At 36.9% G+C, this 57,671-nt stretch carries 45 protein-coding genes and 1 riboswitch (2 of these 46 only partly in view); of the genes, 34 read left to right on the top strand and 11 right to left on the bottom strand.

The features are described 5' to 3' along the window. Both IEV85_RS00970 and IEV85_RS00965 read left to right on the top strand, forming a co-directional pair. A protein-coding gene (locus IEV85_RS00970) for a hypothetical protein (protein WP_188459929.1) crosses the window boundary here: on the top strand, positions 1 to 449 show its 3' portion. The gene continues 49 nt to the left of window position 1, outside the view; the window shows 449 of its 498 coding nt (coding positions 50-498); its start codon lies beyond the left edge, outside the window; the stop codon is at positions 447 to 449. Positions 450 to 808: 359 nt separating this feature from the next. Then, on the top strand, positions 809 to 1,111 hold the full coding sequence (locus IEV85_RS00965) for an RNA methyltransferase (RefSeq protein ID WP_188459928.1): 303 nt from the start codon (positions 809 to 811) through the stop codon (positions 1,109 to 1,111). Between the two features lie 584 nt (positions 1,112 to 1,695). Here the strand turns inward: IEV85_RS00965 and IEV85_RS00960 are convergent. After that, complete coding sequence (locus IEV85_RS00960; RefSeq protein ID WP_229712461.1) at positions 1,696 to 2,379, bottom strand: cysteine hydrolase family protein; 684 nt, start codon at positions 2,377 to 2,379, stop codon at positions 1,696 to 1,698. A gap of 74 nt (positions 2,380 to 2,453) precedes the next feature. On the opposite strand from IEV85_RS00960, the gene IEV85_RS00955 reads away from it, so the two are divergent. The 3 genes from IEV85_RS00955 to IEV85_RS00945 all read left to right on the top strand — a co-directional run bounded on the left by IEV85_RS00955 (position 2,454) and on the right by IEV85_RS00945 (position 5,486). Beyond that, positions 2,454 to 2,777, top strand: a complete 324-nt coding sequence (locus IEV85_RS00955) for a MerR family transcriptional regulator (protein ID WP_188459927.1) — start codon at positions 2,454 to 2,456, stop codon at positions 2,775 to 2,777. Between the two features lie 77 nt (positions 2,778 to 2,854). Beyond that, positions 2,855 to 3,412, top strand: coding sequence for a hypothetical protein (locus IEV85_RS00950; RefSeq protein ID WP_188459926.1), 558 nt, complete (start codon positions 2,855 to 2,857; stop codon positions 3,410 to 3,412). A gap of 343 nt (positions 3,413 to 3,755) precedes the next feature. Next, on the top strand, positions 3,756 to 5,486 hold the full coding sequence (locus tag IEV85_RS00945) for a DUF262 domain-containing protein (RefSeq protein ID WP_188459925.1): 1,731 nt from the start codon (positions 3,756 to 3,758) through the stop codon (positions 5,484 to 5,486). Positions 5,487 to 5,629: 143 nt separating this feature from the next. Here the strand turns inward: IEV85_RS00945 and IEV85_RS00940 are convergent, their stop codons facing one another. Then, a complete protein-coding gene (locus IEV85_RS00940) occupies positions 5,630 to 5,926 on the bottom strand; it encodes a hypothetical protein (protein WP_188459924.1) in 297 nt (98 codons plus the stop codon). Positions 5,927 to 6,254: 328 nt separating this feature from the next. On the opposite strand from IEV85_RS00940, the gene IEV85_RS00935 reads away from it, so the two are divergent. The 28 genes from IEV85_RS00935 to murI all read left to right on the top strand — a co-directional run bounded on the left by IEV85_RS00935 (position 6,255) and on the right by murI (position 34,406). Beyond that, entirely contained in the window at positions 6,255 to 6,704 is a 450-nt protein-coding gene (locus IEV85_RS00935; RefSeq protein ID WP_188459923.1) for a hypothetical protein, read from the top strand. An 87-nt stretch (positions 6,705 to 6,791) separates the two neighbouring features. After that, positions 6,792 to 7,556: a DUF2185 domain-containing protein gene (locus tag IEV85_RS00930; RefSeq protein ID WP_188459922.1), complete on the top strand. Its 765-nt coding sequence runs from the start codon at positions 6,792 to 6,794 to the stop codon at positions 7,554 to 7,556. 617 nt (positions 7,557 to 8,173) lie between these two features. Then, positions 8,174 to 8,599, top strand: coding sequence for a hypothetical protein (locus IEV85_RS00925; protein WP_188459921.1), 426 nt, complete (start codon positions 8,174 to 8,176; stop codon positions 8,597 to 8,599). Positions 8,600 to 8,634: 35 nt separating this feature from the next. Continuing rightward, complete coding sequence (locus IEV85_RS00920; protein WP_188459920.1) at positions 8,635 to 9,321, top strand: response regulator transcription factor; 687 nt, start codon at positions 8,635 to 8,637, stop codon at positions 9,319 to 9,321. A gap of 248 nt (positions 9,322 to 9,569) precedes the next feature. Continuing rightward, complete coding sequence (locus tag IEV85_RS00915) at positions 9,570 to 10,940, top strand: sensor histidine kinase (RefSeq protein WP_188459919.1); 1,371 nt, start codon at positions 9,570 to 9,572, stop codon at positions 10,938 to 10,940. Between the two features lie 70 nt (positions 10,941 to 11,010). Further along, positions 11,011 to 12,324 carry a TolC family protein gene (locus IEV85_RS00910; RefSeq protein WP_188459918.1) on the top strand — a complete coding sequence of 438 codons (1,314 nt, stop codon included), beginning with the start codon at positions 11,011 to 11,013 and terminating at the stop codon, positions 12,322 to 12,324. 15 nt (positions 12,325 to 12,339) lie between these two features. Continuing rightward, positions 12,340 to 13,443, top strand: coding sequence for an efflux RND transporter periplasmic adaptor subunit (locus IEV85_RS00905; protein WP_188459917.1), 1,104 nt, complete (start codon positions 12,340 to 12,342; stop codon positions 13,441 to 13,443). 6 nt (positions 13,444 to 13,449) lie between these two features. Next, on the top strand, positions 13,450 to 16,554 hold the full coding sequence (locus IEV85_RS00900) for an efflux RND transporter permease subunit (RefSeq protein ID WP_188459916.1): 3,105 nt from the start codon (positions 13,450 to 13,452) through the stop codon (positions 16,552 to 16,554). Continuing rightward, positions 16,544 to 17,515, top strand: coding sequence for a bile acid:sodium symporter (locus IEV85_RS00895; RefSeq protein WP_188459915.1), 972 nt, complete (start codon positions 16,544 to 16,546; stop codon positions 17,513 to 17,515). The genes IEV85_RS00900 and IEV85_RS00895 overlap by 11 nt, the downstream gene beginning before the upstream one ends. Before the next feature lie 291 nt (positions 17,516 to 17,806). After that, positions 17,807 to 18,304 (top strand): hypothetical protein, encoded by a 498-nt coding sequence (locus IEV85_RS00890; protein WP_188459914.1) that lies wholly within the window; start codon positions 17,807 to 17,809, stop codon positions 18,302 to 18,304. A gap of 542 nt (positions 18,305 to 18,846) precedes the next feature. Then, positions 18,847 to 19,338, top strand: a complete 492-nt coding sequence (locus IEV85_RS00885; protein WP_188459913.1) for a hypothetical protein — start codon at positions 18,847 to 18,849, stop codon at positions 19,336 to 19,338. 264 nt (positions 19,339 to 19,602) lie between these two features. After that, on the top strand, positions 19,603 to 20,115 hold the full coding sequence (locus tag IEV85_RS00880) for a hypothetical protein (RefSeq protein WP_188459912.1): 513 nt from the start codon (positions 19,603 to 19,605) through the stop codon (positions 20,113 to 20,115). 573 nt (positions 20,116 to 20,688) lie between these two features. After that, positions 20,689 to 20,976, top strand: coding sequence for a hypothetical protein (locus tag IEV85_RS00875; protein WP_188459911.1), 288 nt, complete (start codon positions 20,689 to 20,691; stop codon positions 20,974 to 20,976). Between the two features lie 2 nt (positions 20,977 to 20,978). Continuing rightward, on the top strand, positions 20,979 to 21,455 hold the full coding sequence (locus tag IEV85_RS00870) for a hypothetical protein (protein WP_188459910.1): 477 nt from the start codon (positions 20,979 to 20,981) through the stop codon (positions 21,453 to 21,455). A 114-nt stretch (positions 21,456 to 21,569) separates the two neighbouring features. Further along, positions 21,570 to 22,235, top strand: a complete 666-nt coding sequence (locus IEV85_RS00865; protein WP_188459909.1) for a TRADD-N-associated membrane domain-containing protein — start codon at positions 21,570 to 21,572, stop codon at positions 22,233 to 22,235. Positions 22,236 to 22,635: 400 nt separating this feature from the next. Then, complete coding sequence (locus IEV85_RS00860) at positions 22,636 to 24,051, top strand: hypothetical protein (RefSeq protein ID WP_188459908.1); 1,416 nt, start codon at positions 22,636 to 22,638, stop codon at positions 24,049 to 24,051. Between the two features lie 103 nt (positions 24,052 to 24,154). Further along, complete coding sequence (locus tag IEV85_RS00855; RefSeq protein ID WP_188459907.1) at positions 24,155 to 24,673, top strand: DMP19 family protein; 519 nt, start codon at positions 24,155 to 24,157, stop codon at positions 24,671 to 24,673. 153 nt (positions 24,674 to 24,826) lie between these two features. Next, positions 24,827 to 25,902, top strand: a protein-coding gene (locus tag IEV85_RS00850) for an IS3 family transposase (protein ID WP_188459906.1) whose coding sequence is annotated in 2 segments (ribosomal slippage) — positions 24,827 to 25,079 and positions 25,079 to 25,902 — 1,077 coding nt in all. Because the reading frame shifts where the segments join, the coding sequence is not laid out codon by codon here. Between the two features lie 431 nt (positions 25,903 to 26,333). Further along, positions 26,334 to 28,256: an ATP-dependent nuclease gene (locus IEV85_RS00845; protein WP_188459905.1), complete on the top strand. Its 1,923-nt coding sequence runs from the start codon at positions 26,334 to 26,336 to the stop codon at positions 28,254 to 28,256. A 4-nt stretch (positions 28,257 to 28,260) separates the two neighbouring features. After that, positions 28,261 to 30,042 carry an ATP-dependent helicase gene (locus IEV85_RS00840; RefSeq protein WP_188459904.1) on the top strand — a complete coding sequence of 594 codons (1,782 nt, stop codon included), beginning with the start codon at positions 28,261 to 28,263 and terminating at the stop codon, positions 30,040 to 30,042. 76 nt (positions 30,043 to 30,118) lie between these two features. Next, positions 30,119 to 30,652, top strand: a complete 534-nt coding sequence (locus IEV85_RS00835; RefSeq protein WP_188459903.1) for a hypothetical protein — start codon at positions 30,119 to 30,121, stop codon at positions 30,650 to 30,652. 86 nt (positions 30,653 to 30,738) lie between these two features. Next, positions 30,739 to 31,338: a hypothetical protein gene (locus IEV85_RS00830; RefSeq protein ID WP_188459902.1), complete on the top strand. Its 600-nt coding sequence runs from the start codon at positions 30,739 to 30,741 to the stop codon at positions 31,336 to 31,338. 179 nt (positions 31,339 to 31,517) lie between these two features. Next, positions 31,518 to 32,075: a hypothetical protein gene (locus tag IEV85_RS00825; protein ID WP_188459901.1), complete on the top strand. Its 558-nt coding sequence runs from the start codon at positions 31,518 to 31,520 to the stop codon at positions 32,073 to 32,075. Positions 32,076 to 32,145: 70 nt separating this feature from the next. Next, the gene (locus IEV85_RS00820; protein WP_188459900.1) at positions 32,146 to 32,499 is read left to right on the top strand and encodes a hypothetical protein; all 354 of its coding nucleotides are present in this window, start codon (positions 32,146 to 32,148) and stop codon (positions 32,497 to 32,499) included. A 28-nt stretch (positions 32,500 to 32,527) separates the two neighbouring features. Beyond that, positions 32,528 to 32,674 (top strand): hypothetical protein, encoded by a 147-nt coding sequence (locus IEV85_RS00815; RefSeq protein WP_188459899.1) that lies wholly within the window; start codon positions 32,528 to 32,530, stop codon positions 32,672 to 32,674. Positions 32,675 to 32,747: 73 nt separating this feature from the next. Further along, the gene (locus tag IEV85_RS00810; protein ID WP_188459898.1) at positions 32,748 to 32,903 is read left to right on the top strand and encodes a hypothetical protein; all 156 of its coding nucleotides are present in this window, start codon (positions 32,748 to 32,750) and stop codon (positions 32,901 to 32,903) included. A 1-nt stretch (position 32,904) separates the two neighbouring features. Then, positions 32,905 to 33,411 carry a hypothetical protein gene (locus tag IEV85_RS00805; RefSeq protein ID WP_188459897.1) on the top strand — a complete coding sequence of 169 codons (507 nt, stop codon included), beginning with the start codon at positions 32,905 to 32,907 and terminating at the stop codon, positions 33,409 to 33,411. 170 nt (positions 33,412 to 33,581) lie between these two features. Then, the gene (gene murI / locus IEV85_RS00800) at positions 33,582 to 34,406 is read left to right on the top strand and encodes a glutamate racemase (RefSeq protein WP_188459896.1); all 825 of its coding nucleotides are present in this window, start codon (positions 33,582 to 33,584) and stop codon (positions 34,404 to 34,406) included. Between the two features lie 48 nt (positions 34,407 to 34,454). On the opposite strand, the gene IEV85_RS00795 is transcribed toward murI, so the two are convergent. The 9 genes from IEV85_RS00795 to IEV85_RS00755 form a co-directional block, all read right to left on the bottom strand. Then, entirely contained in the window at positions 34,455 to 35,981 is a 1,527-nt protein-coding gene (locus IEV85_RS00795; RefSeq protein WP_188459895.1) for an alpha-L-fucosidase, read from the bottom strand. Positions 35,982 to 36,316: 335 nt separating this feature from the next. After that, positions 36,317 to 38,575 (bottom strand): beta-glucosidase family protein, encoded by a 2,259-nt coding sequence (locus tag IEV85_RS00790; RefSeq protein WP_229712460.1) that lies wholly within the window; start codon positions 38,573 to 38,575, stop codon positions 36,317 to 36,319. An 81-nt stretch (positions 38,576 to 38,656) separates the two neighbouring features. Continuing rightward, entirely contained in the window at positions 38,657 to 40,675 is a 2,019-nt protein-coding gene (locus IEV85_RS00785; protein WP_188459894.1) for a glycoside hydrolase family 97 protein, read from the bottom strand. A gap of 74 nt (positions 40,676 to 40,749) precedes the next feature. Continuing rightward, positions 40,750 to 43,176, bottom strand: coding sequence for a glycoside hydrolase family 31 protein (locus IEV85_RS00780; protein ID WP_229712459.1), 2,427 nt, complete (start codon positions 43,174 to 43,176; stop codon positions 40,750 to 40,752). Positions 43,177 to 43,182: 6 nt separating this feature from the next. Next, entirely contained in the window at positions 43,183 to 45,657 is a 2,475-nt protein-coding gene (gene galB / locus IEV85_RS00775) for a beta-galactosidase GalB (RefSeq protein ID WP_188459893.1), read from the bottom strand. A gap of 86 nt (positions 45,658 to 45,743) precedes the next feature. After that, on the bottom strand, positions 45,744 to 46,586 hold the full coding sequence (locus IEV85_RS00770; RefSeq protein ID WP_188459892.1) for a hypothetical protein: 843 nt from the start codon (positions 46,584 to 46,586) through the stop codon (positions 45,744 to 45,746). A 20-nt stretch (positions 46,587 to 46,606) separates the two neighbouring features. Then, positions 46,607 to 48,199, bottom strand: a complete 1,593-nt coding sequence (locus IEV85_RS00765) for a RagB/SusD family nutrient uptake outer membrane protein (protein ID WP_188459891.1) — start codon at positions 48,197 to 48,199, stop codon at positions 46,607 to 46,609. A 13-nt stretch (positions 48,200 to 48,212) separates the two neighbouring features. Continuing rightward, positions 48,213 to 51,329, bottom strand: coding sequence for a SusC/RagA family TonB-linked outer membrane protein (locus tag IEV85_RS00760; protein WP_188459890.1), 3,117 nt, complete (start codon positions 51,327 to 51,329; stop codon positions 48,213 to 48,215). 282 nt (positions 51,330 to 51,611) lie between these two features. After that, positions 51,612 to 55,736, bottom strand: a complete 4,125-nt coding sequence (locus tag IEV85_RS00755) for a hybrid sensor histidine kinase/response regulator transcription factor (RefSeq protein ID WP_188459889.1) — start codon at positions 55,734 to 55,736, stop codon at positions 51,612 to 51,614. A 637-nt stretch (positions 55,737 to 56,373) separates the two neighbouring features. Next, positions 56,374 to 56,554: riboswitch (cobalamin riboswitch) on the top strand. A 179-nt stretch (positions 56,555 to 56,733) separates the two neighbouring features. On the opposite strand from IEV85_RS00755, the gene metE reads away from it, so the two are divergent. Then, positions 56,734 to 57,671, top strand: the 5' end (the start) of a protein-coding gene (metE, locus tag IEV85_RS00750; protein ID WP_188459888.1) for a 5-methyltetrahydropteroyltriglutamate--homocysteine S-methyltransferase. 1,414 nt of this gene lie beyond the right edge of the window; 938 of the gene's 2,352 nt are visible here — the first part of the coding sequence; the start codon lies at positions 56,734 to 56,736; its stop codon lies off the right edge, out of view.

The following is a 57,671-nucleotide window of genomic DNA, read 5'->3' as shown; positions in this document are numbered from 1 at the left end:
CAATTGCCCTATATGCGACAACCATTGGCCAGGCAATATCAATAGAATTTGCTGAGGGGCACCATAAGCACCTTTTTTATGATATTTTTCTGCGGGGACTACCGCTTGTAATTTTACTCACCCTGTTATGGACAATCAAGAAGAAGAGAAAGAGGTTGGTAAATATTGGAATAGGCATTTTAACCACCATTGCCGCAATTGGGATGTTCTTTTGGAGCATTTTATTAATGTATTCTTTTAGCTATGGTGCATGGGTGAACAAAGCAATTATTTATCGTAATAAAAAGAACCCTGAGGTAACAGTTAATCAGCAATCATGGGATATTGGAGTATTTGGATATGCTGGTGAAAGAACTGTAAAAATCACACCTTTTTTAGAGCTCTGGAATAGGGTTGAGGATATTGATACTACAAAAATTGACAGAAGTGAGTGGGACCTATTAAAGTAAGTAGATATAAAATTCCTTCTGCATAAAGTGAAAAACGGACTGCTTTCAGAAAAAGAAGAGAGTACTCATTAGAAAATAGAGCTAAAGCTGATTAAGTTTTCTGCTGATTTACATCTGTGAGGCTGTCCCTCCCAAAGGGCTGCCTATGGCGCTAGAGGGAGACTACAGGGGTGTTTAGGAGCAATATAGAAATGGTATCAGTTGAGAAAATAAAATCTTGTTATAGGAGGCATTCTCTTTTCAATGAAGCACCTGCTGTACACTTTTAGCCTCCCCTTGCCTTTCCCTTCACTTTTTTACAAAAACTACTACCTACTTATAGGTATTTTGCTGTGCTATTCGGTGAAATACCAAATCTAATGGCTTACGATGAACATTTAGCCGACCGGATCAGACAGATTTTTAAATCAAAAAAAGTTACATTTTATGAAAAAAAAATGATGGGAGGACTCATTTTTATAGTTAACGAAAAAATTTGCTGCGGAATCCATATCGATAAAAAGTTTGATGATAGCTTATTGATGGCAAAAATTGGAACGATTCAATATGAAAAAGCAATCCTAAAGAAAGTTTGTCTACCAATGGACTTTACAGGTAGACCAATGAAAGGGTTTATTTTCGTTAAACCTAATGGGTTCGATTTAGATTCCGATTTAGAATAATGGATTGAGAAAGCTTTAGGTTTCAATGAAAATTCGGAATAAGCACTACCTACAACATTGGTAGCCGTTGCACAACCCAAAATAGGCATTAAGCAAAACAAGGTTAACTTATTTTATTAACTTTAGACTTTATAATCAATGAGTTAAAGTTTTTCGTCTTTCAAGAAATGGGGGATTTGTTGCTTTAGAGTTGATGCGCAACAGGCACATTGTATGTTAAACATAATGCAGCTGGAAGTGCTAAGTTGAAACGATTGTTTATTAATAAATATATCAGCAGACTGAAAGTGGAGTGCTTCTAATACCTCACAACGCCTATACTTGGCCGTTAGGTGCAACCCTGACAAAAAATCCCTTATAGAATCAAAATTTGAGAATAAATTTAAGACCGATTCCTTTTATCAAACCATTTAACGATTGAAACATACAGAACCGCTTGAGGAAACGTAATGGAATAGTTCAACAAAAAGCGGTTGAACCAATCCAAAAGAAAATTGACTGACCCAAAACTGAAAAACATGCTATTAACCAAACAAAGCGGTGTGGCAATTAGGACCACAAACCGCAATGTTAGTTTCAATTCTTTACTCATTGACAAATTCGCTTGTTGATAGGTGTTCACCAAAATGATGAACAATTTCGTTTAGAACATAATCTTGCTGAACACGGTTAAAAGCTGAAGTAGCATCAGAAATCAAGTAAGTATTATAACCTTTGTCGTGAGCATCACGTAGCGTACTTTCTACACAAACGTGCGTGGCGTACCCAACTAAATATAGATTTTCAATTTTATTGTTACGCAGATACACATCTAAATTGGAACCCGCAAAACCACTTGCGCCTATTCTACCTGTAACCACAAATTCACCCTCAATCGGTTTCACTGTTTCAAAGAACTGTGAACCAAATTCGTTTATCGGAAAAGTTCCTGCATTTGGAATAGCTTTACGTAAACCGCTTTTTCCGTTGGCTAATTCGGGATAACCTTTTTCAAATCGCAAACCAACGTGAATAACTTCTATATTATTTTCTCGGGCATAGTTCAATACTTTTTCAATATTAACTATTGAAATCTGCATCATTTCTTTGTCTGTTACCAGAGCTTTATTAAGCTTTCCGTCAGAGTGCATCCATTCGTTTTGTGTTTCGATAAGGATAAGTGCTGATTTACCTTGCTCTTGTGCGTTAATTTTACTTGCCATAGCCATAATTGTTAAGATTAAAAGAATAAATCGTTTCATGTAAATTTGCTGTTTTATTTCAATCATTGAAGATTATTTACAATTGCAAACTAAAGACTTTAAGTTTATATTTACAACAATCATTGTAAATAATTTACAAAATGGATAAAATGAGAGAAAATAAAGACCTATCCTTCGATTTTGACTTTTTAGATAATTTGGTCGTTGGAATTGGTGAGGTTGCTCAAATAACAAGTATTCCGACCAGACAAATAAGATATTGGGAAGACAAAGGGATTATCACGAGTTTGACGGAAGAAGAAGGCAAGAACAGACGATACGACTATAAGAACATCAAAAAAATGTTGCTTATCAAAGAACTTTTGGACGAAGGGTATACTTTAGATGCTTCGGCTGAAAAAGTAAAAAAGCGAATGGAAATAATTGAGGAAACGCTGAATAAACTAAAAAAGGGCAGCAGGTAACATCTATACGCAATGCCATTCGGGACACTGCGCATAACCTAGACCGTTGTGCGGCATTCAAAAAAGTGCTAAAAGAAATGAAAAGAAAAATTTTACTCATAGCGGAGTTCTTAGTTCTCATTCTTGGCGGACTTAGTCTATGGAAAATCAATAAGGACTATTATGTTATTTGGGACAATAATAATATAATCAACGTGACAGTGGACGATCCTTTAACTGCGGACAAAGTGAAAAGTGAATTTGGAATCAGCGTTAATAGCATTAACCGTTCAACTGATGAAGATTTATTTAATAAGAGAGAAAAATATACTGTTCTTTTTGATGGCGATCCTCAAGACAATATGATAAATGATTATGGAGAAAATGATTTCTTAATCACCTATGGCAATGAATACTATTTTTCTTTTAGACAGTTCAAGTTTAACCGAAATCATCAGCATGAGTATAATTTTCACTTCTCCAAAAGGGACGATAGGATATTTATCCGTGCTGATATAAAAGGCCAAGACGCCATGAAATTTGAAAGACCAATGATTGACATAGATTTGACGGACAAGTATCGGTGTAACGTATCAGTTGATAGTGCCGGAGTTATTTACAACATAATTGAATTAGTCGACCCTGAAAAGAAATAAAAAACGACCGCACATCGGCTATAGCAAATAGAGCGTTCAGTGCTTTAGGAAAGTTCTCTTTTCAGTCAAGCGTCTGCTGTACACTTTTAGCTTCCGCTTACCTTTCCCTTCACTTTTTTACAAAAACTACTACCTACTTATAGGTATTTTGCTGAGCTATTCGGTGAAATATTTGTATTTAAAGAAAGAAGCAGCTATGTTCATAGCTTTGAATAAGATAACCGACAGAAAGCTGTTTGTAAATGTTTGTAAGCGTTTGTTGTCGGTTAGTAAGAAAACATAGTGTAGATAAATGCACCTTGAGGTGTATTTAGCGAATTGTTACCTTTAATTATTAACCAGGATGGCAAACACCAGAATTAAGGAATTTTTTAATAGTCGATTCTTTGAAATACCAAAATATCAGAGAGGGTTTGCTTGGGAACAAAGAAACATACGTGAACTCTTTGAAGATATTCAGGAGGCCATTGACGTAAAAGCGAGTCATTATATTGGGACCATTGTCCTTTCAAAAACTCAAAGAGATGACGTGTTTTATGTTGTCGATGGTCAACAAAGAATAACAACGATTTCGATGATAATAAATGCTCTCATTGGGTTTATGAGCGATGAGGACTCAAGCTTTTATAAACGATTTTACATAAAGCATTCTGACAATTTTAGACTTGTTCCACTTGGAAGAGAGTACGAATTTTTCAAGAACTTATTGACAAATGGAATCAATGGCCAAGAACCAATTAACAGAAGTCAAAGATTATTGATGGAAGCCTATCAAGAAATAACGGATAGACTTCAGGAAATAATCAAAGATATTGATCCTGTTAAATACCTTGAACAAATCGAAAATCTACAAATCATGGAATTTGTAGAGGACAATGAGGGTGATGCAATTCGTATTTTCCAGACAGTTAACGATCGAGGAAAACCACTAACCAATATGGAGAAGGCCAAAAGCCTCTTGGTATATTTCTCGAACCGCTATCTCGACAAAAAACTTGACAAGAAAATCAATGATGAATTTGGGACGATATTTGAAATTTATGATCAAATCAAACATCGAGGTATTGAAAATGACATTGATTTAATTTCAGGAAGGTACGGGGATTTTACAGAAGACAATATCATGAGATATCATTTCGTGACTTTCAGTAATGAAGATTACGACCCAAGTGCCTCTTACGTCTTAGAGTTCTTAAAGCGGGAACTCAAAAAATATCGAAAGAGTAATGCATCAAAAGAAGATATAGAGGATTTCATAAATCAATATGTGGATAGCCTTCATGAGTTCTTCAGATCTTTGAATGAACTAATTCAGAAAACCGAAACGGAAGTCAGATTTTACAAATTGTTTTCGGTTCTTGGACTTTCAGCAACACTTTATCCAATCATAACCGTTTTGAACAGCCAGAACAGGCTTATAGAACAACTGCAAGGTGATGAACTAACTGAATTTACATTTCTTGATCTATTGGAAATCATTGATGTACGTGTATATAAAGTCAGAGGGACTGACCCAAAGGCTGACATCTCTAGACTTTCCTACGACATAACACACGAAATCCGGTCAAATGAGTTTGTTGAGAATTGGCTACTTTGGTTTAATAGTCGCTGGATGAATGAAAATGAATTCCGCAATAACCTATATGGATCAATTTATCAAAAAAGCCGAGCTGTGCTTCCCATGATACTCTTGGATTACTCTGAACATTTATCGGGTAAGTCATTTGACTTGGATTCTCTTAAATCATTTGTAAAGGGTAAATCACTAACCATTGAACACATACTTTCTCAAAAACCTAAGTTTACTCAAAAAACACATGGATTCAAGAGTAATGATGAATACTTAGAATTTGAACATACGTTTGGCAACCTAACTATTTTGGAAAAGTCATTAAACAGTAGTGTGAACAATAAAAATGTTTATGACAAAGTCAGCTACTACGATAAAAGTAAATTCAAAATCACTAGGTTACTAGCCACTCAAATAACTCACAAGGGTCAATTTAAAAAAGAAGATATCGAAGCACGAACCGAGGAGATATCCAACTATCTCGAAGAAAAATGGTGGTGCTAAATAATAAACTAAAGGTAACAAACACTAAAATGAATATGCAAACTGAGCTATATGATAGGATAATGCCGATAGGGAATTTCCAGGCTTCTGGCAACTGGGGCGCATACTCATTTTAATTAAGCGTTAATTTTAATTATGCATCATTACACAAAATATTTCATCATAACGTTAGCTGCAGTTGCTTTAGGTATATTCTTTTGGCCGGAATTCTCTTCTGCTTCATATAACCAATTAACTTCCTCTCTTGATAGACTTATTATTTCCGCAGGAAAAAATTTTCCTGAGAAAGATGGACAAATACTTTTCACTATTGCCTGCGGAATCATACCAATAATACATTTTGGATTATTAAAGTTAACAGGAAAAAGGTCGATTAAGGACAACGCATTTATTCTATTAACTTTAATAATATCAGGAATCGTACTCTGGGAATTATACATTTTTAATAAAATTTTAACTTTAAGTTCAAGAAATTATGACTTAAAAAATATGGACACTAATACCCATTTTATGATTTCTCAGGACGACCTAAATCCAGAATTATTTTTTACTCTTGGAATTATTTTTGGAGCCATATTAGTTGTTTTTAGATATAAGAGACTATTAAAAAACAAAAGGTAACATGTATATAAAAAATAGGCGAAATAGCAGTAAAATCAAGGCTTTTGGCTCGAATGAAACTTTATGCTTAACCGAAAGTAAAGTGCCTCGAAATCGTCTACTTTTCATATACTAACCGTTATCATTTATTAATAATAAACTGAACAAATGATTGTATTAAAAAGAATCGGAATCGTTTTGATAGTTCTAATCACTATTCAAACAATTACTTTTTATACGATAGGTGAAAGCTTCTTAGTAAAGGAAATTGGGAGCAACTATGAAAGTTATATTTTACAATTCGAAGAAAATGAATTTAAAGACATCGGGGTTATTTCTGAACTAGTACTAACGAAGGAAAAAGTGCTAGAATGTTTTAACGAGTTTGAACCATACAATTTAAAGATTTGCAAATCGATATCTGATTGTTCTGACTTGCGAGAAACGGACTTCTTTTATCTATATTGGTTTGACTTCGAGTATAAAAATCCGTTCACAATAAATTTAATAAATGAGGGCGAATTTGCTAAGGAATATGGTGCAGGTTGGGATTCTAAATATATCTGGATTATATATAAATGGGTTCTAATAGAAAAAACAAATACTGGAATCTCTTAACAAGAGAGAAAACTAAATGATAACGTTTAAATAGAACCCATTGAAAACGGTTTTTATTTAAACGTTATGATTAATTAAAATAGGGCAATGGGAATATCTAACAGAAAAAAGAAACAGGAAGAAAATTTTGATGACTTTCCTCCCATTGGGGGTTTAATGGTTTCTAAAATTGTATCCGAAGAAAAAAAGAAACCACTTTTTATGTACAGAGAAAAAAGAACTAGACCAGAGGATAGTGGTTGGAGAATATTTTCGGGCTATGAATCTCAAGATTATACCGACAACCCTAACAATACTGGAATTTATAACCCATCAACAATTTTAAAAATTGACTCTAGCATAAAAGAACTCTTACTAAAAGGTGTCGGGTCCGTTTTTGAAAGAGAAAATGATAAATCAAACTGGTATGAAGTGGAGGACTATGAATTGGAAGATGATTATTTAACCAAACACAAATTGACTGAGGTTTGGACTCTCGAAATAAACAATCTGTTTGAACGAATAAAAGAAGAAAACGGAGATTTACTTTATACAACTGGTGATAAGTCTCTAAGAATAGCAATATGGAATAAACAAGGAAAAAACCGACAACAGATTTTTGAAGAATATCAAAAACAAATTAATAATAGAGACGAATCTAATTTTAAGACTCTCAGCACTTTCGATTTTTCAGATGGCTTAATCAAACGGGTTGGTTATGAAATAGAAGAACAGGAGGAAAATAAAAAGTACAGTGTTATCTATTCCTTTTCTTTTATAGACGAAGAGATTCTTCAAATGACATTTTATTATAACAATGAGAAAGATAAGAATTGGGCTATTGAAACTTGGAAGAAAATACGAACTGAATAAAAAGAAAGCATAACACTGTATGCTATGAAAAGCCATAAGAAAGCCAGCCAACCATAAATGGTAGGTTTGTTCTATCTATTTACTATATCTAATTCAAAGCAATGTTCCTAAAACTTTACTAGTGAAAATCCTTCACTTATTCTCCTAAAACAAAATCAGAAAGTTTCATTTCTTATATAGACTTATTTCCAGATATTTTTCATTTGTTTTTGATAAATAGTTAGGATTTGATGGAGGAAGAAACTCACTGGCTTCCTATAATTCTACACTTGTCAACTGGGTAAACTTATTTTACTCATATTCCTTTACAGAACTGTAAATGACCAGCTTTTTTTAAGGACATCAATTCCTGCATAGATGTTCATTCCTGAAAAATCATTAACTTTAGTCGTAATAAGTCCTTGCTCTTTTTTTTAGTTTTGTTCTCAAATCTTAATTTAAGAAGTTGTATGACAGGGACTTATGTTTTTACATAGGGGCTAAAAATAATAGCGGCATAATCGCTAAAACGAAGTGACTAAATATAAAAAAGGTCTGTGTTTAACCGAAAAGTAAGCATTTCAAATCCGCTTCTATTCTTATACCGGACTGTTAGCAAACATTAAAAGAAGAAATAAATGGCATTTGGATTTTCCCCAAAACATATTAACAATTTAAAAACTGAAGGCTTAACTGAAAGAGATGCCTTTTTCGAAATAGCTGGTAACCGAGCAATCGGTTTTAATATGAAAGACACACCTTTTGGACTAACAGAATTTGACTATTCTTATGAACAGGATATTAAATATCAGGACTTAATTGATGGGATTATATTTTACCTGCCTTTTTATCAGTTTACTTGCACTCGTGGCCTTCCAAATATTGTAGATATTGAATTTGCAAAAGAGTATATCAAAAGAACGGATATTATTAGAGGTAATACAGAGTATAGTGAAAAATATAGTGTAACTGATGAAAAACAAGATTGGGATGAATTCAACGGTTTTGATTGTAGTAATTACGAAAAAATGAAAGAACAAATGAATAAGTGGATTAATAACTAAGCTTAAGTGTAGATTTAATCTGTAATTTTGCATCAATGAAAGTATTAATTATAGAAGATGACCTCACGCTTAACAACAATATTACTGAGGCTTTAAAAGCAGAAGGCTTTCAGGTGTTTCCCTTGTTCGATGGCTCCTTATTTGAACGGAAAGTAAAAAAAGAAAAATTCGATTGCATTATACTGGATGTAAACCTGCCTGGTAAAAATGGTTTTGAAGTATGCAAAGATTTCAGGCAGTTCGATACCACCACGCCTGTTATCATGCTAACAGCTTTTGGAGAACTTGAGGATAAAATTCAGGGGTTTGACTGTGGAGCTGACGATTACCTGACGAAACCTTTCTACATGCGCGAACTGCTATTACGCATTAACTCTTTGATTAAACGAAATAAACTGTCCAATACTGGTGCTTTCCGTAATGACACCCTGGTGGTGGATGATATTAGCTTAAATAATACCACCAAAAAAGTTTTCAGACAGAATATTGAGGTTTCTCTCACTCCGCGTGAATACCAGATTTTGTTTAAATTAATGGGGCGACCTGGCGAAGTGATATCAAAAGCAGAGTTTGTAAAAGAAATTTGGGGAAGTTCATTTGATGCCAACACGAATACAATAGAGGTATATGTTAATTTTTTAAGGAACAAGTTAGATAAGGCCTTCAATAAAAATACTATTAAAACGAAAGTAGGTTTTGGTTACTATCTTGATGTTAAATAGAATAGTGATACACTTAGGATACCGGATGAATATGTTATGAGATGCTTTTTTAGTTCGGCAAAAAGTAAAATAACTCCATTGTCTACTCTATCAAAATAGGAGGCATTAAGAATCTAATTGTATATACATGAAATGTCCATAAAGCCAGCTATACCAACCGAGGATGAATATTGATAAGGCCTTGGTTTGGAAGTAGATGGTAGTGACCAGACATTCCATGTGACAACTAAAAAATAAATTATATACACATGAAAATAAGAAACAGAATACTTATTTACTTTCTGAGCACTGTAATCACCCTAACAGTCATTTCTTTAAGCATAGTGTACATACTTTTTTCAGAGTACAGAGAGGAAGGTTTTCAGCAAAGACAAAATGAAAAAATTAATTACACCATTGGCTTAATTACTGAATATAAAGAATTGAGCGAAAATTTAAGTGCTATTATGGATAAGCATACAATTCATGATTTTTATGATGAAAAGATGCTGATTTTTGATAAAAATAAAGAGTTAATCTACAAAAGTGTAGATGATTTGACCATTCGTAATTATCAGCAATTATTAAATGAACTCTCACCTAATCAAACCTGGATAGAAACGAAAGAAGATAAATATGATATTGTGGCAGTTTATGTTCAGAATGAATTTAATCACTTTTATGCCATCAGTAAAGCTTACGATGCATTTGGTTATTTAAAGCTGGATTTTCTCAGAAATATGCTCATCCTTATTACCTGCGTTATTACTGTTATAGTGGTGGTAATAACTACCATCCTGTCCAAAAGGATTTCAAAACCCATCACCCTGTTTGCAGAAAAAGTAGGCAAATATGATGTGAGTGGAAGTAGAATAAAAGAATTAGAAATGGACTCTTCCACTTACGAGTTGCAATTTCTTACTCAAAAATTCAATCAATTAATAGAACGTACCAATGAGGCTTTTGCCTTCCAAAAACATACCATTCATCATATTTCACATCAGTTAAAGACACCTATAGCTGTGTTAGTTTCTGAGCTGGAAAGGATAAATTCCCTGGAGGAAAAGGAGACAATTAAAGCAGAAATTGCTTCTCAGGTAGTTAGGGCTAAGTCGTTGGGTAATATCATCAATGTACTTCTGGAGATTTCAAAAATAGAATCAGGACAGAAAATTCAAAAAAGAGCTTTAAGAATTGATGAGTTGTTTTTTGATGTAATAGAGGAGCTTGGCCTGATTTACCCTGATTTTCATTTTGAAGTGAACTATGTTCCTGATGAAGTACAGGAAAGCAGGCTTGTGCTTTATTTTAATAATGTACTCATTCGGCAGGCCATTCAAAATTTGCTCACAAATTGTGTTTACTATAGTGATAATTCAAAAGCTAAGATATTGTTTGACTGTTCAGATAATAAGACATTAACTATTAAGATCATTAATTCAGGAAAACCTATTTCTAAAGAGGAGGAGAAGTTTCTTTTTAATCATTTTTTCAGAGGAGAAAACAGTAAAGATAAAAAAGGCTTTGGCCTGGGCCTTGTATTGGTGAAGCGAATTATTGAATTAAGTTCAGGGAAAGTGTCTTACACTAATCCTACGGGTAAAATTAATGAGTTTGAAATAAACTTTCCTTTAAGCTAAAATTTATTTGCCTTAAGGTCTTTTTAAGGTTGTAAACCTGACTTTTACTTGGAAATAAGTAAAAGCAGAAATGAATATACTCAAGTACAGCAAATTTCTTCTCATTCTTTATGCATTTTCCTTTTCGGTAAAGGCTCAGGACACGCTACACTTAAGCCGTGCACAAAGTGAAGCTATTTTTATTAAGGAAAACCTACTGATAATTGCGGAGAAGCTGCAAATTCCTCAAGCGGAGGCGATGGTTTTGCAGGCCAAATTATGGCCAAACCCATCAATAGAAATTGAAGAAGTTAACCTCTGGACCAGCCAGAGCGGCACTAATAACCTAAGCTATTTTGGCGAAGAACTGCCCCCATTTGGAAAAGGTAGTTTTGGCAAAAACCAGCAGCTGGGAGTTTCAGTTGAGCAGCTCATTTTAACGGCAGGTAAGCGGAGAAAGCTGATAGCAATGGAGAAAGTAGGTGTAGAGCAAGCCAAACAATATTTTGAAGAGGTAATTAGAGGCCTTAAAATTGAATTTAGGAACCAGCTTACCATTTTGCAATACCTGGAGTTAAGCAGGAAAATTTACCTCAATCAGATCAACTCCATCACACAGCTTACCAATGCTTACAGAAGCCAAATGGATCAGGGGAATGTGTCAAAAGGAGAATATGTGCGACTTAAAGCATTGGAGCTTGAAATAGCACAGACTATTAATGAACATAATAAGCAAATAAATGAAGCGAAGAAGGAGCTGAAATTGCTCATGAATTTACCGCCTTCCATTCAATTAACCATCACTGAGGACGACTATCTAAAAGATGTTCAGAATTTCCCACCACTTTTCATCAATGATTTAATCAGCCAGGCGAAGGAAAACAGGCCTGACTACAAATTAGTGGAATTGGAGCAGGATTACGCCCAAAAAAAACTGGGCTATGAAAAGGCTCAGCGTGTTCCTGACCTGGCCTTGTCAGGAGCTTATGATCGGGGCGGTAACTTCATGAAGGATTTTGTAGGTTTTGGGCTCACCATGGATTTGCCCTTTTTTAATAGAAATCAGGGCAACATAACAGCAGCAAAAATTGGAGTGGAGCAATCTGAAATCCTTAAAAAGCACAAAGATTTAAGCCTGGAGAATGAAGTGAGCCTTGCACATGCCAACCTCCTGAATGCGGTCTCTTTCCTTAACAAGATAGAAACAAACTATGAGACTACGCTGGATGAGCTTCTTTCCACTTACACCAAAAATTTCAGTAATCGCAATATGAGTATGCTGGAGTACCTGGATTTTTTTGAGGCCTATCTGGAGAATAAGAAAATTATTCTTGAGGCAGGTAAAGAAGTAAATGAAGCAGCAGAGGAATTAAATTTTACTATTGGTAAAGATATCATCAACTAAAAAGGAATAGAATTCATGAACGTGATAAAACAAATAGGGCTATTTAGCATCATTGTGCTAATGGCTTTCGGATGCGAAAAGAATGCTTCGATCCCTGACAAGGCAAATAGCAAAGCGTTTTGCCTGAATGATAATTTTAAAAAGAAGATAAAGTTTGAGCAGCTGATCAGTCAGAACGTAGTAGAGGAGATTCCACTTACCGGGGTTGTGGAGCCTAACCCTGATAAAGTAATTCATTTCGTAAGCCTGGTAGGAGGAATCATTTCCAATACATATTTCTCTTTAGGAGATAAAGTTAACAGGGGGCAGGTTCTGGCAGAATTAAGAAGTACTGAACTAAGCAGTTTAGAAGCTGAATTAAGCAATTTGAATGCGCAAATTAAAGTAGCTGAAAGGCAGCTGGCATCAGTGAGATCCATGTATGATGATGAAATTTCCTCGGAGAGGGATTTGTTGGAAGCAGAAAGTGAATTAGATATACTGAGATCCGAAAAAAACAAGATTACTTCTCACCTTAACCTCTTTAGTGCCAGCACGCAACGGGGAGTTTTTGAAATAAAGGCACCTACTTCGGGAATTATCACTGATAAAAATATAGCGGCAGGTATGCAAATTTCAGCCGAAGGAGAATCCCTTTTTACAATTTCCGATTTAAGCGAGGTATGGGTAATGGTGAATATTTATGCTTCAAATATTGAGCATATTCAGGAGGGGATGGACGTGAAAATTAAAACGCTTTCTTATCCTGACAAAGTATTCAAAGGTAATATAGAAAGGATATCTCAGGCTTACGATCAGGAAGCAAAAGTTTTGAAAGCAAGGGTATCGCTACAAAATGATAACTTAAAACTGAAACCGGGAATGCTGGTAGATGTAGTAGCATTTAAGCAAACGGATATTGAAGCGCTGAGTGTTCCTACCAAAGCGATAGTCTTTAGTGATGACCGCAGTTACGTGATTACTTATCAATCCGATTGTCAGCTGGAAGCCAAAGAGGTAACTATTTCATCCAGCGGAAATGATATCAGCTTTATCTCTGGCGATCTGAAAGAGAATGAAAAAATCATTTCGCAAAATCAGCTTCTGATTTATGAGCAACTTAAAAACTTCCAGAACTAAAGAGAGATGCAAAAATTTGTTCAGGGCATTGTAGCCTTTTCCCTCAAGAATACCATTATTATATTCTTTCTTACTGCCTTGTTATTAATTGCAGGAATTGTGAGTTACATGAACACGCCTATTGAGGCTTTTCCTGATGTTACCAATACAAGGGCGCGGATTATTACACAGTGGCCCGGCAGAAGTGCTGAGGAGGTAGAGAAATTTGTAACGCTTCCTATCATGAAGCAGTTAAATACCATCCCGCGCAAAGCCAATGTACGCTCTATTTCACTTTTCGGACTGTCAGTAGTAACAGTAACCTTTGAAGATGATGTAGACGACTTTTACGCGCAACAGTATGCTGCCAACAGGTTGCAGGGTGTGGATTTGCCAGATGGGGCAGACGCAGGAATTGACCCGCCTTATGGGGCCACAGGAGAAATTTTTCGATATGTGCTGAAAAGTAACAAACCGATTAAGGAGCTAACTTCCATTCACGATTGGGTAATTGAACGGGAATTACTGGAAGTTGCAGGTGTGGCAGATGTAGTGAGCTTTGGGGGAGAAGAAAAAATTTACGAGATTAAAATCAACCCCACCGAATTAGCGAATTATGATTTGTCACCGCTGGAAGTATTTGAAGCTGTTTCAAAAAGCAATATCAATGTGGGGGGAGATGTAATAGAAAAAGGAAGCCAGGCCTATGTGGTGCGTGGCGTGGGTTTGCTGGAAAGTATTGAAGACATTGAGAATATCCTGATAGAAACCAGAGGTACTACACCCATTTTGGTAAAGCAAGTGGCAGAAGTGAAAGTTTCTGCCAAGCCCAGGTTGGGCATAGTAGGCTTACAGGATGAAGATGACCTGGTGGAAGGAATAGTTATTATGTTGAGAGGGGAGAACCCCGGAGACGTAATAGTTAGGCTAAAGGAAAAGATAGCAGACTTAAATGAAAGGGTTTTGCCCAGGGATGTTAAAATTGAACCTTTTATAGACAGAACTGAATTGGTAGATGTAACGGTTAATACTGTTACTAAAAACCTGGTGGAGGGAATTGTTTTGGTCTCTCTTATCGTATTTATTTTCCTTTATAACTGGCGATTAACATTAATAGTGGCTTCTGTAATTCCGCTGGCATTTCTATTTGCCATTGTAATGCTGCGAATAATGGATATGCCGGCCAACCTTATTTCAATGGGTTCCCTGGATTTTGGTTTGTTGCTGGAAGGCTCTCTGGTAATTTGTGAAGTAGTATTTGTTGGCCTGGAAAGAAAAGCACATGAATTAGGCATGGAAAGGTTTAATAAAATCCATAAGTCAGGCATTATAAAAAAAAGTGCCGGTAGTGTGGCTTCCTACATATTTTTCGCCCTCTTAATACTCATAGTAGCATTAATGCCCATTTTTTCGTTCCAGAAAGTGGAAGGTAAAATGTTTACTCCCCTTGCTTACACCTTAGGTTTTGCCCTGGTAGGTTCCCTTATATTAAGCTTAACTTATGTGCCTGCAATGTGCAAGATGCTGTTAACTAAAAACATTGTGGAGCGAGAGAATTTAATCACCCGTACTTTTAGAAACGGGCTGTTTAATTTTTATCAGTTTACCTCAAAGCACAGAAAAGCAACAATTATTTCTTTTACCGTACTACTTTTGCTATCAGTAGTAGGTTTTATGAACCATGGTACTGAGTTTTTGCCTAAATTGAATGAAGGGGCCGTTTACGTAAGGGCTACACTTCCCAATAGTGTAAATATTGAGGAATCGAAGCGATTGGCAAAGGAGATGAAACACAAGTTACGCCAATTTGAAGAAGTGAAATTTGTATTAAACCAGGTGGGAAGGCCCAATGATGGAACTGACCCTACAGGCTTCTTTAATATAGAATTTCATATAGAGCTACACCCTGAAGATGAATGGAAGCGAGCTATCAGTAAGGGTACATTAATAGAGGAAATGAGGGAGGAACTGCAAACATACCCCGGAATAGTATTTGGTTTCAGCCAACCGATACAGGATAATGTGGAGGAATATGTAGCGGGCGTAAAAAGCTCGCTGGTAATTAAAATATTTGGGGATGACCTGCACGAGCTTGAAGGCTATGCAGACCAGGTAGCCAATAGCCTGCAAGGTATAGAAGGAATTGAAGATCTGAATGTTTATCGCAATATTGGGCTTCCGGAATTGCGGATTAAGCTGAATGAAAAAAGGATGGGTAAATATGGGGTGGCAATGGCTGATGCTCAGGCAGTGGTTGAAATGGCTATAGGTGGAACTGCCGCCACTACTTTTTATGAGAATGAAAGAATGTTTGACGTGCGCCTTAGGTTCCAGAAGGAATATAGAGACAGCGAAAATAAAATCGGGGAAATACTGATTCCCACAATGAATGGCAATAAGATTCCTTTGAGGGAGATAGCAGATATCAATTTTATAACAGGACCTACTTTTATTTACAGAGAAGGGGGGAGCCGTTATATAGCAATTGGTTTTAGCATAGTGGGCCGGGATTTAGGAAGTACTATTGCAGAAGCTAAAAATAAAGTGGAGGAAGCCGTTGAGCTACCATCCTCCTCTAAAATGGAATGGGCAGGGGAATTTGAATCGAAGGAACGTGCTACAAAACAGTTGGCCACTATTGTTCCCGTTTCTTTACTCTTGATTATGTTTCTGCTGTGGATGAACTTTGAAGGGAACATGAAGGACACACTGGTATCCTTTATGGTACTGCCTTTTGCCTTCATTGGGGGGTATCTTTCTTTGTGGATTACGGGCACCACTTTTGGAATTTCTGCCGGAATAGGATTTATTATTCTTTTTGGTGTGGCAACTATCGATGGTATTGTGTTAATTGGCAACATCAGACAAAACCTTAATGATAGAATCCCTTTGAAAGAGGCCATATCTAAAGCGGTGTATAGCCGTATAAGACCTATCTTAATGATTGCTTTTATGGGTGCTATGGGCTTATTACCTGCTGCATTATCCAATGGAATGGGTTCAGAAATACAAAAACCGCTGGCTATAATGATTGTAGGTGGATTACTTATCTGTATGATTCTTTCACTTACTGTGTTACCACAGGTATATTATCTGGCTTACAGAAAATCTTCTAATAAGAATGAAGCCTAAAATTGATAAATTTATTTTGGCAATTATTGCTGTAGTTGCCTTTGCTTATTTTGTTCCTTTTTTTGTGTGTGAGGAGAGCCCAGTGCCTCTCGATACTATCGGAAGCATCGGTATTTCCTTCATCTTCTTTTTTTACGGTCTAAAACTAAGTCCGGAAAAACTGAGGAATGGCTTGAAGAACTGGAAGTTGCATGTTTTGGTGCAGCTTTCTACTTTTTTGATATTCCCTCTGATAGTTTTACTTTTTTATCCAATAATGAATACCCCTGACGGACAGCCTTTATGGCTGTCTTTCTTCTTTTTGGCGGCATTGCCTTCTACGGTTTCATCCTCGGTAGTGATGGTCTCTATGGCAAAAGGAAATGTGCCGGCTGCCATTTTTAATGCTACTATATCCGGACTTATAGGAATAGTAATTACCCCACTGTGGATGGGCTTATTCCTGGTTCAGGAAACAAATGATTTTAATTTAGGCAATACCTACCTTAAGCTTGTTACAGAGATTCTTATTCCTGTTATTTTAGGAATGCTTTTACAGAAATATTTAGGAAAATACGCAGTAAAATATCAAAAACAGCTAACCATCTTTGATAAATCAGTGATTTTATTGATTATTTACAAAAGTTTTGCTGAGTCATTCAAAGATAAAGTTTTTAGTTCAGTGAACCTCGGAGATTTACTCTTGATAATTTTTGCAGTAGCTGCACTCTTCTTTATAATGTATTATTTAATCAGGTGGGTTGCCTTAAAACTACAATTTAATAAGCAGGATATGATCACAGCACAATTCTGCGGCACTAAAAAATCGCTTGTGCATGGTACTGTCTTTTCAAAATTTTTATTTCCTCCATCTTACTCCATGGGTTTGGTTTTATTGCCTTTAATGCTTTTTCATGCTTTTCAAATATTCTTCATCAGTATTGTTGCTTCACGACTGGCACGAATTAAATTGAATGACTAATTGGTGAATGCTTCCTTGATAAAAGCATTTGACCTCATTTCTTAACCACTAGAAATCTTCTCAAAAATGTCATGCTAATCAAGATATGGCCATAAGAAAATGACGCTCACCAAACTGCTTGGATAAGTAGTAAAATATAGCGTGATTAACTTGTTGGAAAGTTTGCTGGGTATAGGAAACCCAGAATGGTAAAAAGGTACCAACTAAAATTACGATTGCTCGACAAAGAGCCTTAGCTTTCAGTCAATTGAATTTTAGAATGAAAGTTGTTTTATAATATTGGAATAAAAGATGAAAAGAGCTCGGCAATTATTGAAGTGGACGACTTTACTGTTTTTTGCAATTGCCCTATATGCAACAACTATTGGCCAATCCATATCAATAGAATTTGCTGAAGGGCATCATAAACACCTTTTTTATGATATTTTCCTACAGGGACTTCCTATTGTAATTTTACTCACTCTTTTATGGACAATCAAGAAAAGAAGAAGGAGGTTGGTAAATATAGGAATAGGTATTTTAACAATTGTTGCCGCAATTGGGATGTTCTTTTGGAGCATTCTATTAATGTATTCTTTTAGCTATGGTGCGTGGGTAAACAAAGCAATTATTTATCGTCATAAAAGGAGTCCTGAAGTAACAATCAGTCAACAATTATGGAATATAGGAGTATTTGGATATGCTGGGGAAAGAACTGTAAAACTCACACCATTTCTGGAGCTTTGGAATAGGGTAGAGCATATTGACACTACAAAAATTGACAGAAGTGAGTGGGATGTAAATAAGTAGATCTAAAATTCCCTTTGAATAGATTGAAAACGGATCACCTTCAAAAAAAGAAGGAGTCTGCATTAGAAAATAGAGCTAAAGCTGATTAGGTTTTCTGCTGATTTACATCTGTGAGGCTGTCCCTCCCAAAGGGATGCCTATGGCGCTAGAGGCGACTAAAGGTATGTTTTAGAGCAATATAGAAATGGCATCAGTTGAGAAAGTAAAACCTTGTTATACAGATAGTAGGCATTCTCTTTTCAATGAAACAACTGCTGCACACTTTTGCCTTCCCTCGCTTTCTCCTTTCTTTTTCACCAAAACCACTACCTACTTCTAGGTATTTTGCTGTGCTATTCGGTGAAATATTTGCATTTAAAGAAACAAGAAGCTATGTTCATAGCTTTGAATACAGTAACCGCTCAATAACCATTTGTAAATGTTTGTAAGCGTTTACAAGCGTTTGTTGTCGGTTAGGAAAAATATTAAATAGGTATGTACATTTAGAGGTACATATACTTAATTGTTATGCGGCATTTTAAAACGACACGACCGACAGAATTATGATAAGAATAATAGTTGACAAATTAGGTAGCGGACACGATGACATTTTCTTGAAAATTGACAACCTTCCGATATATACAAAAACTGGCGACAGTTACTATTTGCTCGACTTTTTAGAAATCAGTGACGAAGAATTAAAAAATAATAATGTTAAGGACGGACAATTTTTAAACTATGCGACAACTAAACTTATTGACTATTGGAATAGTAGAATTGGTCAGGCAGAAAAAGGGACAGAAATATTTCTACCATTTGACTTTCAAGACGAATATATTGGTGGACTATTACTTATTGAGACAAGTCTAGGTTTTAAAACCAAGGTTGTTTATTCTGATAAAGTTCATAGTTATGAAGTAAACAAATCTGTTTTTGACAAAGTAGTTTCAGACAGACAGATAGAATTCCTTGACGAAGAAAAAGCTGAATGGTTAATCAGTCACGACCAAATATTTAATGGACTAGAATGGAGCAAAGACGAATTGAAAGAATAGAAAAACGACCGCATAACACGGGTTTTGCGTCAGGCGGGCTGATGTGCAAACTTGAATCTTTATGCTACTATTGAACTTTAGTAATAAATTGAAACTTTGCGCTCCGAAACCCGCCCGTACGCAAAGCCCCAAAACCGTTAGCAGTAATTCCTCCTATAGCCAAGTCATTGACTCCACAAGCTAACTGAGAACCAAAGATTGTAGAGGAATTAAATTCAAAATATTGATTTTCAAAAGTTTTAGAAACATTAGCCGGAATATAAAATGTCCAAAGAATTATCAGAAATCATTGAACTAATCGCAGACTATAAGTCTAAAAAGATTGATCTTGAGTATTTAACTGGCTCAATTTATAGTAGAATTAATCTTATTACAGAATCAAATTTACAATCTGAAAGACTTAAATTAACTGCAATAGCAGATGATCTTCCTACAGCGCCATACATTGTAAACGAGGAGGTAGATAATAGTCTTAGGTTGATCAAGAGGGTATGTCTCGAGGCAAATAAAAGCGATGTTCAGGAATCAAAACTTTTAGAACCTGAGTTTTTATGCCCTCCAATAACTGAATTAATAAGTCATTACAAAAATTTTGGTGGACGAATAACTGAACAATATATTCGAGATCCTCATTTCAGAGAAACATACACCAAAATAGAAATGACGGGTTTCCCTATCGGCAAACAAAACATTGACAAAACAAAGATTATAAAACAAAGTGCTGTTTGCGAATGTCATTGGAGTGAAGTTGAAATAGCAGTTTTGAACAAACAATAATATTTGATAATTTCTGATGATTGCAACAGACTTATAAGATTTAAAAATGAGATTTTCATTTAAAATGAGACTGTAAAGTTAAATAAGTAGGTCATTCAAATTATACTAACAATTCATTCTCTTATTATGGCTAATCAGCAATAGGAAAATAAGATTTGTTAGAATAATGATAAAGAAAACTGCTAACATTCTGTGCTATGAAAAGCCATAAGAAAGCCAGCTAACCATAAATGGTAAGTTTGTTCTATGAATTTACGATATTTAATTTAAAACACTACTGTTATTGTTGGTTGCTAGTGCTCTATTTATACGTCTGAAGAAACCCTTATTCTTTCATTAAATGATTAAACCCACAAGCTACTTATAGGTGTTATGCTGTGCTATTCGGTGAAATATTTGCATTTAAGGAAAGAAGAAGCTATGGTCATAGCATGGCATAAGATAACCGAAAGAAAGCAGTGTGTAAATGTTTGTAAGCGTTTACAAGCGTTTGTTGTCGGTTAGGAAACATATAAAGTAAATAAATGCACCTTCAGGTGTATTTAGCGAATTGTTGTACTTCATGCTGGCAAGATGAAAAATTCCTACTTCGAAATAGAATGGATAATAGACTTGATAAAGGAACAAGAACCAAACAGAACTGACTTAATCGAGCAATTGAGAGCGTCTGAAATAAGACAATGGATTAGGCGACCATACCTTCGCTTAGTATCTGGAGAACGACCAAATCAGCAAGGTTCCGAATGGCAATTTTTGGAAAACATAGTTTTAGAGCATGCAACTGAAGGAACTATAGTTCTTGACATATTGAAAGACGGGCGAATAGGTGGAGTTGAGTTTCTTAGGCAAATAAAGTATTAATAATGGACGAATACCAAGGTTATTTTGCGGATTGCTATGTTTTGACAGACAAGAGAACAGAATCATTTGTAGAAGAATTTCTTAACTATTTTGTGCCAGATAGAAGAGAAAGCGCTGATGAATATGAAGTTCCTCAATATGCTGAAAATCCAGTTGAAGTTTTTGAGACCGCAAAAGAAGCTGTTAAATTTCTTGTTGAGAATAAATCTGTAAAACACAATCTTTATTGGGCTAATCCAACGAAATCAGATTTGAGAGGGGCTGAACTTTTCTTCACAGATGATTCTCATATTATCATGGGAATTTATTGTGAAACAAAACATCCTAATACAGAAATTGAGGATAAAATATTTAAAGAAATAAGAGAATTATGTGGAAGTGATGAAGGATATATTACCTATGAAGATACTCCACCACATAACAGTGAAGAATTTAGAGAAATTATAAAAAACACGAAATCACAACAAACACTAAAATGAATATGCGAACTTAGCCCTATGATATTACAATTCAAACTTATAACCTCAGTGCTTCTAACAACTGGGGCGCTTACTCATTTTAGTTGGACGTTATGTGGCATATCAGAATAGCCAATGGAATCACTGACTAAGACATTAATCGAGACTCTTTCCTTAATACTCCCAATAGTAGCGGTATTATTCTCCGCGCTGGGATTAATTCGGTTTGGTCAAGTTCGTAAATTCAAATTTGGAAACTTCGTAATTGAAGGAGACGGAACAACTAAGCGTGATTATGACGACTTGATTAAATCTCTTCGTTCCGACTCAAAAAATGATCTGCCTTTTGAAATAGAGCAACTAGCGAAGTACTACACACAAATTCTATATCAAACCAAAGTCAGCTTTTGGTTTAGTATAATATTCGCATCTCTCGGGTTTTCTATTATCGTATTTGTAATATTTGCCAACCAAGATTTGGCATCTGCTCAGTCAATTGCTTCATTTATATCCAGTGCGGTTATTGAGGCTGTTTCTGCCTTGTTTTTCACAAGATCCAATAAAGCTCAAAAAGAAATGGAAGAATTCTTCAACAAGCTGAGAACAGATCGAAAACAGGCTGAGGCTAGAAGAATGACAGACAATATTGAACATCCATTGCTCAAGGATGTAATGAAGATTCAACTAGCATTACACTATTCCGACATAGCTACTGACTCCAACTCAGTAAATGAAGCAATAGCGAAAGCAATTGGAAACGAAGGCTTCTATAACCCGAAAGCTGGATCTGAGCCAAATTAAGCCACATAACAATATGTGCTGTGAAAAGCCATAAGAAAGCCAACTAACCATAAGTATTAGGTTTGTTCTCTCAATTTACGATATTTTAATTCAAAACACTACTGTCATTGTTGGTTGCTAATACTCCATTTATACTTCTGAAGAAAAACCCTTATTCTTTCATTAAATGATTAAAACCACTACCTACTTATTGGTCTTTTTATGTGCTATTCGATGAAATATTTGCATTTAAAGAACGAAGAAGCTATGTTCATAGCTTTGAATAGGATAACCGACAGAAAGCAGTGTGTAAATGTTAGTAAGCGTTTACAAGCGTTTGTTGTCGGTTAACAAATATAATGCGGATATAACAACTTTGGTTACTATATTCGGGTGTTAGCTACTATAAAAGAAACAATAGATGAATAAATTAGTATTTCCAATTCTAATCATATTTTTCCTATTTGGGTGTAAAGAAACATCCCAAACTGATGTGATAATTAATCAAGAATATGGAGAGATTCCCATGCAGCTAATTGACTCTTTACGACTTATTTCAGGGGCAAATCAAGAATTTAAAATTGACAATTCTAAATCAAACACTATAGTTGGAGACAAGGGAACAATTCTTATAATTCCTGAAAACTCAATAACTCATCCAAATGGAAATAGGCTGAATGGAGAAATAACAATTCAATTGAAAGAGAATTTTTCAATTCAGGATTTCATTACTTCTAATCTTCAAACAATTCACAATGACCAAATTCTTGAAAGTAAAGGAATGATATACTTCTCAGCTAAAGATGAGCATAGTAATGAGTTGAAAATAGCAGACAATGCTTCAATAAGAATTCAAATTCCACAAGAGGACTTAAACAATGATCCTGACATTTTTCTTGGTGTACGTGATAAAGGGGGGCTAATAAATTGGAAGCAAAAAGAAGAACCTGCAAAATCGTTAATACCCTACCCGATAAAGTTTCTTACCAAGAACCAATTCCTGACCGAATGTTCAAGTCATTATGGAATAACAACTGATACAATCAAAAACAAGTATTACAATTACTACGGTAATATAACTGATTTTGAAAACACTATTCTGGCTACAAAAGAGTTTGCCGACAGATACTATTCAACATGTTGGGAAGAAGTAGTTAATATTTACATAGAAAACCTAGATAAAAACCTTTGGGAGATCGATGAAATGGTTGTTGACTATTTTATTAAAGATTCAACTGACCGAGTTAATTATCACTTGAATAATATACCGCCAGGACCTAATGGAGGGCCAAGAACCCAGGCACAAAAAGATGCTCATGAATCTATTCTAAAAAGAGCTAAAGAACATGGTCAATGGACTATTCAACTTTATAAAATGTTTGCCTCACAAAAACTAACTAAGATTGACACAACAAAGTTGATAGATACCACAAAGCTTGAAAGCTTAAATTCAGCTATGATTTCCTATGACGCAATTAAATTTGGATGGGTAAATGTTGACTTCTTCTATGAAGACCCAAAAGCAATTCCAGTAAAACTAATTGCCAAAACCAACCAAAAATCCCCACTGATTAATCTGATTTTTAATGGAAGAAAGGTCATCCTGAGCGGTACAGAACATTCAGCTAATGAATATTGGTTTACAAAAAATGAAGATGGGTATAATAAACTACCGAAAGGAGAAAAAGCAACGATTATAGCTATTGGGTTAAGTGAAACTGATTTACAATTTGGAGAAAAAGAAATTTTGATTGGCGAGAATGAAATTGAAGACATTAAGATGACTTCTATTTCAGGAAATGAATTGAAAATAAAATTAGAAAAATACGGTAGCTAACATGGTGTATAGTGCATAGCACCCTTCGTGATTCTACAACACCATACACAGGCCGTTGTATGTAATTGTCGCAACCTGAAATATCATTATAAAACAGAAGCAAATGGATAAAGACCCATACAGTGGACTTTCATGGATGACTGAAGAAATGAAGAACGAACTCATGAAACGAGACAAAATTGTTTTGGAAGAAGACTTTCAAGGTCTCTTTATGCTAAAGAATAATTCAGATTTTTCCATAGCTTTATACGAAATTCTAGTTAGACGCTATGAAAGAGACCCTAACTCACTCAATACTGTAGAACTAGATTTATTCCTATGTATGCACCTTGAAAACGCAGGACAGGCTGACTCCATTTTAACATTTTTACAAGAATGGTTTCCTCAATATAAGGAACGGGTTATTGTATCATTAATGGCAATTGGAGCGATCAAATCCTCTGAAATAATAAATCAGGCTGTACAACTCTTGCCTATAGACGGAAGCTGGTTTTATGATAGTTCTAATGAGGTATCAGAAGAAAAAATGGCTAAACTTGACAGGGAATTCTCAAATTATCCTGATGGCTTTATGCGAGAATTATATCGTAAGTATGCCGACAAGCATAAGAACGGGGAATAGAACGATAAACTACCTACAACAAAAGCTGCTACGAAAAGCCAAAAGAAAGCCAATCCTAAATAGTAGGTTTGTTCCATGAATTGAAGATATTTTGTAAGCTTCCCCACAAATCGGACAGTTTAAAAATAGACAAAATTTGTAAATTTAAACTGTATGAAAAAGACAAAATTCACCGAGAGCCAAATTATTAAGGCTCTAAAATCTCATGAAGCTGGCAGGGATGTCAACGATTTATGCCGTGAGCTAGGAGTTCACAGATCCACCTTCTACAATTGGAAGAAGCAATATGGGGGCATGGAGGTAAAGGAGCTAAAGCGCTTAAAGGAACTTGAGGAAGAAAACCGAAAACTGAAGCAGATGTATGCTGACCTGGCCCTGGACAACAAAATCCTTAAAGATGTCATTGAAAAAAAGTTTTAGCCCCTGCTGAGAAGAGCCAAGGGGTAGCTTATATTCTGAAAGAATACCCCGTGAGCATCAGCAGGGCCTGCCTTTTAGTAAACTTTAGTCGTTCCAACTATTACTATAAGAACAAGAAAGATGACATTGAACTTATCGATACCCTTTCTGCTTTGGCAGAAAAACATGCAGGCTATGGTTTTTGGAAGCTGTATAAACGGCTTAGGAAAACAGGCTATCCATGGAATCACAAAAGGATTTACAGAATTTACAGGCTTTTAAATCTGAGCATGAGAAGCAAAAGCAAGAAGAGACTACCAGCAAGAGTGAAACAACCTTTGGTCGTGCCGGAGGGGATTAATAAAGGATGGTCTATGGATTTTATGAGTGATAGTCTTGGCTCTGGCAGAAGGTTTAGGACACTCAATATTGTAGATGATTTTAACCGAGAAATATTGCATATAGAAATTGCTACAGGTCTACCCTCTCAGAGGGTCATACGCGTTCTTGAAGAGCTTCAGGACTGGAGAGGCTTGCCTGAAGGGATCAGAGTGGACAATGGACCGGAATTTATAGCTCAAAGGTTGGCGGACTGGTGCGAATCAAAAGGGATAACCCTTCAGTTTATACAGCCCGGCAGGCCTATGCAAAATGGGTATGTTGAAAGGTTTAACAAAACTTACAGAGATGAAATCCTGGACAGGTATTTATTCCTTGATCTTAACGAAGTACGGCAATTTACTACTGAATGGATGGAAGATTATAATAACTTCAGGCCACATGATAGCCTGAAAGATTGCACGCCAACTGAGTATGCCCAGCTGGACTAGGCGTTAACAGTGGATAACTCTGGCGAGTTACCCACAATTAACACCTTTAATAATAGTAGTTATCAATGAAGAAGTCTACTTTTGGATTGTCCAAGAAAGGGGAAGCTTACAATTTAATTTAAAACACTATTGGCATTGTTGGTTGCTAGTGCTCCATTTATACTTCTGAAGAAAACCCTTATTCTTTCATTAAATGATTAAACCCACTCCCTACTTCTAGGTATTTTGCTGTGCTATTCGGTGAAATATTTGCATTTAAAGAAAGAAGAAGCTATGTTCATAACTTTAAGATAACCGACAGAAAACAGTGTGTAAATGTTTGTAAGCGTTTACAAGCGTTTGTTGTCGGTTAAGAAAAATATAAAGTAAATATATGCACCTTCAGGTGTATTTAGCGAATTGTTAGCTGTCATGCAGAAAAACCTTGAAGAATGTACTTATCCTATTTGAGCATTAAGAATTATCGTGGTATTGAATATCTCGAAGTCGATTTCGACCCTAACATTAATATCATAATCGGTGAAAATGGGTGCAATAAATCTGCTGTAATTGATGCTATTCGCCTACTTTACAACTTAGGTGAGCCCCTTCGCGATATTTCCGTTTCTCTTAATGACTTTCACGAAAAGAGCACAAAAGCAGGAAACCAAATTAAAATTGAAACTTCAACGCAGATAACAATCACCTACCATTTTAAAGGGCTTACTAATTCTCAAAAGGGCGCCTTTTATGAATACATGGTCATTGATCCAGATAACAATGAAAATGACTATGCTAAGATTACGCTTCAATATGAGAACAGGAATGGGAAATATCCGCATTTCACCTATAGCACTGGTGATGTTGAGGGGCAGAGAGCAGATTACAAAACCTTTGAATTGTTCCAGCACTATTATCTGGGAGCTCTTAGGGACAGCACCAAAGACTTACTTAACACAAGAGGTAATATTCTTGGAAGAGTAATAAAACGCTTTGTGGACCGAAAGGACAGCGGAGCAGATATCGAGCAAATAATGAAAAGAGCCAACGATGAACTGTTGGAGCGGGAAGAAGTAAAAGACACACGCGAGGGTGTTAACAGTAATCTGAAAGGAATATTCAAGGCATTTGAAGACAACAAAATAGGACTACAGATTGAACAATCTAAAACTGAATACATCGTCAATGCCATTAAGCCCTTCTTGCCACATAACCGGGACACACTTAAAGATGAAGGCTTCTATCTGTGGCAAAACAGTCTTGGCTACAACAACCTTATTTATATTGCCACTGTGCTTGGCGACATAAAAGAACAAATTGCAGATGATAGCACACCACATTTTGCGTTGCTGATTGAAGAGCCAGAAGCGCACCTGCATCCACAACTCCAACTTAGCCTTTACAACTTTTTAGAGAAAGCAAATGAATCAGATAATAGTCAACTATTTATTACCTCACATTCCCCAACGCTCACGTCCAAGGTGCCACTTAAAAACCTCATACTACTAGAGAAAACCAAAGCGTACAGACTTGGAAACCTATTTAATGATCGGGAGGCCGAGAGTATTGTTGAAGACACCTCAAAGAACACCCCCCTAACAAAACCCGATTTTGAGATTAGGCGAAAGAAACTGGAACGGTACATCGATGTAACCAAGTCTCAACTGCTGTTTGCCAAGTCTGGACTTTTTCTAGAAGGAATATCAGAAGAACTGCTTATTTCTGCCTTTACACAAATCGAAGACTACCGTCTAGAAGATTACAGAATAGAATTGGTGAATGTCCGAGGCACTTCCTTTTACCCTTTCCTGTACCTCTTTAATTCTACAGACCCTTCAAAACAAATTGACAAAACTATTGCAATCCTAACAGACGAAGACCAGTTTACAGATTCAAAGACCAAGGAGTACAGCTTTAAAAGGTTACTTGAAAACAACTATGCAAAACTCACCGAGCTAGACACCAAAATCCAAGACGGTAATGTTAACACAAGGGTTGCAAACCTTCAGTCCGTAGCTAATGGAAATGCCAAGATAAGCGTAAACACTGCGTTTAAAACATTGGAATATGAACTTGCTCTGGCTAATGTTCCAAAGGATAGAACTAAGCTGACAGATAACTTTCTGTTCTCATATCTCGCAGTCTTGGATTCAAGCAAAACGGAGCCGATTAAGACCTACACAGCTACATTTGAGAATGACCAAATGAGTGATGATGAACACCGGAGAACGTCCATTTTGCTTTGGAAAGCTATGCCCGGAAAGGCCGTTTTCGCTCAGGATTTTGCCCTTCATATTCTCGAAAACCTCGAAAATGCGCGGCAGAACTTTGTTATTCCGCAGTATATAAAGACAGCATTATCTCAGTTAAAGTAAGGCAATGGAATTTGAGATTAATCCACAACGCCAAGCCTATCTGGATGCACGAAGCAAAATTGTTCTGAATGCTTGCCCTGGAAGTGGAAAAACCACTGCCATAGCAAGAAAGCTCATGCTGCTACAGGACGAATACAAAACAACTCTTAGCCGCTTCAGCGGCATTGCCTGTTTATCATTCACCAATACAGCAAAAGACGAGATAAGCAATAAATACACCGAATTGAGTGGGGATTATTTAGGCTTTCCACACAAGGTTTCTACCATAGACAGCTTTATCAATCATTACATTACTCTGCCATACTACTATCTCTTTGTAAAAAATGCCAAGCGGCCTAAAATCCTTGATGAACCTGGTTTTCTTAATGATGCTTGGAAAGGTAGGTTTCAATTTAAGGCAAGAAATAATCAGCTCATTTGCTTTGCTTATCCTCCTTCTTCCATCAGGTTTGAAAGTGATGGTACTTTCTCGTCAAACGGTTACAAGCCTTCCGCGGACAAGGTGGCACCAGACGTTTTCAAAAATTATTGCATCGCGCTAAAAAAATGGCAAGTTCAAATTGGCCTGATAACAACGAGCGATTCTGCGTTCATTGCGCTTAGCTTGCTTCGCAACCAACCCAAAATCGGTAATTGGCTAGCGCTTCGCTTCCCGCACATAATTGTAGATGAAGCGCAAGACAATTCAGCCGTTCAACATGCTCTGTTTGACAGACTTGTAGAACTCGGTCTAGTCAATCTAGAATTCATTGGTGACCCGTATCAAAGCCTCTATCAATGGCGCGATGCAGACCCCGGCCTTTTCATTACTAAATATGCCGATGCTGAAAACTGGCAAGGACTGGATTTAACCGACAACCGTAGATCTCCACAGCGTATCATTGACTGTTTTTCTATTCTTCGCAAGGAAGGCGACCCCGCTATAAACACCGCCTGCTCAACTGATATGAAATTACCTGTTATGATTTATCGATACAACGAAACAAATTCCCCACTCATCGTGCAGCATTTTGACCAGCGTTGTATGGAAAACGGGCTGGTAGACAATCAGATCGTTGTCAGGGGAAATGCATTAAAAAATCAGATGTTAGGCAAATCAGCCGATCAAGTTCCATGGAAAAGCGACCTTCCTTACCGGATTATCGATGCCAAGCATAAATTTGAAGGCAATGAAATAAAGGCGGCTATTAAGGCAATCCGTTCCATCGTGGTAGTACTCATTGGTAGGGGGAAAGAAATGACAGACATTAAAGAATTGGAACAAGAACTCAAAACAGACAATCAATTCAATGCACGGTTGTTGAATCTACTGCACGACCTTCCGAGCTTTGACCAGACCATTTCCGATTGGACTACCTCAACCCAAACATTCCTGAAGGAAAGACTGGAATTAACTGAGAGTGTCAATTTCGAGCAAAAGGAAAGAAGCTTTAAAGGGAAATTTGATAAAGCCATATTAAATGAACCTCTCAAGGACCATTTTAAGAAGTCATATTCAGAAAGCAGAATCCCTATTACCACCGTTCACCAAGTCAAGGGGAAATCACTGGATTCTATCTTGGTCTTTTTCAACGAAAAAAAGCACAAAGACAATATCACCTTTTCAGACATTGAATCCAGCGGGCAGGCCTTTCCTAGCGAAAAGCAGCGAATTATATATGTGGCACTATCACGCCCAAAACACCTGTTAGCAATGGCCTTCCCCGAATGTATTTCCGAGGATGAACTTAAAGCTAAGTTTGGAGATACTATAAATATCGTAAATAGTGAAGAATTAGAAAATTAAGCACGAACAGCCAACAAAGTATATAAGCCATACCCTTCGGGATCGGCTCATATACAAGACCGTTGTAAACCATTAAATGAACGTAATTGACTACATAAAGAATATTGAGAATTGTTTATTGCTATTCAATAAGACATTTGATACTCCTATATCCTCTTTTCATTTGGACAATGATAAAATTGAAGCAAAGACTTTCATTTATATTATGGATAAAAAGAATACTGAAAGCATCGAAGAAGCATTGATGATTTCAATTATCCAAGAATTTGTTCGTTTCGGAGATTTCTATTTTGAGAAAGAAAGTAAGACTGAAATATTAGATAAAGTAATTACACACCTCAACCATCATTTTGGGAGCAGTAAATTTGAATTGAATTCTCAAATTACCTTTGAAAATAAGATTGAAGGGTATAAAAAATGGCCTTTAACCAGAATCTATATCAATGGAGATTGGAATTCAACCATTTCAAAATCAGAATTGTTTAGGCAAGATTGGATTCACGAAAATTCCTTTAAAACCTTTCATTTAAAATCTGAGTGGAATGATGAAGATTATTTATTTGAAACTGAAAATTATTATATAAGATATAATTGGGGAACAAGCGCATAAAAAATTAACGGTTTATAATCGAGCCTGCCATGAGCCAAATTGCTCAATGTGAGGCTACTCGACTATCACAAATCTGAAAATAAAAAATGGACAATAGCAATTTATCAAGGGAAGATCAATGGGCTGTTTACAAAGACATAATTCAACGACTTGAATTCAAACTTATTGACAATGGTCTAACTGATAAATCTAAACCATTCATAATTGAATTTGATACACAATTTGAGCAACGCTATAAAATCATGAAGTTTGAGGTGACTAATGGCCTTCAACTTAATAGTGGAACATTAGGAGCAATGAACTTTTTTACGGAAACAATTAATAATAAAAGTTTAAGAACTTTACTTGCAGAACAAGGTTTAATGCCGTTTGATGAGAAATTTATTTTTAATAAAAATATAAGAGGAGTTAGTGGACTATTTCCGTTTTTAGGAGACATGTGCTCTCTACTTTCATTTGGAGGAGCGTATACTGATGGCAGTAATTTAAAAGAAAGAGAACTTGTTTCAACCGTTCAAAACTTCATTTCAGACTATCTACCCAAAGGATATAAAGAATATGATTATTATGTGACTTATGAACCTTGGAATATGTGGTTTTCCCGTGTTGCTTGCGATGTCACTTACTTTCTGGTCAATAGAAACTGGAAAGAATTAAACATAATATGCGTAACCGATTCTGATTAAAAATGTGATAACATCTGCTATGTATGAATGGGGTTTTATCGGTCTGGATATTTTCGTGGGTATTGGAAAGTCCGCCACAAGTTTTAAATTTAAATCAAGGCGTGACTATGAGTGAGACGAGAGGTTAGTGCTTTCTAATCCCCAGTCATCATAGCTGTGCGTTATATGCAATATGAGGAATGAATATACAAATCAGTAAAATATTATCAGATTACGTAAGCAAAAAGCTGACATCAGATGAATTTGAGGAATGGGTCTATTCATGCCAAGAGTTAGAATCTGAACTTGGAGAAGAATTGTATACAGAACTAATATCACTTGACTTTAGGGATAAAAGTAATCGGATAGAAGTTGAGAAGATCGTAGAAAATAAAATTGACTACTCAGAACTTCATAAAAATGAATTAACTCAGCTAATAAGAAAAGTATGCTCCAAGGAATTGCCGTTTAAAGAATCCATAAGACTACTCTATAATTGGATGGATTCAGGTTATCTATTTCTAAGTAAGATTGACACACTTGGTAATTTTAATGAACAGGGTAAATCAATAATTCATTCTATTGAAAATACTATGACTAACGAACAAATGTGGAAGATTTTAATTGATATAGAACCGAATTTCTTCAACGAATTAGAAAGAATCAAAACTAAAATCGAAGATGGAAATATTTTGATCACTGGAGAATTTGAACACTCAGAATACTACGGTAAACAATTTAAATATATAGAAAAGTAAAGAATACAACACTATAAAGAATGCATTGAAACGCACTTTACACTGACCGTTTTGGAGAATAGTACATCATATGGGCTTAGATATCTCACTTATCAAAATTGTAAAGGAACCAGTAGACGAACTCTGTTGGCTTAACTCAGACGAAAGTCAGGGGTTACTTACTAGCTATAAAGAATTTCTCAGCTATCGAACGCATGAAGACGGAACCAAAGAACAAGACTATTGGTATGAAGAACTTTCTTATCAGCGAAAAGGGGTGCTCAAATCTTTCTATGATAAATACAATGCTGATGAATTCATATTTACTCAACCAGAAGTGTTAATTCTTAACCAATATATTCACCCAGAGTACCAACAAACTTTTCAAATTGACTTCATTGGTAAATTCAAAGAGGGTGTGAACTTTATAATGATGGGCTATTAGGTTGACTTCAGCCAACTGAACTTTAAAAATGACTGAAAAAGCAATTGCTATAGCAAAGAATAGTTTCAATATTACAGGCCGGGGAATGGTGATTGAACTTCAACATTTTCAACATGGGCTTGGAAGAGGAACTGTGCTAACCTCTGAACAGTCTGGTCTAAGTTGGGGAGGTTAGTGCGCGAATACTCTTTGACCATGCTGAAGGTAAACAAGTGATTTTTGAAAACGAATCAACTGAATATATGCTTTTGAGATTTAACAACTTAGAAAAGAGAGATCAATCACTTGAAGACATTCAAAAGAAAGAGTCCAACAACATTTTCCATTACTACCTGAAGCCAATCGAACATTCTAACAAGCCACGAGAAGAAGAGAAATTGAGAATAGACTCTCAAAACATCTAAGATGAACTCCGAAGAACTTAAATCCCAAATAATTGAAGTATTTCAACGTAACAGGAAAACTCCTGATGCCAATTACGATGAATCTAGGTTTTTAGACTACTTGCTAAACCCACCAGCTTCTAAAAACAACATACAGAACTCATTTAAAGGTGTGCGCAGATATTATCGGTTTTTCGAGGATATCGAACTCACGTTCGGAATCTGTTTTTCTCTTTCAGACCAAGATAGATTCTACTCAGTTGATCAATTCGTTAAAAAGACAAATGAACGAATTGGAAAAGGACGAGGGAACAAGCAGATCATCCAACGAAGACTTGAAGAAAAAGAACATTATTACATTGAACTTGTACTGACAGCTGTCCTTGCCATCATTGTCTTCTTCCTTGGAATACATATCATAACCATTCTTGTTGCAATTGGATATGGAATAGCCATTTGGTGGATTTTAAGCAACAAACTGAGGTATAAACGTCATAACAAGAAACTTAACAAAGTGATAAACGGCTAACTAAAATCTAATGAAATACTCCCGAAAACAAATACTATCGTCTATAAGCTAACTGAGCTATTTTGCAAAGGCTATTGGAACTCGATACTTTTATAGAAATTTGAGAAGTCCAACTTACAGATGATAGTTGGTCGTTAGTAGTAACTACAAAATCCAATAAACACTTAATTATGATTGATAATGCTCCTATTGGGATTTTTGATTCAGGATATGGTGGATTAACTGTATTCAAAGAAATACAAAAAAAACTACCACAATACGATTACATCTATTTAGGGGACAATGCACGTATTCCTTATGGAATTCGTTCTTTTGAAACAGTATACAAATTTACAAAGGAATGTGTTTTTAAATTATTTGACGAAGGATGTAATTTCGTGATTTTAGCCTGCAATACAGCTTCAGCTAAAGCTTTACGGACTATTCAACAAAAAGACCTACCTAAAGACAAAAAATTATTAGGAATAGTCCGACCAACAACTGAAATAATTAATCATTATACATCGACTAATAAGGTTGGAATTCTCGCTACGGAAGGAACAGTTTTATCCGAAACCTATAAAATTGAAATTAACAGATTTCACCCTCAAATAGAAGTTTTTCAACAGTCCTGCCCTCTTTGGGTTCCAATAGTAGAAAATAACGAAATAGATAACGTTGGTTCAAACTATTTTATAGAAAAGGATATCAAATCATTACTATCTCAATCAAATGTAATAGATGTAATAGTGCTTGCTTGTACCCATTACCCATTGCTGACTTCTGTCATAAAAAAGTTTGTTCCTAAGCAAATAAAGCTATTACCTCAAGGAGAATTAGTTTCTGATAGTCTTGTAAATTATTTGAAGAACCATCCGGAAATTGAAAAAAAATGTAGTAGAAATGGGAAAACAACTTTCTACACTACTGGTAATGCTTTTGATTTTGAAAATAAAGCTAAAGTATTTTTCGAGCAAAAGATAAAAGCCGAACGAATTCCTATTCCACAAAAATGACTTCCAAATTCTGATGGAGCAAATACTTCCAGAACTTAAAGAATCATTTCAAAAAATTTTATCACCTAGCTTTATCTTTAATACTATTGCCTTATCATCCACTTTTTGAGATGGCATCATTACAGACAAGCCGGATTGAGTACTTTTAAACTCTATCGCTTCCTCTGAACCTAATATGGAAATACCCTCCACTTTCTGAGATAGAGAAGCCATTTTTTCTGAAGAAAGAGCACTAAGTTGTACTTCTTCGTGCTCTCCGGGCCAGCCTAAAATAATGGCATAAACAACATTTCCCTTTTTAGTATAGCGGATATCTTTTTCAGTATAGCTCAGTTGAGCTAAAAACATGCCTGATTTCTCCTGTTTGGTAGGGCCTTCACCAAAAACTTCCCAGGTGCGGGTGCCATAAATAGCTTCTCCGTTTACCTTCAGCCAATCGCCAATTTCACCTAAAATTGCCTGCTGGTTTTCCGGGATAACCCCATTGGCCATAGGTGAAACATTGAGCATGAGTGCGCCATTTTTGCTCACTATATCAGCCAGCACATCAATAATTTCATTCGCTGTTTTAAGGCCAAGGTCATTGGTATAACTCCAGCTTCCAATAGAAACTGTTTCATCTGTTAGCCAAAACTCTTCCGTTTTTTTGTTCATTCTGCCTTTTTCGAAATCCTCCAAACTTACAGACTTAGGTAGTTCTCCTTCTTTATGGGTAATTACCACCTGCTTTCCCTTTTTAGTGGCATAATTAAAGTAATCAGCCACGAACTGCGCTTTAATTGAATCTGGTAGCTTGCTTAACTTACTATCAAAATAAATCAGATCTGGGCTGTACTGATTAATTACTTCATTCAGTTCAGTCAGCCAGTTCTGGTAAAATTTCTCTTTGGAGATGTTCCCATACATAATGCTCACCAGGGAATCTTCTGAAGAGGTAGGCATTTCCGGGTTATAAGGAAAGTAGGATGTATCGTCCAGCCATTTGGAAGAGTCATTTTGGAAAATCTGTAAGTTTCTGGCTTTATGAAAAGAAGTGACAAACTTCATTCCTCTGCTATGGATTGCTTTTTCTAATTCTCCTACAATATCCCTTTTTGGTCCCATATCTACTGAGTTCCACGGGTTATTTTTACTATCCCAATTGCTCCATCCATCATGATGTTGCGCTACAATGCCGGCAAACTTAGCACCTGATTGTTGGAATAATTCAGCCCAGGCTTCCGCATCAAACTTTTCCGCTTTAAATATGGGCACAAAGTCATGGTAACCAAATTCCGAAGGCTTGCCATAGGTTGCTACATGATGATTGTATTCATCAGAACCTACAATATACATGTTTCGTGGGTACCAGTCATTGGCGTAGGCAGGCACGGAAAGCACTCCCCAGTGAGCATAAATGCCAAATTTCGCATCTTTAAACCATTCTGCGGTTTCTTCATAGTTTGCCAGGGAATCCCAATTGGCTTCATAATGAACCTCTGCTGATGTGGTTTCTGTTTGGCTTAGGGCTTTTTCGTTGCAGCTTTGTGTGGCAACAAAAAGTAAGCTACCGAAAAGTAATAGGGGCAATTTCATATTCATATTTATTTTAAGTTTTATTCTTCATCTTTTTGCTTGATCAAAAAGATGCAAAAAATCAAAATCCGCCAGCTGGCGGACTCCTACGCTACAATTCAGCGCTCTCCCCGCCTTTTTGTCGACCAGCCCGCTCGGTTTTAACAAGCATTATTTGATTATCGAACAGTGTAGTATTTATCATGAGCATTCTAATTAGAATTACAAAACCCCTAAAATGAATAAGGCCGATCATTCTATGAAAAGACAGGACTACCACTAAATTAGTGGTAGTTCCATAAGTTTTGATTTTCCCGAGGTTTAACGCTAAATGGACAAATTTCTAATTCCAGTATTTATTTAATAGTAATTTCAGTTTCCTGTAATATATTTCTTGATGAATTACCTACCAGAATTTTGTAGGTTCCCGGCTCAACTTTCCACTTCATTTCTGAAGCATCAAAATAAGCCAATTCTTTTACTGGAATAGCAAGGGTAACTTGTTCTGTCTTTCCTGAAGCGACAGCTTGCTTAGCAAAACCTTTCAGTTCCTTGGCAGCTCTCTCTACTTTGGAGTTTGGCTTAGATACGTATACCTGCACTACTTCTTTACCATCAAAAGCTCCTGTATTGCTAACATCTACAGAGAGCTGAATAAGATCACCTTTGGTATATTCCTTTTGATTAGCTGTAAGATTTGACAGACTGAAATCAGTGTAGGAAAGTCCGTAACCAAACGGATAAAGAGGAGCTATATCTTTAGTATCAAACCATCTGTAGCCTACCAAAATGCCTTCATCATAAGTTACTGTTTGATCACCCGGGAAGCTATTAGTGGCATGGGCAGGGGAGTCTTCCAGTTTTTTAGGCATAGTCCACGGCAGTTTACCTGATGGATTAACTTCACCTATTAAAACATCAGCAAGAGCATTTCCACCTTCGGAACCATTGAACCAGCTCCATACAAGGGAGTGTGTGTTTTTGCTAATATTTTCTATCTCAAAAGGTGCTCCTGCTATCATTACTACAATAGCATTTGGGTTTATTTCCAGTACTTTTTGAATCAACTCCTCCTGTCCGAAAGGCAAAGATAAATCTGCACGGTCAGAAGCTTCTGTTTCATAGTCTCTGTTGGAACCCGCAAAAATAATAGTCAGTTCAGAATTTCTTACGGCTTCAAGGGCTTCTTCCAGTAATTGAGGGTCTAACTCATCAATAGTCTCCGTTCTGGATTGTGTTACTTCTCCAAACTTAGCTTCTTTTTTAGGGGCATAGCGTTCCTGATATCCTTCAGCATAATTTATGGTAATATCAGAAGGTAACCTATTTTTTAATCCCTCTAGTGGTGTAACCTCTCTTTTAGTTTTTACTCCGGCACCAAATCCTCCTAAAGCATTTTTCTTGGTTGCGTTAGCTCCAATTACTGCTATACTGCTGATTTCTTGTGTATTGATAGGTAATAAGTCCTTTTCATTTTTAAGAAGCACAATAGATTCTGAGGCAATATTATAAGCATCTTTAAAATGAGCTTCTGTATTGATGCTTCCTTCTTTATGGCTTTCAGTGTCTCCCATACTATTGAGCGTAAACATTAAACGTAATACACGCTTCACATGCTTATCAACCTCTTCTTCCGAAATTTTACCCGCTTTTACTGAATCAATAAGTGGCTGAGCCAAAAAGAATTCATCAAAAGGCTTTGGAGTACCCATTTCTACATCCAATCCACTTTTAAGAGAGTTTACGGTGGTATGAACTGCTGCCCAGTCTGAGATTACAATTCCTTTAAAACCCCACTCGTCTCTCAGTACCTGGTTAAGCATATAATCATTTTCGCACAAATATTCTCCTCTGAATTTGTTATAAGCCCCCATCATACTGTAAGCATGTGCTTCTGTAACGGCATCTTTAAAGGCTGGCAGGTAGATTTCGCGTAGTGTACGCTCATCAATTTGCACATCAACAAAATCCCTGTTAGTTTCCTGGTTATTGGCAGCATAGTGTTTTACACAAGCAGCCACATCATTTTCCTGAATCCCCACTATAAAAGGCACAGCCAGTTTTTTATTTAAGAAGGGATCTTCAGTAAAGTACTCATAAGTTCTTCCTCCCACAGGTGTTCTGATGATATTAATGGCAGGCGAAAGAATCACATCTTTATTACGTGCTCTGGCTTCTTCTCCCACACTATTTCCGAAAACATAGGCTAATTCAGTATTCCAGGTGGCTGAAAGGCCTGCACCGGCAGGGTAGTAGGTGGCGTAGTCATCCTCAAGACCTAAAGGAGCCCATGATTCTCTTTCCAGTTCCTCCCTTACACCCAAAGGACCATCAGCCATTTTAAGTTCAGGTATTCCCAAACGCTCCACAGCCTTTGTGGTAAACATGCTGTGTCCGTGAAGTAAACCTGTCTTTTCCTCTAATGTCATTTCTGCAATGAGGCTGTCAATTTTATCTTCATAATTCATATTGATGGGGCGTCCCTGGTATTCGGAGGAGGTAGTGAAAGAATCTGTACTTTCCTCAGTTGAATTCATTCCGGTAGTGCTATCTGAACAGCTGAAAAGGAGAGTGCAGACGGCAATTGCCATAGAACTTAAAATTTGTTTATTCATGTTTTGTTGTTTCTTTGGGTTTATTAAAAATCCTACTTAGCCGAGGTTCTGTATAAGCCTTGGCTAAGTAGTTGTCTTCAATTATAATTTTCTAAATCTTATGGCTGTACCACCACTGGCTCCCAGTTTTAGCGTTAACTTATCATGATTAACTACTTTTTGCTTACTGATTGCTACTTCAGCAGGATTGTTCTGATAGCCTGTTCCGTTTGCATCAGCATAAATTTGTGCCTCATATTCATTTTCCGGATGTAAGAAGCCCAAAGAAATCTCAATTTCACGCGCTTCTTCATTGGTAATACTGCCCAGGTACCAGTCTTCACTATTCAAATCCTTTCTTACTGTAGTGATGTATTCTCCAATTTTTCCATTCAGCACTTTTGTATCTTCCCAATCTGTGGGGATATCATTGAAAAATTGAAAAGCAGGTTGGTCTATGTAATTCTCAGGTAAGTCAGCCAGCATTAAAATAGGGGAGTAGATAACCACGCTCAATGCCATTTGCTTGGCAGTAGTACTATGCACTCTTCTTCCCGGATAACCTTGCTTTACTTCCACATCAAATACTCCAGGCGTAAAATCCATTGGTCCTGCCAACATTCTTGTGAATGGAATAGTGGTGGTATAAGCAGGAGGATTACCATCGCTCCAGGCATTGTATTCCTGGCCGCGAGCGCCTTCTCTTGCCATCATATTAGGATAGGTGCGTCTTTCACCGGTATCTTTTATAGGTTCATGAAAATATACCTCTAATTCGTAATCAGCAGCTTTTTTAAGTATAGAACGGAAATAGTTTACACCAAACTGACCCTGGTGCCATTCCTTCATATTCAATTTAGAGCCTACATGCCCGATTTTTACTGTATTAATTCCATGCTTCTTGTACAGCGCAAAAGCTGAATCAATTTGAGAAAGGTAGTTGTACAGATTAGAACCGGTTTCATGGTAACCTACTATTTCTACATCATTTGCCTTAGCGTAGTCTGTTACTTCCTTTAGATTGAAATTGTCCGCCTCTTTAGTAAAACTGAATTGATGCATGGCATTCTCGTACCATGAAGGAGTCCAGCCTTTGTTCCAGCCTTCAATCAGTAAGTAATTAATGCCTAATTTTTTATTCATGTCAATATGCTCTTTGGCATTTTTAGTGGTGGCTCCCTGTTTAGGCCCTTCCCAAAAAGAGAATTTGCCAATATGCATGCCCCACCAAATTCCTGTGTACTTAAATGTTTTTATCCAGGATGTATCTTCTATTTGATTAGGTTCATTTAGGTTAAGAATCAAATAGGAAGTAATTAAGTCACCAGGCTCTTCTCCTATTTGCAGAGTGCGCCATGGAGTTTTAAATGATCCTGCTGTTTTTACCTTAACCCCATCTGACCAGGGTACAAGGTCAGTTTTTAAAGTAGTACCTTCAGTATGCGCGAGCGTTGTGCTGGCAAAATCCGTGAGGTTGGCTTCATGAAAACTGATGTTGAGTCCGCTGTTGAGCTCAATTGTTAGTGGTGTATGTACGGTGTCCAATTCACTTACCGGTGAAGCCGTGAAAAGGTTCTCGTAGCGCTGCTCGTGATACGCTGGAATCCACCAGGCTTTACCATCTTCCTTTAGTTGAAAGGTGGTAAGCTCATCCATGATAAACAGGCTGTCTTCAATGCCCTGCTCAGGAAAAACGTAACGGAAAGCTACTCCATCGTCAAAAGCCCTAAATTCTATGTCCAGCTTTCGCTTAGCAGCTGTTTTTTCCTGCAAATGAACCACTAGCTGACTGTAGTTATTCCTGATTTCATGCTTTTCACCCCAAACCTGTTTCCATGTTTCATCAAATGATGATTCCTCTACATTCAACACTTCAAAGTTTTGCTGTAGCGTATCATTTCCTTTAAAAACAAATCCCATTTCAGAAGGCAGGATAACTTCCTTTCCTCCATGGTTTACAGCGTACTGCGGACGATTATTTTGCATGCTGAAGGTGATACTGTTAACACCTTCGGGAGAAGAGAACTCATAGCTCTGTTCGGCTGCTACTTTAGGTTTACAGGCAGCTATGCTTACTAATAGCACTAAGGCTAAAAATGCTTTATTTATTAATTTACTCATTATTTTTCTAAAATTTCAACTTCAAAAAACCTCAGGTGCATCCTAAGAGCACCCGAGGCTCCAACCGATTTAAACTATTGAACCCATTCTGTTTTAAATTTCACTTTACCTTCAAGCGGATTTTCTTTGATTTCAAATCCTTTGTCTTTTCGGGTGACAGTGATGTTCTCTAATTGCTTGCCTTCCGGAAGAAAAAGATCTCCTGTAGCAGTGTTAGTTTTTGTATCTGCATATACTTTCAGCTGAATATTGCTCCAATCCATAGCTTGTGTGGATTGCGCTAATTTGATATGAGGAATAACAGTTCCGTTTCTTACCAGCACAATGATTGGGATATCACCTGCTTTAATTTTGTGCCAGCCGCCCTGATATACTTTTTTCGTTTGGTAGTCAATCCAGGTGCCTTCCGGTAAATACACATCTCTTTCCTTCACTTCCTCAAAAAGAGGAGCTACCAGCATGCTTTCGCCAAATAGGTACTCATTATCAATTAACCACGCACCCGGATCATCAGGAAACTCTACAAACAGAGCCCTCATCATGGGTAGGCCTTTTTCTGAACTTTCCTTTGCCTGCGCGTAGATGTAAGGCATTAATTCATAGCGCATATTGTCAGCATTTCTGAAATCCTTCAGAAAACTGGCGCTGTATTCCCAGGGCTCGGTTGGTGGCTCACCGTGGCTTCTTACGTGCGAAGTAAGCATTCCAAAAGGAGTCCATCTTCTGTATAAATCTTCCGGTGATTTGGTAACGAAACCACCTACATCATGGCTCCAGAAGGAAAATCCACTTAGTCCCAGTGAAAGCCCGCCTCTTAAAGTGGCTGACATGGCTGAATTAGTGGTGGCAGCATCGCCTCCCCAGTGTAGCGGATAGCGTTGGCTACCAGCCCAGGTACTTCTTGCCCAAATTAAGCTGTAACCTTTTTCTTTTTGTGTGATTTCAGCTACCGCTTTGTTGTAGCGAAGCGGATATAAATTGTGCTCGTAAAAACCGGTTCTGCCTGATTTATAAAGGCCTGTGAATGGAGCTGCTTCACCGAAATCTACTTTGAAAACGCTCACACCCTGGTCAAATAAGTTCTTTAATTTGGACTGGTACCAGCCAACCGTCTCAGGATTAGAGAAATCCAGCACGGCATCCTCATAAGGAATATTGCCTTTTCTGTCTTTCACGGCTAATTCCTGATCAACAATTTCATTAAAAAGTGTGTTTTTAGGCGTGAAATACGGTAGTTGCCATAAGGATACATGGAATCCCTGCTCTTTCATATCTGCCATCATATCAGCAGGGTCATCAAAGCGGTCTTCAGAAAATTCGTAATTGTTTCTCCAGTCGATATCGAACCAGCCAGTATCAAAATGAATTACATCGCTTGGTATTTTATTTTTTCTGAGGTTTTTAGCGATGTCACGGCCTTCCTGTTCTGAGAAGTAAGTTATTCTGCTCATCCAGAAGCCGAATGACCACAATGGAGGCATGGCTGATTTACCTGTCAGGTCAGTATATTCATCCAGTATATCTTTGGGGTCTCCCAAAAAGATGAACAAATCCGCTTCATCATCACCCAACATCATTTTATTGGCACCGCTGAAGTATTTACCAAAATCAACTGTAACAGGGGAGGAGGTATGCATGAAAACGCCATATCCACGGCTGCTCATGTAAAATGGAATAGGCTTGTACATAGTTTCATTTTGTACGCCATTGGCATCATCTACAAAAAGCACTACTTTCTGTCCTCTCTTGTTAAATTGAGTAAAGGACTCACCACATCCGAATATTTTTTCATCCGGCTCCAAAGAAAATACAGGTGCCACACTACGTGAATAATCGCTGTTTCTTCTCACATAAGAAAAAGGCAGCACAGGTGTGTAGGTATTCGTTACATCATCGGCATGCAAGGTACTGGTAAGCAGCTTCCTGTTTTCATCGTAGATTTTTACATGCCAGGGCTTGCTGATAATTTCTACCATTCCATGCGCACTAGTATACCTGAAGCCATTCGCTATTTTAGCATGTTGCCATAATTCAGGATGGTTGGGAGCGGTTCCTTCCACCAACATGAGTGATTCTTCCTGATTGTGAAATTGCGGGCCGGAAGCCATCTTTATTCTGATGGTTCTATCCGACACAAACTGTAGCTGAAAAGGAAGTTCAGGAGCAGCTTCGTATTCAGTAGTAGGAAATTCGTTGGCTTCCGCTGCAATAGGCTTTACCAGCATATTGTCGAAAGCCTGCCTTGTTTCGTAATTGTATCGTTGGTACCTGATAGTGCCTTTTCCTGTTGCAGGATCGAATGCAACCAGTTCATCGGCAAAATAGAAGGTGTTCTGATAATTTTCGAAATCTTTACTAACATCGTACGGCTCATTCAGCACATCAGTGTTCTGGATTTGCGCCTGCACAGCAATAGCCGGTAAGCTGCAGGCTCCAATTAGTATCAGTTTCCTGAAGCGCTTGAGCATTCCGGTAGGTGGTGTTAAAGTGTTTAATTGCATTTTTTATTATTCAGATATAATTGAAATTGATGATGTTTCTAAACCGTTGGCACTTGCTTTTAAAGTAATAGCTCCGGGTTCCTTTTCTGACTGGACTATTACAAGACATTTGCCATTTAATGCTTTATGCTCTTTTCCTTTAAAGGATTGATGGTTAGTTGGGTCTCCACTTGCCACGCCTACTATTTTACCATTGCCTTCTACAGAAAACTGAATATTATGGTCTGCTCTCGGTGCCAACACTCCATCTTTATCAGTGATATTCACCGTGATAAAGGATAGGTCTTTTCCATCGGCTTTAATGATTTTTCTATCTGCTTGAAGTTGGAGTTTGGCTGGCTTTCCGGCAGTTTTCACTTCAGTTTCTTTTACCAGCTTTCCATTTTTATATGATTTTGCCATAAGTGTGCCTGCTTCAAAAGGAAATCTCCACATCACGTGCAAATCATCTCCTTCTTTACGTTTTTTGCCGATTGCCTTTCCATTCAGGAACAACTCTACTTCGTCAGCGTGGTTGTAGTAGGCCCAAACATCTACCGTTTGCCCCTTTTCCCAGTTCCAATGTGGTAGAATGTGCAATACTGTATCTTGTGTCCATTCGCTTTTGTACATGTAATAGCTATCCTTTGGGAAACCTGCTAAGTCTACTATGCCGAAATAGGAGCTCCTTGAAGGCCAGGTGTAAGGAGTGGGTTCACCTAAGTAGTCAAAGCCTGTCCAGATGTAAAATCCGGAAAGGAAATCATATTTCTTAATGATTTTCCAGGTGGTTTCGTGCAAAGAACCCCAGGGTGTACGCACCTGGTCAAATGCTGAAACAGTATTGTCAGCGTTTCCTTCTGTGAATAATTTATCCCATCGCAGGGGCCATATTTTGGTAGTGTCAGAAGGAAATTCGTAATAACCTCTGGTAGCCAGGGCAGAAGAAGTTTCCGTTGCGATAAATGGCGTATTAGGAAAATTCTTTTGGTGATCTTTATAAGTCTGATGGGCATAATTATAACCAATGATGTCTAAAGCGCCAGAGCCTGCTAATGCATTGGGTTCGGCTGCTGTTTCTTCAAACTGAATGGTAACACCCGCATCTTTTACATGAATAGGAGGGTTCATTCCTGCTGTAACCAGGCGGGTTGTGTCCATGTTTTTTACTATTGCAGATAATTCACGCCCTATTTCAGCACCTCTTTCACTCCATTGCTCATGCACTTCATTTCCAATGCTCCACATAAAAATACTTGGATGGTTTCTGTCCCTCAGGATTTGATCTTCCAAATCTTTCTTATGCCATTCATCCCATTCAGTACCATAATCAAAAGTAGTTTTGCTGCTTTCCCAGATATCAAATGACTCATCCATTACGATAAAGCCCATTTCATCACAGAGATCGAGTAATTCAGGAGCAGGAGGATTGTGCGCAGTACGGATACCGTTTACCCCCATTTCTTTCATGATTTCGAGCTGTCGTTCAATAGCCCGGGTATTGACAGCGGCACCCAAAGGACCTAAATCATGGTGTAGGCAAACACCCTTAATCTTTACAGACTTTCCATTGAGGATAAACCCTTTGTCCAGATCAAACTTGAAGGAACGAATGCCTACAGGTGTTTCATACTGATCTACTACTTTTCCTTCTACAGTTATTTCTGTGATCAGGGAGTACATATGTGGTTGCTTTACCGACCATAAAGTCGGGTTTTTTAATGTGAATGACTGAGTAATTTTTTTGTTTTTATTGGCTTCAATAGATATTGTTTGAGACTGAGCACTTGCCAGCTTTTTACCATTATCAGTAATGTAATGAGTTATTGAAGCATCTTTATTGTCTTTGTATTCATTTACGATGTCTACCTGTACTGTAATAGTGGCACTTTCTTCAGTTACTAAGGGAGTGGTAACAAATGTGCCCCATTGTGCTACGTGCAACTGATTAGTAGCAATGAGCCACACGTTTCTGTAAATTCCGCTGCCTGAATACCACCTGGAATTGGGCTGCTGCGAATTGTCTACTTTTACCAAAATTTCATTGGCTTTTGAGCCATAATTAAGGTGAGGGGTTAAGTCATAAGAGAAACCGATGTAGCCATTTGGTCTTTTGCCTAAGTAGTGGCCATTGATCCAAACCTCGCTGTTCATGTAAACGCCATCAAAGAGGATGCTGATTTTTTTACCGGAATCTTTTTTAGAAAGAGTGAATTCTTTTTTATACCAGCCAAGACCTCCGCTTAATGCTCCTCCGCCAATTCCTGCTTTGCTATTTTCATCAAAGTTTCTTTCAATGCTCCAATCATGGGGGAGGTTCAGAGTTTGCCAGTCTGAAGCTTTTGATAGCGTGTCTGTACCCTCCTCATTTAAATGGAATTTCCAGTTTTCGTTGAAAGGTATTTTTCTGTCATTGCTTTTTGAGGTAATAAAGCTTTGTGCGGCTATATATTTAGCAGAAAGAAGTAAGATAAGTATAAAGAGAGAATTCCTTTTGATCATTAGTTAAATTGTAAGGAGATAAATAAGTGAAAACCTAAGACTCTTATTATTAGAGTCTTAGGTTCTTTTATCAATGTATTAAAATACTATTCTTTAGGTTTGTAATGAAATATCAGCTTAGCCAATCCTTCACCTGTTCTGCTTTGGTCTCTTATTGTGGCTAGTCTCAATGTACTGTCAGATAATTCAATAATTTCAACATTGCTCCAGGTGCTGGCATCCGGGTAATGGTCACCTCCGATAAGCATTTCAACGCCACCATTAAAAATTAAGCTATGTTCTTCAATATCGTAATTAAATGAGCCTTTTTTAGTAGTTTGTTCAGAGGAATTCAAGGCAGTCTGTGTAACAGATACATTATAGCTACCATTGAGGTCAAATGTCATTTCACCCCAGTTTTTGTCTTCCATTATCCAATCATTACTTGCTAAATCAGGATACCAATTCCAGTAGTCAGCACCCTCTTCATTGTAAGGAAAATCTAAACCTCCGAAACCCATTGGGCTTTCCATGTTTAAAACCCATGTTTTACCTTCTACTCCTCCGGTTAGCATTCCCCATTCTTCTGCACTAAAGAACTCTTCATCGTTACTGGTAACAGTTATTTGCACTGGTTCAGCTTCAAAAGTTCCTCCGCCTGTTAATACATGATAGTTGACTGAGTAAGTCCCAAGGAATGGGAGGTTTACCATGAATTTTTTCTTATTGGAAAACCCCCATACTTCACCATCTTTTGTATATTCCCAATAAGGAATAACGGATTTATCCGTGCTTTCCATAGTTACTTCATTATCCTTTTCAGGGTTCTGAGTGACTACAAAATTGAGGTCGCTTTGATTTATATCAATTGAGGGTAATTCATTTTCATGTGATTCGCAAGCTGTAAAAGCAATTACGAATGCCGATAGAATTATAAATAAATTTTTCATATCTTATCTTAATTTAATTATTACCAACCAGTATTTTGCTTTAATACTTCATTCGAAAGTGTAATCTGATTATTGGGGATTTGCTGCAATCCTTTAGTTGCCAGAATATTGGAGGCAGAAATTGTTTTTGGAGTTGCTACTCCTCCATTAGATAGAGTGGTTGATTCTGCAATAATGCTGGCTGCCACATCAACACCTCTTCTTAATAAATCCCAATAGCGGATACCTTCAAGAGCAAATTCTAATTGTCTTTCATTTTGAATGGCTTCAGTACTTACGGGCACACTTGTGAAATTTTCTCCAAAGGCTCTGCTTCTTACTTTGTCCAGGTAGTCCTGTGCATTAGTACTACCTAATTCAGCAGCCATAAGCAACACATCGGAATAGCGAATCACGAAAAAGTCTTGAAACTGTCCAATTTGAAAGTCGGTTGCACCTACAGCTGCAGTGATGCTGGTCCCGGCTGAATCTACTAATGGCGCATATTTTTTGCTGTAATAACCAGTATATTCACGCTGACTGTTAATTTTATCAAAAGGTATATTTTCTTCATCTATTGCTATAATAGATGCATTTCTTCTACTGTCGTTAGCACTAAAAGCCTGGTATATTTTAGGAGTTACTGTAATTCCCCAACCATTTCCGTAAGGATAAGAGGCAAATTCACGCATTCCTAACATTACCATCCAGTGGTTACCATCAGTATTACCATTGTAATCACTTGTGTAAGTCAGTTTAACAGAGAAAACTACTTCTTCATTGTTTTCTCCTGCATAGTCTTCCAGGGAAGCGGCTGGCCATAAAGAAGCAAAATCAGGAACTAAATCATGCCCGCTTGAAGCAATTACATCTTCTAAATGTTGCAGAGCTTTGTCTTTTGATACAATTCCTACTAAATCAGTTGCTCCGTAATAACCAGTATAGTAAAGGTAAACCCTACCCAGCAAAGATTTGGCAGCCCATTTGGTAATTCTGCCTGCTTCAACACTTGTATAAGGCTGATCTGGCAAATTCTCAGAAGCAAAAACTAAGTCCTCAGCAATTACCTTGTATACTTCTTCTGCTTCAGCTTGCTCTATATTTTCAGGAGAGGGTTCAGTGAGTAAAGGAATGTTTCCCCATAATTTCACCATTTGGAAATAAAGGTATGATCTGATTACCCTTGTTTCAGCTATATATTGATCTCTTAATGCTGTATCAGTGCCCCATTCTACATTGTTAACATTTTGCAGTAGTGAATTACATCTGTAAATTCCTCTGTAATAAGCCACCCACAAAGGCTCTAATAAATTCTGTTCAGCAGGTGCACGGCTTAAATCAAATTCATCTACAGTTTGAAAAGTAAAAGCATCTGCATTTCCAGTTCCACCGTATAAATTATCCGATAGAATCATTGATGTGATAGGGTAACTTAGGCCGCTAACCCCGCCCACTGCAACTTGCATTCCATCATAACATCCTACTAAAGCATCATAAACATCAGCAGGTGTTTTATAGAAGTTGTCGGTGTTACGCTCTGTAAGCGGTTCTGCATCCAGGTATTCATCTGTGCAGGAAGTAACTGTAAATGCACCCAAAATAATGAGTAGTAAATAAAAATTATATAGTTTCATATCTGAAAGATTTTTAAAATATTACATTTAAACCAACTAAAAAGGTACGTGGCCTGGGATAGTAACCTAAATCAACTCCTGAAGAGAAGGAATAATTATTAGATGAAATTCCATAACCTATTTCCGGATCCATTCCACTGTAGTTTGTGAATGTATAAAGGTTAAGCCCTGAAGCATATACTCTTAATTTCTCTATTTGTAGATTTTTAGCTGCTTTGGTAAGGTCATAACCTATTGTTAGGTTATTGATTCGAAGAAAATCCCCGTTTTCTACGTATAAGTCAGAAAAATTGGTATAGTTTCTATTGTCTAAAGTTACCCTTGGAATGGTGTTGGAAGTACCTTCTCCTGTCCATCTACCCAATACCTCCGAAGTATGGTTGGCAAATTGACTTGCCTGATTTCGGTAAGATTGTACAATTTGATTACCTGCTACTCCATTGGCTGTTAAAAGCAGGTCAAAACCTTTGTAGTTCAGGTTAAGATTTAAGCCAAAAGTAAAATCAGGGTTAGGGTTTCCAATATTAACTTTATCTGAAGAATTAATAACCCCGTCTCCATTTTGATCTACAAATTTAACATCTCCCGGGCTTGCAGTAGGTTGGATAAGTTCTCCATCAGACGAGTATGCATTTATTTCTGCCTGGTTCTGGAAGATTCCGTCTGTTTCCAGTCCCCAGAAATAACCTAATGGAAAACCACTCTCAGCTCGGTAAAACTCTGGTGAATTATCATAAAGTTGATTGATTTCTCCGTGAATAATTCCGTCTGCTGTAGGTACATTTCCTACCTTGTTTTGATTATAAGCTCCGTTAATTCCAACACTGTATTCTAAATCACCTATGTTGTTATTATAGTTAAGTGCCAGCTCTATCCCTTTGTTGGTAACATCCCCTCCATTAATAAAGGGTGCATCTGCGCCTGCAGTAGCAAGTACAGGAGCCAGAATAATCCAGTCTTTGTTGATTTTTTGATATACATCCAGGTTAACAGATAATGTATTACTTAGTAATCTGGCATCAATACCAATGTTAGTTTGCTCTGAAACTTCCCATTTAAGATCACTATTTGCCAATCTGCTTGGGTAGGCTCCCGGAGTGAGTACACCTTCTTCATCACCAAAGTTGTAGTTAGTATTAGCAAAAGTAATAGGTGCTAAATATTGGAAAGCTCCTGCGTTTTGATTACCTACCTGTCCCCAGCTTGCTCTTAACTTTAAAAAGTTGAGCAATGGTGATTTTGGTAGAAAGTCCTCATCGGAAATTACCCAGCCACCGGAAATAGAAGGGAAGTAACCCCAACGATTACTTTTTGAAAAATTTGAAGAGCCATCTGCTCTGAAAGTAGTATTAATTAAGTATTTTTCTTTGTAGTTATAGTTTAATCTACCGAAGTAAGACATTCTTTTATTAGTGTATTCAGGACCACCATTGATATTCATTTGAGCGCCATTAGAATTGGTGGCATTGCTTAGCCACGCATATTTCAGGCTATTGAATATAAGGTTAACATTATTGCCACTTATGTTGGTACCTTGATAATTATAAGCTGAAGTACCTGCCATAGCCTGAAATTGATGATCAGCCTTTATGCTAAAATCATAGGTAAGTAAGTTATCCCACAACATGGTATAACCTTTACTTTGAGATTGGTAAACTCTGTCATATTGCCTGAACGAGTAAATGGATAATTCATAAATCGGCTCGTAGGAGTGTCCTTCTGAGGCATAATAATCTAAACCTAAACTGGTGCGAAATTTTAAATTATGCAGCAGATTCAGTTCAGCATATACATTACCCAATAGCTTCTGTGTATTGTTTTCATTCTGGTTATTTAGCTGCATTTCAGCATAAGGATTAGAATAGCCATTTAACCATGGTTCAGAATCACCTGTGGTATTGTAATAGTCACCATTTTCATCGGCAAATGGTAGTAAAGGTGATGCTCCAAAGGCAGGTCTCAATGAGTTATTAAACTGGTCACCTACTCTAACACCATTACTTTTAATATAAGCAAAGCTTAAATTTTCCCCAAAAGTAAGGAACCCATTATACATGTCATTAGTGGAGTTAATACGGGCGTTGTAGCGTTCATAATTGGATAAATCTTCTCCACCAACAATACCACCCTGTTGTGTATAGGAAAATGAAGAGGAATAAGTGCTGTTATCTCCACCACCTGAAAAGCCAAGACTGTAGTTTTGAGTAGCTACATTATCTTCAAACATGTACCCCATCCAATCAGTGTCTGTACTTAGGTTTTCTATTTCACTATTGCTAAATAAGCGCTGTCTGCCATTGTTGACAGCTGCTTCATTCATTATTACAGCATATTCTCTGGAATTCAACATGTCAATCCTGGAAGGAACTGACTGTACACCATAATAAGAATCAAAAGTAACTTTGGAAGTGTTTTTGCGTCCGCTTTTGGTAGTTACCAGAACCACACCATTAGAAGCCTGAGAGCCATATATAGCTGCCGAAGCCGCATCTTTCAATACAGAGATAGACTCAATATCAGCGCTGTTTAAATAGGAGATATCTGATGTTAATACACCATCTACTACGTATAGAGGGTTGCTGCCACCGGTAGAGCCAAGCCCTCTGATCACTACATTAAGGCCTGAGCCAGGCTGACCTGAAGTAGAAGTTATCTGAACTCCGGAAGTTTTACCTTGTAATGCTTCAAGAGGATTTGTTCTGCTTTGGTTTTGTAGTTCTTCACCATCTACCTGTAAATTGGCTCCTGTTACCAGAGATTTTTTCTGAGTACCATAACCAATTACCACTACCTCGCTTAGCTCAGAAATATCAAGCTGCATATTTACATCTATAACAGATCTGCCAGCTACCTGTACTATTTCAGTGGCATAACCCACAAAGCTGAAGGCTAATTCAGCATCTTGTGGTACTTCTATCGTATATCTACCATCTAGGTCCGTAGTAGTACCACGGGAGGTTCCTGTAACCAGAATACTTACTCCGGGAATTGTACCTCCGTCATCTGAAGCGGTTACAGTACCACTTACCGTAACATCTTGAGCCATACTAAAGGATATGCTAAAAATGCTAAAAACGCAGAAAAGCAGGTACTTCCAACTTTTCGCTTTCATTGATAATTTTTTATTCATGTGTATAGGGTTTAGATGAATTATATTCCTTCCTGCAAAAATTTTTTCCATAGTAGTTTTTCAAGAAGGGAATGTGCAAACGTTTTCATATGCGATGCAATTTATAGAAACAAGCACCTCACTTTAGGGACAAAATTGTTTTTATAAGGGATAAAATGTTTTCAAAATATGCTCATATGGAATAAAATGGGCATATTTAAAATTAGAAGCGATTTGGCGAAATTTTTTTTTCAGCGAAGGCTTTATTGCTTAAAGAGATAGAGGGTTATCGGGGACTAATTCTTAATTTTTGGAGTTTGCTTCAGTTCTGTAAGAGGAGGGAAGGGCATTATATTTCTTCTTGAAGTTGCGTGTAAAATATTTCGGATTGTTAAAGCCTACTTTAAATGCAATTTCCGAGATAGTTAATTGTGTTTTAGTGAGCAATTCTTTACCCTCTTCCAGTCGGGTGTCTGTAATTAACTGTAAAGGTGGTTTCTGAAAAAGGGTAAGTGTTTTGTTATAAAGAAAACTGCGGCTTACTCCGGCCTCTTTTGCTAAATGGTCTACAGAAAAATTCGGGTCATTTACATTGCTCTTAATTATCTGCAATACTTTCCTCATCAGTTTTTCGTCCTCACTCTCAAAAGTTACTTTGTTTTCAACGGGAGTCACTTCTATTTTTTTACTGTAGGTTTTCTTAAAGAGTTGTTGCTGAGTAATGAGGTTTTGTACTCTGGATTGAAGCTCTTCAAAATTGAAAGGTTTTGTAATGTAATCACTGACTCCACTTTTTAAGGCTTTTAATTTACTTGTTTCAAGGTCATTGGCTGTTATTAATATGAAAGGTATATGTTTAGTTCTGGAGTCTTCTCTTAGCTTATCACATAGCTCAATCCCCGTTATTTTGGGAATTTGCCAATCACATATAATTATATCAGGTCTAACAGATAAAGTTTTCTTCCAGCCTTCCTCTCCATCAGCAGCTATAAATACATTGTATTCATTTTTAAAATAGGGTATTAGGTGATTTAGAAAGCTCATATCATCCTCTATTATCAGTAGGCTAGGGAGCAGTTCATTATTGATGGTTTTTAACTCCTTCTTAACTATTAATGAAGTAGGCTGATTTGGTGTGTGCGCTGGTTTTACCGGAAAGCTTATATGAAATAACGTTCCCTCACCTAATGCACTTTTAACACTGATTTTTCCCTGAAAAAGTTCTATATATTCTTTAACCAGGGCCAGGCCTACACCACTTCCCTGATTTTCTAAGTGTGCTGGTTGTTCAGCTTTAAAAAACCTTTCAAAAATCTTCGACCTGTCAGATTCCGGAATACCTATACCGGTATCGGAAATTTTTAAATCAAATAGTTTTTGTTTCCCCTCTAAGCCGGAGTCCTTTTTGATTTTGACTTCCACCTTTACCAGGCCTCCTTTAGGAGTAAATTTTACTGCGTTGGATAATAAGTTAAACAGAATTTTATCGAGCTTGTCCTTATCAAAATGTGAATGAAAAGCTTCAATCTGAGAATTAAACTCAATTCTAACACCTCTGTTTTCCGCCAGATCTTTGAAAGAATCCACAATTTGTTGAGTAAAATCAATGATATTACCGGCAGATTCAAAAAGTAGGGATTCATTTTTAATATTGCCCAAATCAAGGATCTGATTAATCAGCCTTAAGAGCTTTTGAGCACTTTTGTGGATACTGTTTATCTGTTCTTTGCTTTGTTCTCTTAAATCATAGGTGCGTAATTTCTCTATAGAAGCCAAAATGAGGGAAATAGGTGTTTTAAACTCGTGGTTGATGTTGGTAAAGAAACTGATTTTCATCAAGTCCATTTTATGGAGGTAGGCAGCCTCTCTTTTTTCCTGCTCTATCTGGAAGTTTTTGTGTTGTTTTTGTATAATATTTCTTCTGGAAAAATATAGGATCAGTATTAATAAGATAGCATATGAAATGTAAGCGAGTGTTGTTTTGTAAAAAGGAGGTAAAACTACAATCTTTAACTCAGCACCTTCTTTATTCCAAACCCCGTCATTATTTGCTGCTTGTACCCTTAATTTATAATTGCCAGGATCCAGATTGGTGTAGGTAACTTTCCTTAAATCACTAGTTGTACTCCTCCATTGCTGGTCGAACCCTTCCAGTTTGTACCGATACTTGTTTTTAGAAGGTTGCAGGAAGTCCAGAGCAGCAAACTCCACTGAAAACAAGTTCTCATCATATTTTAATGTTATTTCTTCAGTGCTCTGTATCGGTTCATTTAAAATTACTCTGCCATTTACCTCTTCATTAGGATTTAAGCTACTGTTGAATAATATAAAATCGGTAAATATAATCTTCGGCTCCTTAGAGTTGTATTCAAAGTGCTGAGGGTTGAAGATGTTGTACCCATCCATTCCTCCTACTAATAATTCACCTTTGGAGGTGCTGAAGATTGCATTTTCATTGAAGAGGTTTCCTTGCAACCCATCTTCATAATTGTAATTTTTAAAATTTGGTGTTATTCTTTTATTGAATGTTCCTGCTGAATCTATTTTTAATTGTGATAGGCCATAAGAAGATGTAAGCCATATATCATACTGATTATCTGAAGTGATGGCAACCACTCTTTTCCCCGGTAAGCCGTCCTGCTGATTATAGTGATAAAATGATTGGTTTTGCCTGTCATATAAATCCAGACCTTCATCTGTGCCAATCCAAATATTGTTGAAATGATCTTTGTAAATAGAGCGAATGTAGTTGCTACTTAATGATGCTTTCTTATCTGCATCGTAAGAAAAGTGAAGTAACTTTCCATTAGATAGAATTACGTCTATTCCGTTAACCCCTCCAACCCATATATTATTTTCATCATCTTCATCAATGGCAGATACATAAGTGATATTTGGAGCAAACCTTTCTCCTTTCTCATTCACTTGAAAAAACTTTTCAGTAGACCTGTCAAATTTGTAAAGGCCGGCACTTAGGGTGCCTACCCACATGTTTCCTCTGGAATCTTCCAGTAATTCCCACACATTATTGCCACCAATGCTTGTAGTATCAGAAGGTATATGCTTAAAAGATTTAAAGCCATCTGAAGTCATTTTATTCAATCCGCCAAGATAAGTTCCCACCCAAAGGGTGCCTTTGCTATCGTAAAGCAGGCTGACAATCACATTGCTTGAAATGCTTGAGGCATCATCAGGATCGTGCTGGTACTGTGTATAAGTTCCTTTTTTCCTGTTGAAGTAAAGTAAACCACCTCCATTGGTACCTATAAAAATATTTCCTTTTTCATCTTCAGTAAAAACATTGACATCGTTAAATGGTAAGCTTTCGGGTGAGGAAAGTAATTTTTTTTCCAAAGGAAATTTTATGAGGCTTGGATGGTAGTAGTCAAGTCCGTTTTTGAAAGTGCCAATCCATATAATACCATCCCGATCTCTATAGAAAGAGGTAATACTATTTTGAGATAAACTGCTGCGTATTTCAGGATTGTTGCTCACATAGTCAACGGAAAAATTATCAGGATCAATAATATCTATACCACCATGGTCAGTTCCTACCCAAATTTTCCCTTTATTATCTTTTACAAAATCATTAATCAGGTTGCTACTCAATCGAATAGAGGAAGTTTGCGTATTGTAATTTTTTAGTTTATTACTGCTGACATTGTAGTAATAGAGGCCGAAATCCTCATATAAATGAATCCACAGATTATCGTAGTTGTCTATAACGAGTTGGTAATCATGTTGCTTTCCCGGGAATTTTTGATTCAGTACTGTAGTTGAATAGCTAACTTCAAGAGATTTCGCTTTGAGCTTTTGAAGCATGCCATTACTAAAAATAATCCAAAAATCTCCTTCGCTGTTTTCTGCAAAATAGGTAATGTCCAAATCCTGCTTGTTGAAACCTTCAATAGTTAAATCCAGATGGTTTACTTTTTGAAGCGTAGGGTTATATTTAGAAAGACTGGCATTTGAATGAATAAACCAGAAATTGCCTTTATGGTCTTTCACAATATCCTTAACCTCAATAGCCGGAATATTCAGTTGTTGAAGAATTGAAAATTGATCAGATGAAAACTTCTCGGTTATGGGATTAAAAATATTGATACCTAGGGTGGTCTGAAGCCAAATGTTGCCTAAGGGGTCTTCAAATATTCCTTTGTAGCCCGATGATTGATAAGCAGAATCATTTTTAGGATCAGGACGGTAATTTTTTATTTTGTAACCATCATACCTGCTAAGGCCTGAAGAAGTGCCTACCCACAAAAAGCCTCTGCTTTCTTTAAAGATACAGTTCACTGCACCAGGAGCCAGTCCGTCAGCTACGCTTATATGAGAAAAGCGGTAATTAGGTTGGGTTAACTCTGTTTTGGCCGACTGAGAAAAGGTATTGTTACAATAAAGTAGTAATAAAATTAGTAAGCTTCTCATTTTTAATCGATCAACATATAGTTAGTATTCTAATGCAATATCAGTTCTATTACGTATTTATATCCAGGTTATAACATTTCACAATAATTGGAAGGGTTTCTCTTCTTACTCGCCTATTAAACTTTTTAAAGCGATATAAAGCCTCTGTATTAAGATCACTTTACGCGAACCTTATATATGTAATCTACAATTAGATTACACATTGGGCAATCCTTTGTTGCTGATTTTCAGATGCATATTGTTGATTCTCGTGTAATTGCCTAATAGGCTCTATTTAATTCATTGTGCTGATTTTAAGTAATATATGATTTAATTAAAACCCCTGCTAAAAAAAATAAAGATAGAAAATTAATTATCTATTGCCAGAAGGACGATTTGCTTAAATAATCTCCTGTAGCATCAGGATAAACTCCCTGTGTTTGTTTCATAATAATTCCTATTATTAAAATATGATATAGAGGGCAATCTAAAAAGAATTAAAAAAAATAGACAATACTTGTGCAGGTTTTTATCAGTTCAGGAAGTAATAAGGTTTGGCCGAAGTTAAAGCTGGCCATGAAAAGGGTTAAAAAAAACTTTAAAAACCTACATATGAATATAAATTGTCTTTACTTTACACATCAATAGTTCTTTACATAATTTCATCAGCGGAAGAGGTTACACTTAAGGTGCATTAATAGGGAATCGTGTGGAAATCACGAACTGTCGCGCAACTGTAAGTAACATGAAGGTTTTACCAAAGTAGGTCCACTGCCAAAAGCGGGAAGGACGGTAAAGCTGTTACAAGTCAGGAGACCTGCCTATTCCGATATGACTTTGCTTTCGCGATTTGAAGCTTTGGGTCAGGCATGGTGCATCTTAATAAATACGGCTTACAGGATAAGTGGGCCCTTTTCTGTCTGATGTCATCTTTCTTTCCTTTTTTTATTGCGTGTGGCAAAGCAGAAATTCTGCAATGAGCTTTTAACAAATTATTTCACTGTAAAAGTTAAAAGAAATGCTAACACACATTTTAGGCTATCCGCGAATTGGTAGCCAAAGAGAACTCAAAAAAGCCTGCGAGCAATATTGGTCAGGCAAAATTTCGCTTCAGGAATTATTAACTGCCGGCCGAAACATAAGGCAGCAGAACTGGCAGCTACAAAGGGAAGCGGGGATAGATTTAATTCCCTCCAATGATTTTTCCTTTTATGATCAGGTACTGGATATGTCGCTTACAGTTCATGCCATTCCTAAAAGATACCGGCAATTGGTTGAAAATAATAACAATATAACGGATGCTTATTTCGCAATGGCAAGGGGGTACCAAAAGGATGAGCTGGACATTACAGCAATGGAGATGACTAAATGGTTTGATACTAATTACCATTACATAGTACCGGAATTTTATAAAAATCAGCAGTTTAAGCTTTTTTCAACAAAGGTGATTGATGAATACGAAGAAGCAAAGCAACTGAATATTGATACCAAACCTGTGCTGTTGGGCCCGGTTTCTTTCTTATTATTAGGAAAGGAAAAGGAAGAAGGTTTTCATCGGATTGAATTGATTGAAAACCTGCTGCCGGTTTATCTGGAGATTTTGACTAAACTGGAAGCTAAAGGAGCATCGTGGATACAGTTTGATGAACCATTTTTAACGCTGGATTTAAGTGAAGATGAGAAGAAGGCTTATAAATATGTATATGATAAGGTTAAACAATTTTTCCCATCACTTAAAATATTAATTTCCACTTATTTTGAAGGCTTAAAAGATAACCTTCATCTGGCTACTGCATTACCTGTTAATGCTCTGCATATTGATTTGGTCCGTTGCCCGGAACAACTCAATGAGGTGCTCGGGCATTGTGGGGATAAGCTTATTCTTTCTCTGGGAGTTGTGGACGGCAGAAATATCTGGAAAAATGACTATCAGCAGTCATTAGAGATAATTAATCA

Source organism: Marivirga lumbricoides, assembly GCF_014636295.1.
Classification (GTDB): domain Bacteria; phylum Bacteroidota; class Bacteroidia; order Cytophagales; family Cyclobacteriaceae; genus Marivirga; species Marivirga lumbricoides.
The sequence above is the reverse complement of the archived record's forward strand: the minus strand, read 5'-3'. Positions and strand labels throughout refer to the sequence as shown.

Coding starts and splice junctions, on each gene's coding strand:
- IEV85_RS00965 (WP_188459928.1), top strand. CDS start 809: ATGGCTTACGATGAACATTTAGCCGACCGGATCAGACAGATTTTTAAA.
- IEV85_RS00960 (WP_229712461.1), bottom strand. CDS start 2,379: ATGATTGAAATAAAACAGCAAATTTACATGAAACGATTTATTCTTTTA.
- IEV85_RS00955 (WP_188459927.1), top strand. CDS start 2,454: ATGGATAAAATGAGAGAAAATAAAGACCTATCCTTCGATTTTGACTTT.
- IEV85_RS00950 (WP_188459926.1), top strand. CDS start 2,855: ATGAAAAGAAAAATTTTACTCATAGCGGAGTTCTTAGTTCTCATTCTT.
- IEV85_RS00945 (WP_188459925.1), top strand. CDS start 3,756: ATGGCAAACACCAGAATTAAGGAATTTTTTAATAGTCGATTCTTTGAA.
- IEV85_RS00940 (WP_188459924.1), bottom strand. CDS start 5,926: ATGTATAATTCCCAGAGTACGATTCCTGATATTATTAAAGTTAATAGA.
- IEV85_RS00935 (WP_188459923.1), top strand. CDS start 6,255: ATGATTGTATTAAAAAGAATCGGAATCGTTTTGATAGTTCTAATCACT.
- IEV85_RS00930 (WP_188459922.1), top strand. CDS start 6,792: ATGGGAATATCTAACAGAAAAAAGAAACAGGAAGAAAATTTTGATGAC.
- IEV85_RS00925 (WP_188459921.1), top strand. CDS start 8,174: ATGGCATTTGGATTTTCCCCAAAACATATTAACAATTTAAAAACTGAA.
- IEV85_RS00920 (WP_188459920.1), top strand. CDS start 8,635: ATGAAAGTATTAATTATAGAAGATGACCTCACGCTTAACAACAATATT.
- IEV85_RS00915 (WP_188459919.1), top strand. CDS start 9,570: ATGAAAATAAGAAACAGAATACTTATTTACTTTCTGAGCACTGTAATC.
- IEV85_RS00910 (WP_188459918.1), top strand. CDS start 11,011: ATGAATATACTCAAGTACAGCAAATTTCTTCTCATTCTTTATGCATTT.
- IEV85_RS00905 (WP_188459917.1), top strand. CDS start 12,340: ATGAACGTGATAAAACAAATAGGGCTATTTAGCATCATTGTGCTAATG.
- IEV85_RS00900 (WP_188459916.1), top strand. CDS start 13,450: ATGCAAAAATTTGTTCAGGGCATTGTAGCCTTTTCCCTCAAGAATACC.
- IEV85_RS00895 (WP_188459915.1), top strand. CDS start 16,544: ATGAAGCCTAAAATTGATAAATTTATTTTGGCAATTATTGCTGTAGTT.
- IEV85_RS00890 (WP_188459914.1), top strand. CDS start 17,807: ATGAAAAGAGCTCGGCAATTATTGAAGTGGACGACTTTACTGTTTTTT.
- IEV85_RS00885 (WP_188459913.1), top strand. CDS start 18,847: ATGATAAGAATAATAGTTGACAAATTAGGTAGCGGACACGATGACATT.
- IEV85_RS00880 (WP_188459912.1), top strand. CDS start 19,603: ATGTCCAAAGAATTATCAGAAATCATTGAACTAATCGCAGACTATAAG.
- IEV85_RS00875 (WP_188459911.1), top strand. CDS start 20,689: ATGAAAAATTCCTACTTCGAAATAGAATGGATAATAGACTTGATAAAG.
- IEV85_RS00870 (WP_188459910.1), top strand. CDS start 20,979: ATGGACGAATACCAAGGTTATTTTGCGGATTGCTATGTTTTGACAGAC.
- IEV85_RS00865 (WP_188459909.1), top strand. CDS start 21,570: ATGGAATCACTGACTAAGACATTAATCGAGACTCTTTCCTTAATACTC.
- IEV85_RS00860 (WP_188459908.1), top strand. CDS start 22,636: ATGAATAAATTAGTATTTCCAATTCTAATCATATTTTTCCTATTTGGG.
- IEV85_RS00855 (WP_188459907.1), top strand. CDS start 24,155: ATGGATAAAGACCCATACAGTGGACTTTCATGGATGACTGAAGAAATG.
- IEV85_RS00845 (WP_188459905.1), top strand. CDS start 26,334: ATGTACTTATCCTATTTGAGCATTAAGAATTATCGTGGTATTGAATAT.
- IEV85_RS00840 (WP_188459904.1), top strand. CDS start 28,261: ATGGAATTTGAGATTAATCCACAACGCCAAGCCTATCTGGATGCACGA.
- IEV85_RS00835 (WP_188459903.1), top strand. CDS start 30,119: ATGAACGTAATTGACTACATAAAGAATATTGAGAATTGTTTATTGCTA.
- IEV85_RS00830 (WP_188459902.1), top strand. CDS start 30,739: ATGGACAATAGCAATTTATCAAGGGAAGATCAATGGGCTGTTTACAAA.
- IEV85_RS00825 (WP_188459901.1), top strand. CDS start 31,518: ATGAATATACAAATCAGTAAAATATTATCAGATTACGTAAGCAAAAAG.
- IEV85_RS00820 (WP_188459900.1), top strand. CDS start 32,146: ATGGGCTTAGATATCTCACTTATCAAAATTGTAAAGGAACCAGTAGAC.
- IEV85_RS00815 (WP_188459899.1), top strand. CDS start 32,528: ATGACTGAAAAAGCAATTGCTATAGCAAAGAATAGTTTCAATATTACA.
- IEV85_RS00805 (WP_188459897.1), top strand. CDS start 32,905: ATGAACTCCGAAGAACTTAAATCCCAAATAATTGAAGTATTTCAACGT.
- murI (WP_188459896.1), top strand. CDS start 33,582: ATGATTGATAATGCTCCTATTGGGATTTTTGATTCAGGATATGGTGGA.
- IEV85_RS00795 (WP_188459895.1), bottom strand. CDS start 35,981: ATGAAATTGCCCCTATTACTTTTCGGTAGCTTACTTTTTGTTGCCACA.
- IEV85_RS00790 (WP_229712460.1), bottom strand. CDS start 38,575: ATGAATAAACAAATTTTAAGTTCTATGGCAATTGCCGTCTGCACTCTC.
- IEV85_RS00785 (WP_188459894.1), bottom strand. CDS start 40,675: ATGAGTAAATTAATAAATAAAGCATTTTTAGCCTTAGTGCTATTAGTA.
- IEV85_RS00780 (WP_229712459.1), bottom strand. CDS start 43,176: ATGCAATTAAACACTTTAACACCACCTACCGGAATGCTCAAGCGCTTC.
- galB (WP_188459893.1), bottom strand. CDS start 45,657: ATGATCAAAAGGAATTCTCTCTTTATACTTATCTTACTTCTTTCTGCT.
- IEV85_RS00770 (WP_188459892.1), bottom strand. CDS start 46,586: ATGAAAAATTTATTTATAATTCTATCGGCATTCGTAATTGCTTTTACA.
- IEV85_RS00765 (WP_188459891.1), bottom strand. CDS start 48,199: ATGAAACTATATAATTTTTATTTACTACTCATTATTTTGGGTGCATTT.
- IEV85_RS00760 (WP_188459890.1), bottom strand. CDS start 51,329: ATGAATAAAAAATTATCAATGAAAGCGAAAAGTTGGAAGTACCTGCTT.
- IEV85_RS00755 (WP_188459889.1), bottom strand. CDS start 55,736: ATGAGAAGCTTACTAATTTTATTACTACTTTATTGTAACAATACCTTT.